Source organism: Amycolatopsis sp. NPDC051758, assembly GCF_044453095.1.
In the GTDB taxonomy this organism is placed as follows: Bacteria; Actinomycetota; Actinomycetes; order Mycobacteriales; family Pseudonocardiaceae; genus Amycolatopsis.
In genome coordinates, this window is the sequence record NZ_JBITCJ010000024.1 from 1 (window position 1) to 57,671 (window position 57,671).

50 protein-coding genes and 1 pseudogene (1 of these 51 running past the window's edge) are annotated in these 57,671 nt (G+C 67.9%); 34 read left to right on the plus strand and 17 right to left on the minus strand.

Features of this window, described 5'->3' with window-relative positions; translation table 11 throughout:
• The 3 genes from ACIA5G_RS51830 to ACIA5G_RS51840 form a co-directional block, all read right to left on the minus strand.
• On the minus strand, positions 1–1,850 hold a 1,850-nt coding region (locus tag ACIA5G_RS51830; protein ID WP_395937604.1), incomplete at its 3' end, for a hypothetical protein.
• Positions 1,847–3,565, minus strand: coding sequence for a hypothetical protein (locus tag ACIA5G_RS51835; RefSeq protein WP_395937606.1), 1,719 nt, complete (start codon positions 3,563–3,565; stop codon positions 1,847–1,849). The genes ACIA5G_RS51830 and ACIA5G_RS51835, both read right to left, overlap by 4 nt.
• 77 nt (positions 3,566–3,642) lie before the next feature.
• Positions 3,643–5,067: a tyrosine-type recombinase/integrase gene (locus tag ACIA5G_RS51840; protein WP_395937608.1), complete on the minus strand. Its 1,425-nt coding sequence runs from the start codon at positions 5,065–5,067 to the stop codon at positions 3,643–3,645.
• A gap of 64 nt (positions 5,068–5,131) precedes the next feature.
• Here ACIA5G_RS51840 and ACIA5G_RS51845 point away from each other — a divergent pair, with 64 nt between their 5' ends.
• Complete coding sequence (locus ACIA5G_RS51845) at positions 5,132–5,623, plus strand: GNAT family N-acetyltransferase (RefSeq protein WP_395937610.1); 492 nt, start codon at positions 5,132–5,134, stop codon at positions 5,621–5,623.
• Positions 5,624–5,700: 77 nt separating this feature from the next.
• Here the strand turns inward: ACIA5G_RS51845 and ACIA5G_RS51850 are convergent, their stop codons facing one another.
• Positions 5,701–5,952, minus strand: a complete 252-nt coding sequence (locus tag ACIA5G_RS51850) for a hypothetical protein (RefSeq protein WP_395937612.1) — start codon at positions 5,950–5,952, stop codon at positions 5,701–5,703.
• A gap of 126 nt (positions 5,953–6,078) precedes the next feature.
• On the opposite strand from ACIA5G_RS51850, the gene ACIA5G_RS51855 reads away from it, so the two are divergent.
• The 5 genes from ACIA5G_RS51855 (at position 6,079) to ACIA5G_RS51875 (ending at position 10,070) form a co-directional block, all read left to right on the plus strand.
• A complete protein-coding gene (locus ACIA5G_RS51855; RefSeq protein ID WP_395937614.1) occupies positions 6,079–6,453 on the plus strand; it encodes a hypothetical protein in 375 nt (124 codons plus the stop codon).
• 531 nt (positions 6,454–6,984) lie between these two features.
• Positions 6,985–7,710, plus strand: coding sequence for a hypothetical protein (locus ACIA5G_RS51860; protein ID WP_395937616.1), 726 nt, complete (start codon positions 6,985–6,987; stop codon positions 7,708–7,710).
• Between the two features lie 469 nt (positions 7,711–8,179).
• Complete coding sequence (locus tag ACIA5G_RS51865; RefSeq protein WP_395937618.1) at positions 8,180–8,344, plus strand: hypothetical protein; 165 nt, start codon at positions 8,180–8,182, stop codon at positions 8,342–8,344.
• A 352-nt stretch (positions 8,345–8,696) separates the two neighbouring features.
• The gene (locus ACIA5G_RS51870) at positions 8,697–9,518 is read left to right on the plus strand and encodes a DUF6283 family protein (protein ID WP_395937620.1); all 822 of its coding nucleotides are present in this window, start codon (positions 8,697–8,699) and stop codon (positions 9,516–9,518) included.
• 363 nt (positions 9,519–9,881) lie between these two features.
• On the plus strand, positions 9,882–10,070 hold the full coding sequence (locus ACIA5G_RS51875) for a hypothetical protein (protein ID WP_395937622.1): 189 nt from the start codon (positions 9,882–9,884) through the stop codon (positions 10,068–10,070).
• Positions 10,071–10,122: 52 nt separating this feature from the next.
• Here the strand turns inward: ACIA5G_RS51875 and ACIA5G_RS51880 are convergent, their stop codons facing one another.
• The 3 genes from ACIA5G_RS51880 to ACIA5G_RS51890 form a co-directional block, all read right to left on the minus strand.
• Positions 10,123–10,329 carry a hypothetical protein gene (locus ACIA5G_RS51880; protein ID WP_395937624.1) on the minus strand — a complete coding sequence of 69 codons (207 nt, stop codon included), beginning with the start codon at positions 10,327–10,329 and terminating at the stop codon, positions 10,123–10,125.
• A gap of 131 nt (positions 10,330–10,460) precedes the next feature.
• A complete protein-coding gene (locus tag ACIA5G_RS51885) occupies positions 10,461–10,907 on the minus strand; it encodes a hypothetical protein (protein WP_395937626.1) in 447 nt (148 codons plus the stop codon).
• Between the two features lie 32 nt (positions 10,908–10,939).
• Positions 10,940–12,268, minus strand: coding sequence for a multiprotein-bridging factor 1 family protein (locus ACIA5G_RS51890; protein ID WP_395937628.1), 1,329 nt, complete (start codon positions 12,266–12,268; stop codon positions 10,940–10,942).
• A gap of 193 nt (positions 12,269–12,461) precedes the next feature.
• Between ACIA5G_RS51890 and ACIA5G_RS51895 the strand changes: the two are divergent.
• Positions 12,462–12,737, plus strand: a pseudogene (locus ACIA5G_RS51895) (dTDP-4-dehydrorhamnose 3,5-epimerase family protein); the annotation flags it as partial.
• Between the two features lie 219 nt (positions 12,738–12,956).
• On the opposite strand, the gene ACIA5G_RS51900 reads toward ACIA5G_RS51895, so the two are convergent.
• Both ACIA5G_RS51900 and ACIA5G_RS51905 read right to left on the minus strand, forming a co-directional pair.
• Positions 12,957–13,781 (minus strand): hypothetical protein, encoded by an 825-nt coding sequence (locus ACIA5G_RS51900; RefSeq protein WP_395937630.1) that lies wholly within the window; start codon positions 13,779–13,781, stop codon positions 12,957–12,959.
• A gap of 5 nt (positions 13,782–13,786) precedes the next feature.
• On the minus strand, positions 13,787–14,614 hold the full coding sequence (locus ACIA5G_RS51905) for a hypothetical protein (RefSeq protein WP_395937632.1): 828 nt from the start codon (positions 14,612–14,614) through the stop codon (positions 13,787–13,789).
• 269 nt (positions 14,615–14,883) lie between these two features.
• Between ACIA5G_RS51905 and ACIA5G_RS51910 the strand changes: the two genes are divergently transcribed.
• From ACIA5G_RS51910 to ACIA5G_RS51950, 9 genes are all read left to right on the plus strand, one after another.
• Positions 14,884–15,321 carry a hypothetical protein gene (locus ACIA5G_RS51910; protein ID WP_395937634.1) on the plus strand — a complete coding sequence of 146 codons (438 nt, stop codon included), beginning with the start codon at positions 14,884–14,886 and terminating at the stop codon, positions 15,319–15,321.
• Positions 15,318–15,863 carry a hypothetical protein gene (locus ACIA5G_RS51915; RefSeq protein ID WP_395937636.1) on the plus strand — a complete coding sequence of 182 codons (546 nt, stop codon included), beginning with the start codon at positions 15,318–15,320 and terminating at the stop codon, positions 15,861–15,863. Before ACIA5G_RS51910 ends, ACIA5G_RS51915 begins: the two co-directional genes overlap by 4 nt.
• 4 nt (positions 15,864–15,867) lie before the next feature.
• Positions 15,868–16,203, plus strand: a complete 336-nt coding sequence (locus ACIA5G_RS51920) for a hypothetical protein (RefSeq protein ID WP_395937638.1) — start codon at positions 15,868–15,870, stop codon at positions 16,201–16,203.
• Positions 16,196–16,609, plus strand: coding sequence for a hypothetical protein (locus ACIA5G_RS51925; RefSeq protein ID WP_395937640.1), 414 nt, complete (start codon positions 16,196–16,198; stop codon positions 16,607–16,609). The genes ACIA5G_RS51920 and ACIA5G_RS51925 overlap by 8 nt, the downstream gene beginning before the upstream one ends.
• Positions 16,610–16,623: 14 nt before the next feature.
• Positions 16,624–17,835, plus strand: a complete 1,212-nt coding sequence (gene fxlM / locus ACIA5G_RS51930; RefSeq protein WP_395937642.1) for a methyltransferase, FxLD system — start codon at positions 16,624–16,626, stop codon at positions 17,833–17,835.
• A gap of 83 nt (positions 17,836–17,918) precedes the next feature.
• Complete coding sequence (fxlA, locus tag ACIA5G_RS51935) at positions 17,919–18,056, plus strand: FxLD family lanthipeptide (protein WP_395937644.1); 138 nt, start codon at positions 17,919–17,921, stop codon at positions 18,054–18,056.
• Between the two features lie 79 nt (positions 18,057–18,135).
• Positions 18,136–20,946 (plus strand): lantibiotic dehydratase, encoded by a 2,811-nt coding sequence (locus tag ACIA5G_RS51940; RefSeq protein WP_395937646.1) that lies wholly within the window; start codon positions 18,136–18,138, stop codon positions 20,944–20,946.
• Positions 20,943–22,040, plus strand: coding sequence for a lanthionine synthetase C family protein (locus ACIA5G_RS51945; RefSeq protein ID WP_395937648.1), 1,098 nt, complete (start codon positions 20,943–20,945; stop codon positions 22,038–22,040). Before ACIA5G_RS51940 ends, ACIA5G_RS51945 begins: the two co-directional genes overlap by 4 nt.
• Positions 22,041–22,055: 15 nt before the next feature.
• Positions 22,056–22,880, plus strand: coding sequence for a thiopeptide-type bacteriocin biosynthesis protein (locus ACIA5G_RS51950; protein WP_395937650.1), 825 nt, complete (start codon positions 22,056–22,058; stop codon positions 22,878–22,880).
• A gap of 222 nt (positions 22,881–23,102) precedes the next feature.
• Here ACIA5G_RS51950 and ACIA5G_RS51955 read toward each other — a convergent pair whose 3' ends face one another.
• Both ACIA5G_RS51955 and ACIA5G_RS51960 read right to left on the minus strand, forming a co-directional pair.
• Positions 23,103–24,044, minus strand: a complete 942-nt coding sequence (locus tag ACIA5G_RS51955; protein ID WP_395937652.1) for an inositol monophosphatase family protein — start codon at positions 24,042–24,044, stop codon at positions 23,103–23,105.
• A 4-nt stretch (positions 24,045–24,048) separates the two neighbouring features.
• The gene (locus tag ACIA5G_RS51960) at positions 24,049–25,182 is read right to left on the minus strand and encodes a hypothetical protein (protein ID WP_395937654.1); all 1,134 of its coding nucleotides are present in this window, start codon (positions 25,180–25,182) and stop codon (positions 24,049–24,051) included.
• Between the two features lie 494 nt (positions 25,183–25,676).
• On the opposite strand from ACIA5G_RS51960, the gene ACIA5G_RS51965 reads away from it, so the two are divergent.
• Both ACIA5G_RS51965 and ACIA5G_RS51970 read left to right on the plus strand, forming a co-directional pair.
• On the plus strand, positions 25,677–26,234 hold the full coding sequence (locus ACIA5G_RS51965; RefSeq protein WP_395937656.1) for a hypothetical protein: 558 nt from the start codon (positions 25,677–25,679) through the stop codon (positions 26,232–26,234).
• 464 nt (positions 26,235–26,698) lie between these two features.
• A complete protein-coding gene (locus tag ACIA5G_RS51970; RefSeq protein ID WP_395937658.1) occupies positions 26,699–29,107 on the plus strand; it encodes a LuxR C-terminal-related transcriptional regulator in 2,409 nt (802 codons plus the stop codon).
• 27 nt (positions 29,108–29,134) lie between these two features.
• On the opposite strand, the gene ACIA5G_RS51975 is transcribed toward ACIA5G_RS51970, so the two are convergent.
• Positions 29,135–30,340 (minus strand): cytochrome P450, encoded by a 1,206-nt coding sequence (locus tag ACIA5G_RS51975; RefSeq protein ID WP_395937660.1) that lies wholly within the window; start codon positions 30,338–30,340, stop codon positions 29,135–29,137.
• A 1,292-nt stretch (positions 30,341–31,632) separates the two neighbouring features.
• Between ACIA5G_RS51975 and ACIA5G_RS51980 the strand changes: the two genes are divergently transcribed.
• From ACIA5G_RS51980 to ACIA5G_RS52040, 13 genes are all read left to right on the plus strand, one after another.
• Entirely contained in the window at positions 31,633–32,931 is a 1,299-nt protein-coding gene (locus tag ACIA5G_RS51980) for a sensor histidine kinase (RefSeq protein ID WP_395937662.1), read from the plus strand.
• Positions 32,928–33,314 (plus strand): roadblock/LC7 domain-containing protein, encoded by a 387-nt coding sequence (locus tag ACIA5G_RS51985; RefSeq protein WP_395937664.1) that lies wholly within the window; start codon positions 32,928–32,930, stop codon positions 33,312–33,314. The genes ACIA5G_RS51980 and ACIA5G_RS51985 overlap by 4 nt, the downstream gene beginning before the upstream one ends.
• Positions 33,314–33,655, plus strand: coding sequence for a DUF742 domain-containing protein (locus ACIA5G_RS51990; protein WP_395937666.1), 342 nt, complete (start codon positions 33,314–33,316; stop codon positions 33,653–33,655). Before ACIA5G_RS51985 ends, ACIA5G_RS51990 begins: the two co-directional genes overlap by 1 nt.
• Before the next feature lie 19 nt (positions 33,656–33,674).
• Positions 33,675–34,241 carry a GTP-binding protein gene (locus ACIA5G_RS51995; RefSeq protein WP_395937668.1) on the plus strand — a complete coding sequence of 189 codons (567 nt, stop codon included), beginning with the start codon at positions 33,675–33,677 and terminating at the stop codon, positions 34,239–34,241.
• Positions 34,241–35,473, plus strand: coding sequence for a cytochrome P450 (locus ACIA5G_RS52000; RefSeq protein WP_395937670.1), 1,233 nt, complete (start codon positions 34,241–34,243; stop codon positions 35,471–35,473). Before ACIA5G_RS51995 ends, ACIA5G_RS52000 begins: the two co-directional genes overlap by 1 nt.
• Positions 35,474–35,520: 47 nt before the next feature.
• Complete coding sequence (locus ACIA5G_RS52005) at positions 35,521–36,615, plus strand: SAM-dependent methyltransferase (protein WP_395937672.1); 1,095 nt, start codon at positions 35,521–35,523, stop codon at positions 36,613–36,615.
• 216 nt (positions 36,616–36,831) lie between these two features.
• Entirely contained in the window at positions 36,832–37,830 is a 999-nt protein-coding gene (locus ACIA5G_RS52010) for a S1 family peptidase (RefSeq protein WP_395937674.1), read from the plus strand.
• Positions 37,831–37,837: 7 nt separating this feature from the next.
• Positions 37,838–39,823, plus strand: a complete 1,986-nt coding sequence (locus tag ACIA5G_RS52015) for a S9 family peptidase (protein ID WP_395937676.1) — start codon at positions 37,838–37,840, stop codon at positions 39,821–39,823.
• A gap of 291 nt (positions 39,824–40,114) precedes the next feature.
• Positions 40,115–40,423: a hypothetical protein gene (locus ACIA5G_RS52020; RefSeq protein WP_395937678.1), complete on the plus strand. Its 309-nt coding sequence runs from the start codon at positions 40,115–40,117 to the stop codon at positions 40,421–40,423.
• Positions 40,424–40,949: 526 nt separating this feature from the next.
• On the plus strand, positions 40,950–41,831 hold the full coding sequence (locus ACIA5G_RS52025; RefSeq protein ID WP_395937680.1) for an SAM-dependent methyltransferase: 882 nt from the start codon (positions 40,950–40,952) through the stop codon (positions 41,829–41,831).
• Between the two features lie 253 nt (positions 41,832–42,084).
• The gene (locus ACIA5G_RS52030) at positions 42,085–42,624 is read left to right on the plus strand and encodes a hypothetical protein (RefSeq protein ID WP_395937682.1); all 540 of its coding nucleotides are present in this window, start codon (positions 42,085–42,087) and stop codon (positions 42,622–42,624) included.
• 76 nt (positions 42,625–42,700) lie between these two features.
• Positions 42,701–44,626 carry a hypothetical protein gene (locus ACIA5G_RS52035; protein WP_395937684.1) on the plus strand — a complete coding sequence of 642 codons (1,926 nt, stop codon included), beginning with the start codon at positions 42,701–42,703 and terminating at the stop codon, positions 44,624–44,626.
• A gap of 897 nt (positions 44,627–45,523) precedes the next feature.
• Positions 45,524–46,240 (plus strand): hypothetical protein, encoded by a 717-nt coding sequence (locus tag ACIA5G_RS52040; RefSeq protein WP_395937686.1) that lies wholly within the window; start codon positions 45,524–45,526, stop codon positions 46,238–46,240.
• A gap of 90 nt (positions 46,241–46,330) precedes the next feature.
• Here ACIA5G_RS52040 and ACIA5G_RS52045 read toward each other — a convergent pair whose 3' ends face one another.
• A complete protein-coding gene (locus ACIA5G_RS52045) occupies positions 46,331–48,904 on the minus strand; it encodes a tetratricopeptide repeat protein (RefSeq protein ID WP_395937688.1) in 2,574 nt (857 codons plus the stop codon).
• Positions 48,905–49,521: 617 nt separating this feature from the next.
• On the opposite strand from ACIA5G_RS52045, the gene ACIA5G_RS52050 reads away from it, so the two are divergent.
• Positions 49,522–50,013: a hypothetical protein gene (locus tag ACIA5G_RS52050; protein ID WP_395937690.1), complete on the plus strand. Its 492-nt coding sequence runs from the start codon at positions 49,522–49,524 to the stop codon at positions 50,011–50,013.
• 240 nt (positions 50,014–50,253) lie between these two features.
• Here ACIA5G_RS52050 and ACIA5G_RS52055 read toward each other — a convergent pair whose 3' ends face one another.
• Positions 50,254–51,495 carry a WD40 repeat domain-containing protein gene (locus ACIA5G_RS52055; protein ID WP_395937692.1) on the minus strand — a complete coding sequence of 414 codons (1,242 nt, stop codon included), beginning with the start codon at positions 51,493–51,495 and terminating at the stop codon, positions 50,254–50,256.
• Positions 51,496–51,498: 3 nt separating this feature from the next.
• Between ACIA5G_RS52055 and istA the strand changes: the two genes are divergently transcribed.
• Positions 51,499–52,734, plus strand: a complete 1,236-nt coding sequence (istA, locus tag ACIA5G_RS52060; RefSeq protein WP_395937694.1) for an IS21 family transposase — start codon at positions 51,499–51,501, stop codon at positions 52,732–52,734.
• Positions 52,734–53,540, plus strand: coding sequence for an IS21-like element helper ATPase IstB (gene istB / locus ACIA5G_RS52065; RefSeq protein ID WP_395937696.1), 807 nt, complete (start codon positions 52,734–52,736; stop codon positions 53,538–53,540). Before istA ends, istB begins: the two co-directional genes overlap by 1 nt.
• A gap of 18 nt (positions 53,541–53,558) precedes the next feature.
• Here the strand turns inward: istB and ACIA5G_RS52070 are convergent, their stop codons facing one another.
• The 3 genes from ACIA5G_RS52070 to ACIA5G_RS52080 form a co-directional block, all read right to left on the minus strand.
• The gene (locus ACIA5G_RS52070; RefSeq protein WP_395937698.1) at positions 53,559–56,474 is read right to left on the minus strand and encodes a caspase family protein; all 2,916 of its coding nucleotides are present in this window, start codon (positions 56,472–56,474) and stop codon (positions 53,559–53,561) included.
• Positions 56,446–57,294, minus strand: coding sequence for a hypothetical protein (locus ACIA5G_RS52075; protein WP_395937700.1), 849 nt, complete (start codon positions 57,292–57,294; stop codon positions 56,446–56,448). Before ACIA5G_RS52075 ends, ACIA5G_RS52070 begins: the two co-directional genes overlap by 29 nt.
• Positions 57,295–57,636: 342 nt before the next feature.
• A protein-coding gene (locus ACIA5G_RS52080; protein WP_395937702.1) for a hypothetical protein crosses the window boundary here: on the minus strand, positions 57,637–57,671 show its 3' portion. The gene runs 409 nt beyond the window's last position; only the last 35 of its 444 coding nucleotides appear in the window; its start codon lies beyond the right edge, outside the window; the stop codon is at positions 57,637–57,639.

Consider the following 57,671-nt stretch of genomic DNA (forward strand, 5'->3'; position numbering starts at 1 on the left):
AGCGCGGTGTCGGGGTTGAACACGCAGGTGACGTACTCACCGGGGTAGATCGCGGGGTCGTCGCGGTGCAGGATCCGCCGCAGGCGCACCGGGTCAGTCACCACCGTTCCGGCGAACGCCGAGGCGAGCCCGTCGAGGCGACGCCCGGCCTCGGTGGCGGCCGGGCCGGTCAGGTCCGGGTGGTCGTGATCGGTGGCCAGGTTCAGCAGCACCTCGCCGCGGGCGAGGGCCTGCTCGGCGTCGACCTCGGCGCGGAAGCCGGAGTCCGAGGTGCCGGCGTAGCCCTCGAACATGTGGATGCTCAAGTGCCGGTACTGGATGGCGCCGGCGATCGAGCCGCCCGGGCGCCGGGCGATGAACCAGGCCAGCGTGCGGCGGAACTGAGCGGTGCGCAGCTGCTCCGGCCGGCCGTCACCCTCCGGGATGGCGTCGCCGCGGTCGTGGGCCCGGCAGTAGCGGTTGATCCAGGCGACGAAGTCCCGCATCTGCTTGTTGGTGGTGGCGGCGCTCGGGACCTTCCCGCTCGCGGCACGCGCCTCGGGCGTGTACGGCGCGGTGGTGACGTCGAGCGTGGCGAAGAGCAGGTCGTCGGACCGGCCGGGTTGCAGCTGCTCGAGGACGTCGACAGCGCGGGCCGCTGGTTCGCCGATGATCCAGGTCGCGGGCGTGCCGCGTGGGTCGCGTTCGCCTTTGAAGGCCAGGCTCTGCACGCTCCACCGATACGCCGTCCCATCCGCGGTGCGCTGCACGCGCAGACATCCCCGGCGCAGGTGCTTGATCTCGCCGTCCCTCATGCCGGAGAAGAAGGCGATGACGATGTAGCAGGCAACCAACAGGATCCGGCTGAGCATGCTTACCGAGTGCTGCGGGTGGACAACAGGGATGCCCGGCAGCCAGGGATGTCCGTCGAGGCGGCCCTGGATCGGGACCGGCAGCCGGCTGCCGGACGCGACTCCGACGATCGCGGCAGCGGTACGCACGGACGCGGGCCGGTGACCGTAGTACAGCGCCGAGACATGACATCCGGCCTGCCAGGCAAGGAACTTCAGGTTGGGCCGGTGTTCGTAGCCGGGCAGCGGTTCGCTGGAGGCGACGTAGTGGTCGAGGACCTGCTGGATCCGGGCGCCGACGCCGGTGTTGTCGCCTCGGCGGTTGATCCGGCGTGGACGGCGATAGTCGCGTAAGGCGTCGGCGGCGCCCACGATGTCGGGAGCGAAGTCACGCACGAAGCGCAGCGCCCAGCCGATCAGGGGCCCGAGGACCTCCTCGGGAATCCGGGCTGTGGTGTTCTCCTGCCGCTGCGCGGCGGGGACGCCCCAGGAGGCCAGGTCCGCAGGGTCAACGGTGAGACCGTCGGTGAGGCAGTGCCGGAAGCGCCAGAGCATCCGGACCGCGCTGCAGGCCCCGGCCCGGCCCTCGGCCGATACGCCGGAGTCGCGCAGACGTTGCTCGAAGCTCGTCAGCTGAGCGGAGGTGACGTCAGCGAGCCGGACCGGCGCCTGGGTGCCATCGTCCGGCGGCTGTGTGTCGAGCCAGGCCAGAAACCGCGTGAGGTAACTGAAGATGCGCCTCACCGTGCTGGGTGCAGGACGGAGCTCGTCCGGCGGCAGCGGTCCGGACAGCAGGGCGTGGCAGAGCTGCTTGGCGATGTCGCGATAGGACGGTGGGACACGGGCGAAGTCGAGGCGGACGCGTCCGGTGTGGTGCTGCAGGATCGCCGGTCCGAGATCCCAGACCAGGTCCGCGAACCGCGATGTCGTCTCGACGGCGACGCCGGGGCGCAGCGCACGGCTGGCAAGCACGAACAGGTCATCGGCCGGGGAGCCGACGGCACGGGCGGTCGAGGTCACGGGTGCTCCCAAGGGTCTTCGACCAGGTCCAGCCACGTCGCTGGGGCGGCGCCGGCGCGGGCGTGCTCGACTTCGGCCGGGGTGAACTTGGGCAGGACGTGATGCTGGATCGCGGCCCAGGCCGGCCCGTAACGCGTCCACCATCGATCCGTCGCCTCGAGGGCGCGGCGCTGGTCCATGGCACAGCGCAGCGCGAGAATCGCCGGCAGGTGCGCGGGGGTGATCACGCAGTTTGCGCAGTGGAAGCAGTCGAGCGCAGACACCCGCCGGCACGCTGTGCCGGTGCTCGGGTGCGTCTGAGGGTCGGTGCAGGCGTTCCACGCCGCCTCGGTCGCCGGGGCGGTATCTGCGGGTGAGCCGACACGGTGGACGGTCAGCGTTGTGCCGCCGGTCGCGGTCAGAGCGCGCTGATGTGCCTGCAACGCGGCGTGCTCGGCGTCGACGAAGGCTTCGGCGGTGACGTCGTGGGCCCAGTCGATCGCCGTGGCGTCGCCACGCAGGTAGTCGGCGAACAGCACTGCTGTGCTGTTGGACCGTGCAGCCGAGGGCAGGTGTCCTCCGGCCGCGCGAGTGCGCCGGACTTCCATGCTGGTGCGCAGCCGCCCGCTCTCGACCTTGAGCGGCTCGGTGCCGTCGTCGGTGCGCAGGTCGTGCCGGGCGATCCACGCGGGGAGCTTGAGGCTGGCCTCCAGCGTGTGCGCGAACGGGTCGGCGTGTTCGGCGTCGGCTGCCCGGTTGCGGAGGGTGTTGCGCCAGATCGACCAGATCGAGGTTGAGCCGCTGAGGGCCCGGCTACGGGCCATCAGCCGGTGGGTCAGCAGGTAGAGGCCGCCGGGGGTGTGGAGTTCTCGGTGCGGTGGACCGATTTCCCAGGTGACGGTGTCGTGCCAGCGTTGGCGGCCGCGGCGGCGTTTGGTCAGCTGCACCTCGACCGCGCGGCTCTCGAGGATGCGATGTTCGGCGGGCAGTTCCTTGATCGTCTCGATGTTGCGCTGGGTCACGGCGACCAGCAGAAGCAGCAAGGGTTCGAGGTCGGCCCGGGTGACGAAGAGCCGGCCAGCCAGTTCGCGGCGGCGCCGCATCTCGGCGCTCGCGCCGCCCTTCGATGTCCAGGTGGTCGTGCCGGTGTCGGCGAGTTGGCGCAGCGCGGCATGGTCGTCACCGTCGTCGAGCGCGGCGAGACGGTGTTCGCCGGCGTCGATCCGGTCCCGCAACTGTGCGACGTCCTGGCGGGCGGCGCGCAGGATGCGGGTGAGCTCGCCGTCGCTGTAGCCGGAGCGGCCGGCGGTGCGCGGGATGGTGGTGCGGCGGTTGAGCTGATCCAGCACCGTGGGTTCGAGTTCGGCTTGCAGCGCGGGTGTGCGGAACAAGCCACGGAGGCGGAGCAGCTCGGCACCGATGGACTGGGCCGAAATCGACCGCCGCTGGTCGGTGAAATAGTCCTCGACGTGGGCCGGGGTCAGGGCCCGTGGATGGCGCGGTGGGTCGAACAGCTCGGCGAGGGCGCGAATGAACCTGGCCATCGTCGACCACGTCCCCTTGGCCGACGACGCCGTGCGGCGGCTCCCGCCGGGGCCGATCAAGGTCCGCAGGCCGGCGGCGAGGACGGGATGCCAGCCAGGCAGGGGAAGTGCGCTCACGTCGAAGAGGTACTCGCGTCGGTCCTCGCCGACGAAGGCCACCACCGTGTCGTCCTGGCCGGAGTCGACGGGCACGGACGGTGGCTGGTAGAACGCCGTGCTGGGGAGTTCTGCGCGACGGCCGCGGTGAGTGCGTCCTCGACCGTCACCGGTCACCACGAGGCCTCGTCCTGTTCGGCCATGCCGAGTACCGCGGGCTCGCGTGGATCCTCCCAGCCGTCCGGCACCAGCGCCGTCCGCGTCTCCATCTCCAGCTCGGCGAGCGTGTGCAGGTAGATCTGGGTGGTCACGACCGATCGGTGGCCTAACCGCCGGCGGACCCAGTCCAGAGGGTCCCCGAAGATCCGGGTGTACTGGCCGCGCTGAGCCGCCGTCAGGTCGCCCAGCGCGGCCAGGTGCCCGCGCTGCAGCTGTTCCAGGGTGACCACAGCGAAGGAGTGGCGCAGCATGTGCGGGTGACAGCGGACAGCGAGGCCCGCAGCGCGGCAGCGATCGTTGCCCTCAGCGAACACGCCTTTCCAGCGCGAGATCGTGATCGGCCATCCCTGCTCGCCGAGCCACAGCGCAGCCGGTTCGAGACCACGTTCGCCGTCGACCAGCAGCCGCCGCCGCTCCGCCGGCCCGAGCCGCGCGACATCCACCGACCGCGCCACCCCGGTGCGAGCCACGACCGGCCGGGCCGGGTCCTCCACGACCAGCGGGCGCCGTAGTCGCCGGTACCGTCCAGCGGCCTGAGCCTCGGCGACGACCGTCGCACGGTCGATCGTCAGGTAAGCGTGCAGTTCGCCCAACACACCGGCAGGGACGTATACCCAGCGAGCCGAGGTGCCCTTCGCGATCGCCTCCGGCAGCCAGAACCGCCGATACCCGGGCGCCGCGCCGCTGCCGGCAGGGACCTCGAACGTCGTCAGGGCGGACTGCTCCTGCAGTCGAAGGCCGGTGCGGACCATCAGGTCACTGAACAGGGCGTTCCTTGCTGCCCATCGCCCCCGGAATCCTGGCCGTGGCAGACCGTCCGGGCCGTAGCCGCGCATGCCGACGTCGCGCCACGCCCGGTAGGCCGTCGGCGGGAGCCAGGCCACACGGTCGCGGACGCCGTCGTGCGAGTACGTCGCCGGACGCTGCTCGTCCAGCGTTCGGCGCCCGGCCCAGCCAGCACCCGCAGGCAGCGGACGACGAGACGTCTGCGGAATGGGGTGGATCTGGACGTGTCCCGCCAGCAGCGCCCACCGGTAGAACTGGTTGACCGCCGCGACCTCGCGGTCCCACGTCGCGCCGGACACGCGCGGCCCAGCCGGGTCCTGGCGCCGCCACACCAGATAGGCCAGATGATCGGTCTCTGAAGCGTCGCGCCAGGACCGGCGTCCGCGCCCCGACCACAGGAAGGACAGGAACGCCGCAAGATCCCGGGCGTAGCCCTGCCGCGTCAGCGGTGCTCGCTGTGCCATGACTGCCGACCGGAAGAAGTCGTTGAGGTCGACGTCGTACTGGAACGTCGGAGAGAGCAAGTACGGCGTGCCGTCGGTCAGCCGCTCCTGCCGCAACCAGTCGACGCGCCCGTCGAGCAGGGCGTTCAAGAACGGCGGCCGCTGTGTCGCGGTTGGCAGCTCGGCGCGGGTGAGGACTACCTGCTAGAGGTCGATGTTCATCGCGCAAGATCATGCGGTCACGACCAGCAGTGCACAACTCTGCGAAACCTGCCGCCGCATCGAAGCGCTCGACCTCGCCGAACGCCGGCTCGCCGAATGGGCCCACCTGGACATCACCACCCAGCACCCACCCGACACCACGCCGCAGCAAGGACTCGTGCTGGTCGCGCACCCGCCTCCGGCCGGAACCCTCACCGGCCGCATCGAACTCGTGCTCGACGGCACCGCTGTCGCCACCCTCACCCTGACCTGCTGTACCGCCTGCCGGATCGCGACCCTCGACTATGTCCACGTCGCAGCCGGGTACCGGCGCCTGGGCTACGGCCGCACCCTCGTCGCCGCAGCCCACGCCCGCACGACCGGCTACCGCCGGACCGCACCGCTACCCGACGGCGCCGTCGCGCAAGCATTCCGCGCCCGCATCTCCTATCCCAGCCCAGGACAGCTGTGTCTGCACCGGCAACCCCGTGACACCGGCAGGTGATCCACACCCTTTCCCTGGCCGGGCACGTGCAGGTGCGGACTGACTGCCGCAAGGGCACTGCGGTGGGGTGCGACGATCTACGACCAGGTCGAGCTGTCGCTGTGCCCGGTCGACTGACGTGGTCTGCTGCTCGCCTGCACGTCGAGCCTCGCCACCGACGCTGCGGCGTCGGCCGCGTGCTGGCCCCGCGCGGCCGCAGCCCGCGGCGAAGGGTTCAGCTGGAGCGCCAACCCGGCGGACGAGCCCGATGCGGCGTTCTGGGCTCGGGTCGGGGCGCCGCGAGCACCGGCGAGCCCGTGCTCGTACCAGGAAACCGCCGGGCTACGCATCGAACCGCGCTGGCCGAAATGGTGGTAGCACTCGTCCGCTGAAAGGTGATGAGGACGGTTTCGGGCTCTGCTACGCCGGATCCGGACTTCCACCGGGCTCAGGCTCATCGGCGCGCGGGGCACACCATGCTCAGCCGGATCGAATGCGCGACCGCCGGGTACCGCTTCGCTGAACCGGGCGACGCCGCCGAACTCCGCCCCGCCGAACCAGGCGTCGCCGCCAAACTTCACCCCCGTCAAACCCGGCGGCGCGTCACTCGTACGGTTTCGAACATGAGTTCGAGACGATGGTGGACGCCTCGTCTGTCGATGGACGGCGAGGCGGTGTGGGATCACGAGCTGCGGCGATTCGCGACGCCGGAGGCATGCCGGTCAGGACATCCCCTGGAGCAGGGCATGAAGACGTCGGAGATCGATTGGTTGGAGTACCGCTGCCCGATGTGTGTGGCCGAGAGCGCGCCCGATCCGTTCTTCCGGTTGCGCAAGCCCGCGAGGATCTGACCAGCAGGTTTGCTGACAGGTTAGAGGTAGAGCCCGATGTGCAGGCAGATGGCGACGACGCCAAGCACGAGGTGACACCCCCTCGGGACGGTCAGTACCGTTCACCGTCAAGTGACTGAGGACGGAGGCGGCCGGCGTGAGCGATCGGATCGACTGGTGGTTCATTCACATGTCGGCGGACGTCCTTGGCGCGTTGGGCCAGTGGTTTGGGCCGATCGTGGCTGTTCTCTTGACGTACACACTGGACCGCCATGTTCGCCGTCGGCTTTCGCGGCCGGTGCGGGTGAGGAAGGCGGGGTCGAGACATCGGGGCAAGCCGGGCGTGTCCGTCGTTCAGGGGGCGACCGGCCAGCAGCTGTACCTGGGCATCAGCAACGCCACCGACAAGCCGATCTCTGACATCTCACTCGGGTTCGCTGGCCCCCGTTTTGTCCTGGTCAGCTACCGAGATGCTTCCGGTCGTGCGCGGACTCTCGCGCGACGTGCAGTCCACTTTGGCTGGTAAGTGTGGTGCCCGGTCTGGTGTTGCTGATGGCGAACGTCCTGGTCCTGATCCTGTGGGCCTATGCGTCCCAGTTGAGGTCTCGTCGCCTGGAGACTCGTTCTCTTGCGACCACGCTCTCGGTGGTGGGTTTCGCAGATCTCGTGGCGCTGATTCTGTGGGGTTGGATCGAGAACAAGCAGGCTGACTGGTGGGCCGCGTGGGGACAGTGGGTCGGCGGGATCGGTTCACTTGCCGCTGCTGCGACAGCGGTATGGATCGCACAGCGCGGCTGGCGTCTCGCCACGATTGAGCGGCGAGAAGATCTGGCCTCGCGATTTTCGATCTGGGTGATCGATACAGATTCCCCTTTGGCTCCAGCGAAGGCGAAGTTCGTGAATGCGACCCAACTTCCGGTGTACGACGTGACCGTTGACACCCGGGGTCGTGGAATCCTGGCCAGTCACCGAACTCTCATGGGCGTACTTCCGCCAACCACTGAACCGCTCGATCTCGACAATCTTTCGCGGATCATCAGCGAGCAGGTCATCGGAACGCTCAAGATGGAGTTCGCGGCCGGGGGTCTATACCTCGAACTACCGCCCAATCCGTATGACTCTAACGAATGGGACGATCCCGAATTCAGTCCGAACGCTCGGGTGCGAAACTTGGAGATCGTTCGCGAACGTCTGCAAGTGACAGTGTCCTTCCGACTGGGAAACCAGCGGTGGACCAGGTCGCATGACGGTCACCTCAAGGCCGTAGCCGACGCTTAGGTCGCCTGTTCCAGCCTCCTGGGCTGGTGAGCGCGATGTGCCGGTCGTGGCAGGTCTTGCACAGGGGCCGGAGCCGGTGCCGGTGCCAAGCGTCGGGGTCGGGTGACTCCGCGATCGACGAGCGACCGGCGGGTCTCCGGGTAGTGGTCGGCCACAGTGGCCGGTCTTTGACACCGGGCGCAGAGCCGGTGTTCCCGTAGGTATTCCGCGCGGTTTAGCTGCCAGTCGTGGCTGTAGCCGCGTTGCGCGGCGGTTCCTCGGCGCTGGTCGCTATCGCGACGCTGTTCTCGCCGGCAGTGCGGGCAGGGGCTGGACGGGATGGTCGTTCGACAGGTCGGACAGACGCGGTGCGAGCTGGTAGGCACGGCCGTGGTCTGTGTTGGCTCGTCACGGATGCCGGCGGATCGCGGACGTAACGGCGGGTCGGCGGGTCGCGACCCCACCGGGGAGAGGCTGGGAGGTGAGCGTCGTGGACGTACTGCGGAATCGGCGGCGGACGCGGCTGCGGCTGGCCTCGTTGCTGCGTGCCTGGCGGGCCGACGTGCTGTCAGTGGAGCTGCCGGAGCTCGATCCGGCCCAGGTGGACGCGGTGGCGCGGGACCTGCGGATGCGACGCGAGCCGATGGCCGGGTAGGTCACGACTGGTTCTCGTACCCGGCGGCGTGCAGCAGCTGCGCGAGGTCGCGCAGCAGTAGTCGGACGGGCACCTCCAAGCGGGATCCGGCGGCGGCGAGGACGGCGGGGTCGCATGCGGTCTCGATGAGGTTGTGCAGGTCGCCTGCGCTCAGCCAGGCAAGCCAGTGTCCGGGGTCACTTCTCGTATCCGGGGCCAGAGGCGCTGTGCGTGCACCGGCAACCCCGCAACGACAGTCAGTGATCCACACCGTTCCCTGACGCGGTCCCGTTCTCCCCGCGATCGGTGACCACTTTGCCGTTCACGGCGGCCACTACACTGTCGGCCACGCCTAGCGAGGGGAGCGGTGATCGTGCCCGATCCGTCGGAGCAATCCGTGGTACCGGCGAAGACCGGCGCCCAGATCGTGGCCATCCGCGAGGGCGCCGACGGCTGGGGCGTCGTCACGATCCTCTCGCCCGACGGCGCGTTCCAGAAGGAACCGTGCCTGAGGTGCCCGTGGCGGCGCGACTCCCCCGTCGGTGCGTTCCCGCCCGCAGTGTTCCGGCTCTCCGCCTCCACCACCTACGACCTGGCGACCAACGAGTTCGGGTGTCACGGGAGCAAACGGGACGAGCCGAAGACTTGCGCCGGGTTCCTGTTGCGAGGCGCCGCGCACAACGCCACGGTCCGCATGTACGGACCGGACATCGCCGAGGTCTCCTCGCCGTATCCGCTGTACGACTCCTACCGGGAAATGGCGATCGCCAACGGCGTCGCTGCCGACGATCCAGTTCTCGCGCCGTGCCGCGATAGCCGGCTCTCCCTCCCGGATATGGCCACCGTGGTCGCCGACCAGACCGCCGCCACGGTGTCCCGCGCGCAGCGACTTATCCGCGACTTCATCGTCGAGTCGGCGGGGATGGACCTCGGCGAAGCGATGACGGCCGATGCGATGCTGCTGGCCGGTCGGCTCGGCGCGGCCGGGCACCTGGCCGTCCCCGGGCGTGACGACCACCCCGGCGACACCACAGCACTGGCGCTCATCCGCAAGTTCATCGTCGAGTGCGCCGGTGACGACCTGGGCGAGGACGCCACCGAACTTGCCGAGCAACTACGCCGGCACCTCGCCTCGGCGGCGGTGCTGGTCGGCGGCGTCTACGAGCCGATCGTGATCAACCAGGGCGGCAGCTAGCCTGCCTGCTCGTTCTGTCGGACACTCAGGCCGCCTCGTTGCCCACGGCCGCGGCACCCGTCTTCAAGACAGCAACGCGAAGACTCGTGACACACGCCCCGATTGGCTGCATCGGCGACGACGACTACCGCGGCTTCGCCGAGGCGTACGGCCACGATGTAACGCAGTGGGACGGGTTCGAGCTGTTCCGCGATATCCGCGAGTTCCGCATGACGTGCCGGCTGTGCAGGTCGCCGCCAAGAACCCGGACGCGAAGGACCAAGCCACGCTCCGGGTCGAATACCTACACGGCAAGCACGGCTCGCGACCGTGGGGCGGCTGGTCAGCGCTGCTCTGAGGACGACTTATGGCAAAATGAGTGCCGTGGGCAGACGGCTGGTTCGCAGCGGCGTAGCCGCTCGCAGGGTGGCGCCCGCGGTCGTGGCCTTCTTGATCGCGATCGCAGCGGCAGCAGCTGGCTTCCATGAGCAGCCGAACGTCTTTCAGCTGGCCAGCACGCTTGCCGTTGCACTCTTGGCCGCACCTGCAACCTGTGACTTCAAAAAAACTTGACAGAAACTGGACAAGAAGCACGGCCTTGCAACGTTGCTGGTCAGCGGCTCGACTAATCCGGCTGCTGTGCTATGTCGATCACGTCCCCGACATAGCACAGCGGCCGGTCGTTTTCCACCTGGCGCTGCGCGTAGGCGACGCCGTCGTGCACCCACGTGCGCGGGGGCAGCCGTCCGCGGTTGATCCATGAGCGGATGGTGTTGACGCTGATCTGGCGGCCGTAGAGGGCCGGGATTGCAATGACGCTTTCCTCCGTCAAGGAACTTCGCGTTCGCAGCCGGCGTCGCCGAAATTGCTAGTTGACTCCTTCACCAACCCTTCCCGAGCTTGTAAGCAAGGTAAGGCCGGAGGGCTATGCGTCCGTAATGACCGGGTTTGCGGATCGGCAGGTCAAAAGAGGTAATTGTTCTCTCCGCAAGGACCGAAGAAGCGGCAGTGCACCAGGTCAGTCGCATCAAGCGCGCTTGCGTCGGCTTCGAGGGGCGTAAGGACTGCCGTGGCACGATTGAGGTCGAGGCCGGCGTTGACCGGCGGGAGGTCGTGTTCACCAACGTCGTGGCGGTCGCAGCCGTGGAAGTTGCCAGCGGTGACGATCACGATACGCGGGCCGTGAGCGCCCCGCAGTCTGCAATGCAGGTGCGCAGGGCTGATCTCGCCCAGCTCATGGATCGCGACGCCCCGAAAAGCGGGGGGAAAGTACCACTCTGGCTCGGGATCGTCTGGCCGACCGCGATCGTCCCGGCCAGTGTGGGCGGACAGCTCCCAGCCGCGTGTGGTGAGGAAGTCGTGCAGCTGCTGGATATGGGCGTCGTCGATGTAGTCGTGGATGATCGTCATGCCGGTGCTTCCTCGGGTGGTCGCGGTGGTCCTCAAGCCGGTACGTGAACCCGCGCGGCGAGATCGCGGATTCCTGGCACGGCTGCACGATTCTGGTTGAGCAACGCATCGACGATGGTGCGAACTGCCGCGCGAGTGTGCACCTCGCCGGGTGCGCGGCGTTCGGCGGCCAGCAACGTGCTGTACGCCGGCCCGGGTTGACCGAGCTCTAGCTGAACCGCGGCGAGGTCCACCAAGTAGCGTCCCTCCCGCTCGACGTCAGGGAACCCCACCCCTCGGGCCGTGCGAGCGTGATGCAGCGCAGCCTCCGGCTCACCGAGCAGCTGCTCCACCGAGACGCGATGGCTCAGCAGGTTCGCCTGGGCCCGTGCAGCCTCGGCGCCCTCGAGCCGGTTCGCGGTCGCGGCTGCTTCCGTCAGCAGGTCGCGGGCTCGGGCGCCGTCGCCGGCCCGGGCAGCGGAATACCCGCTGGTGCAGAGCAGGCCGGCGTGCAGCACGAGATGGCGCGGATCCCGGCCGTCGAGCGTCAGTCGCTCGGCTGCCTGTACAACGAGGGCGCCGGCTCGGTCGTGGTCGCCGGCGCGACGGCACACGCCGGAGAGCATGCGCTCCGCTTCGGCGAGAATGAGCGGCTGGCCTGCTGCTCCCGCGGCTCGAACCGCGCGGTCGGCGCTTATCCACTCCAGGCCCGCAGGGCGCAGCTTGACCAGCGCGCGGGTGACCAGCGTGTAGGCCTGGGCCGCGGCTCCGGCGTCCTGGGCAGCCTCTGCGGCTCGGACCAGCGCCGGCAGCTGATCGGCGAGCGCCAGGAAGTCGGACTTGCCGAACGATGCGCGCGCTACTGCGAGTGCGCGGGTTAGCCCGGCGGTCGGAAACGCCGGACCTGTCGCGGCCCGGGCGCCGATGAGGACGTCGGACAGCCGGGTGGTGAGCACAACGGCCGGGTCCGGTAGTGCCGCGGACGTGGACGTCGCTGCCTCCGCGGCCGGGGCACCGGTGACAGCGGCGCCGATGGCCACGCCACCGGCCTTCAAGAAGCTGCGTCGGCGCACGTCGTCCTCCTCCGGGGCGGGCTTGCTGACCACCCTAGAAGGGGCCGGGTCGATGCGCCCGGCCGCCACGCCCTCGGGGCCATCCAGCCCGAACGCTGATTCAGGAAGCTGCAGGGCCTCAGCTAGTCGCCGCAGGGTCACCACGTTCTCCATCCGGCGTCGGCGCGCCTCCATCTTCGAGATCACGCTCGGGTGAAACCCCAGGCGTCGGGCGAGCTCGGTCTGGCTCCATCCGGCTCCCTCTCGGGCGTGCCGCAGGACTGCCGGGTAGTCGCGGCGCGCGATCGCGTCGAGCAAAGGCGAGGACATGGCCGGGAGCATCAGGCGCCCTCCCACCGCCGGAAACGAAGACTAACCCAGAGTAGCGGTTCCGTGACCCTGTCAAGGGCGCTGTGCCAGTTCGGCACAGCTGTGCCGGGCTGGCACAGAACTCACCTCGACTTCTTCCAGTTTTCTAGCGTGGAGCTGTCGCCATGACGCGCCGATCCGGGAAGGAACGGGGATGGAATCAGGAATCGAGCCGCTACCGATCTCCGGAGCGTGGAAGGTCACTCCCAGGGCCTTCACCGACGACCATGGAAGGCTCCACGAGCCGTTCCACAGCGGGCATTTCGCGGCGGCCATCGGCGTCGACCTGGCCGTCCGGCAAGCGACCTGCTCGATCGCGCAGAACGGCGTACTACGGCGCATCCGAGTGACGACGGGAACCGGGCTGGCGAAGTACGCGACCTGCACCGCCGGCGTGGTGTTCGACGTCGTTGTCGACGTGCGGATCGGATCTGCCACCTTCGGCCGCTGGCACGTCGAGCGCCTCGACCACGAGAACCGAACGGCGCTGCTGCACCTGCTGTCCCGGCCACACCAAGACGAGTACGAACGCACCGTCAACCCGCTCGACCCCGACCTCGCGATCACGTGGCGCGCGGGTTTGCACGTGGCCGTGCGAGCGCGACTGCGTAGCCGCCTCCCGCAGCTCATGATCGTTTTGCAGCCGAGGTCACCTGGTGATCGCATCGGCTGTGTGAAGTCGTGTCGTGGGCATCGCGATCGCGATGCTCTTGTCGTCGTGACGTTTGGCACGCGGCAGGTCCACCCCTGCAGGGTCGTCCTGAGCTTCCCATTTCTCGCATCGGCGCAGGACCTGTTCGAGGACCTCAGGTTCAGCGGATGCCAGCTGCGGCCAGTCGTCCAGGAGAAGGTGCTGCATAGGCTTGTAGGCGCCATCGGTGGCCAAGCCGACCCACGGAACTTCGGCGATTCGGAAGCGGCGGACGAGGGCGTTCGCCGCTGCGGCAGGCTCCGCCTCAGCGATCCAGTATCCCCCCGGCCGGTTGCGACGAGCGGCCTGCTGCGTCTGCAGCTCGCGCAGGATGGCTCGGTGAGCCGCGTCGAAGCCGAAGCCACCGGCGAGGCGCTGCCGGTACCGCCTGGTTGGCTCCAGGTCGAGCCGGCTGAGTCGCGTGTCCGTAATGATCGTCGTGGGCAGCACGACGAGGTTGTCGCCCAGCAGCAACATGTCGAGCCAACCGTCGTGCTCACGCACGATCGTGACCGTGCTCGAGGGCGACTCGCCCGGGCAAAGATCGAAACGTGCCGCGACGTCGTGGATTGCCTCCGCGAGGACCTCGACAAGATCTGCGCCGGGCGCGTGGACGAGGTGGTCTTTGAGTTGTGTGCCGAGCTCCGCGGCATAGACAGCCGGAGGAACAGGCACGGGCACGAACGCCGAGGCCCCGTCGAGCATGATCACACCGTTGGCCATGGTGACGATCTTGTCGTCGCTGGCCTCGATTGCAGGAAGCTGAGCGGATGCGATCTCCACGCGGCTCACCACATGAAGGGGCCGGCGAGGAGTTCGCTGGCAGTCACGTGCCGGTCGTCGACGAAGCACCGAATCACCATCGAGCAGGGCGTGTCACCGGTCATGGTGAACAGCGCCGCGAGATTGTCGGCCAGGAAATGAGCGGCGCCGAGCGAGCCGATCGTGTGGATCCCGGCAATGTGCACGACCACTCGCCTGTTCCGGATTTGCCGTGCAAGATAGGCAATGTCGCCGGATTGCGGCGTGGGTTCATCCGCCGGCGAGCCGTGTCGAACACCGGTACCTGCCTCCTCGATCCACCAGCGAGAGCCGGACTGGATCATGCGCAGAGCAGGGTCGGCCTCGATCAGGTGCGCGCCGACCGGTGCCGACTTCGGTCCACAGACGACAACGGCGTCACCGTCGGGAAGCGCTGCTTGTTCGGGCTCGATCTGGTGACGGGTGACGACGAAGGACAAGGAGTGGAGGAGCTCGGCCAACTGGTCAGCAGCCTCGGCGTCTTCGGCTGCGATCAGGGGACGTTCCCGATCGGTGGTTTGATAGCGGAATGGCACGCTGATGCTGACGGGGCCATGACCGTAGAAGAGGCGCTCGGCGGCCGGCGCGGTCTTCATGAGCTGCGAAAGCCGGCTCTTGGTCAGCCCGACCTCCGGGGCGATGTCCTTGTCTTTCATGTCGAGGTCGGTACGAGCGCACTCGATCGCGTGGCGGCGGATGCGGGCGAGCTCGGCGGCCAACTGGTTGTAGTGGGTCAGCAATTCGGTCGCGCGGCGCCCGCGGCGCAGCGGATCGGGATCACGGCGCAGGTCGTCGAACTCGCGATCGATACTCACACTCGCGAGTTTATACCCCTTGACTGGCGCGCTCGCCGCGCCATAGCATCCGGTTCATACCCCTAAACTGAGCAACTGAACCACCACCACCTCCCAGTTGAGGGGTATCAACTAGCAGGTTGGAGGCAGCGGGATGACGCGAGCAAGGCAACTGACACCGCACCACGCGTCCGCCGCCGGAGGCCTGCGACATACCGCCGCAACGCTAGGACCGCTAGCCGATTCTCATCCCGACCCTGATCGAGGCCGATCGTGAAGGAGCCCACCCGATGACCGCAATCCGGATGGCGGCCAGGCTCTCCCTGCCCGATCTCATCGCCAGTTTGAGGCGAGAGACGCGCCGCGCCGATCACCATGCCGAGTTAATCGCCGAGCTGCGACGCTCAGCACTGACCCCGGCATGCTTCGTGCCCGGTATCGAGCACCAAGCAGCCGCTGCGATCGTTCGCGCGGGCCTGCCCACCGTCGAGCACCGGCGCCGCACCCTGCACCGGCGCATCGACGAGCACCTGTTCCTCGACACCACCGCCCGGGCGGCGGTCCGGGTTCTGGCCTGCTGGGACGACCGCGCACACCGCGTCCTGATGCACGTCGCCGAACTCGGCGAGCCAGGCCTGTGGGACCGCATCGTCGTCCACTTCACCCAATGGGAGATGACCGGACGACCGGTCCCACCCATGGCCGGGACGCGCGGATCGGCCTCGTGACACTCGTAACCGCGGCCCCCATGTCGACGTCGGCGGGAAGCACGCCCTCGCCGCGGCGCGCGGCCGCGGTGGTCCGTGCCTTCGCCACCGCCCCGCCCGGCGGCTACCAGCACCCGATTCTGGCCGTGGCCCCCGCCCTGGCCGCCGAACGTTGGATGCGCGCGCAGGTCCACCAGGTTCTCGGCGATCCCGACGCCGACGCGCACGCCGTGACCGCCGCGATCCGCGCCGAGCAGCGCGGAAACGCCGCGTGCGCGGTGCTGATCGACCGGTGGGCCGCAGTCGAGCTGCCCGAGCGCCGGACCGGGGCCCTGCACACCCAATCCCTCGGCCAGTTCATCGATCGGCTGGTGATCGTGTGGATGCGTGGCCTGCTGCTCGCCGAGGACGGAGACGAGGCGACCGATCCGCAGGTACGGCTTGCTGCGCGACAACTCGGCGAGTTCGGCCGCGCCTACGACGACCTGGTCACCGACCTGCTGCTCGGGCGCCGCCAGCCGCCGGTCTTCCAGACCCCCGCCAGCCCGGCCGGGATCGCGTGAACCGATGGAGAACGACATCCGCGCGGTGATTGGCGTGATCGTCGCGACGGAAAGCCCGCTGGGACGCGCCGCCGAAGCAGCCAACGACCTGAACCGGCACCTGCCCACACCCGCCGCGCCGGGGATCTGCCCGACCTGCGCGGACCGGTTCTGGCCGTGCCCCTACTTCGACGACGCAGCCGCGCGGCTGCACACCGCCCGGCTGCGGCTGAGCGACCTGGTTCCGCTCGACCTGCACGCGCGGCTGTGGCCGCCACCACCGTCAGCACCGGCCGCGACGCACCAGGAAGTCGCGTGGCCGCAGGAACCCTGCCTTGGAGAGGGAGATCGGCATGGATGACGTTCTTCGCGCCAGCCTGCGTGCGGCGGTCTACGACCGCCTCGACTACCTCGACACGATCGTCAACGGCGCCGATACCCGGTCACGGGTGGCGCTGGCCGACTCGGTCATTCCGATGTTGACCCATGCCTGGCGAGATCTGCTGAACGAGCACGAACCCGACGAGCACGGCCGCTGCCGCGCTTGCTCACCCCGGCGGGGACGCCGCGCCCGAGGATGCTCGGTCTGGCAGATGGCGCACCGCCACCTCATTCCCGACGCCGGCGACAGGAAGGCCGCGCGGACCGCACGTACTCCGGCCTGTGAGTCCACCTGCCCAAGGTGTCGGAATCCCGGCGCGGTAGTGACTATCGGCATACTGGAAATCGCTGTCCGTCACCGTTTTGTTGACTCCGCACAAGCCTAGGAGGCACGCACCTCTTGAACGCAGAAACCACCACACATGCACAGAAACTCCGCAACGAGCTGGTCGACAAGCTCGTCCAGGGACGTGAGCGGCGGGGCCTCACCTTGCCCGCCGACGTAGAACGCGCGCTGCGGACCGTGCCGCGTGAACTGTTCATCCCCGGCGTCTCCCTGGAGGAGGCGTACGCGAACACAGCGGTGGTCACCAAGCGGCGGGAAGACGGCGTGAACATCAGCTCGGTGTCCGCCCCTCACCTGATCGCGGACATGCTCGGACAGGCCACCGGCCACCACATCCTCGAGATCGGCAGCGGCGGCTACAACGCGGCACTGCTGCGCGAGATCGCCGGTCCGAGCGGATCGGTCACGACCGTGGACATCGACGCCGACGTCACGGACCGGGCACGCGCCTGCCTGGACGCGGCGGGCTACGCCGATGTCGAGGTCGTGTGCGCCGACGCCGAGTTCGAGATCGAGCCTGGCCCCCGCTACGACTTGATCATCGTGACTGTCGGGGCGTGGGACGTTCCCCCAGCCTGGATCAGCCAGCTGACCGACGACGGCACGCTCGTCGTCCCGCTCCGCACCCTGGGGATGACCCGCTCCTGGGCGCTGAAGCGCACCGGGGACCACCTGATCAGCCACAGCAACCTCTCGTGCGGATTTGTGCCGATGCAGGGGGCGGGCGCCAGCAAGGGCCGGGAGGTTCCCCTCGGCGACGGTGTCAACCTGTGGCTGACCGAGACCCACCAGGACATCGACGGTGCCCCTCTGCAGGGCGTGTTCGCCGCGGAGCGTCACGAAGCATCCTCGGGCGTGACCGTCCCGTCCGGCCGGCAATCCTCTGATCTTGACCTGTGGCTGGCAAGCCACGTTCCTGGATTCGCCGTGATGATCGCCCAGACCAGCGCCATCGACGGCGGCCTGGTCGATCCGTCGTGGCAGTACGGGACTCCCGCGTCGGTTCACGGCGCAACGCTGGCCTACCGGGGCCGGCTGCGCCAGGTCGCCGACGCCGAGTTCGAGTACGTCGCGTACGCCCACGGCCCCGACGGCGCGCGGGCCGCCGACGAGCTGGCAGGTCAGATCCGGGCGTGGGATCGCGCCGGGCGTCCGGCGCCGACCTTGCACGTCTTCCCGATCGACACGCCCGACACCGATCTCCCGGAAGGGTTGGCGCTGACCAAGCGCCACTGCCGCGTGGTGTTCACGTGGCCAGCGGCCTGACCACCCCTGCCGGGAACATCTCCTTCCTGCCAACGGAGTCACGGAAGGGGAGCAAGGAACCGCCCTGGAGAAAGGAAGTTCTGATGGACCCCTCGGAGTTTCGCCTTAACGTGCGGCTCGTCGAAGGCGGCGCCGCGCCCGCGACCGGGTCGGAGGACTGCACCTCGGATGGCTGTGGTGACGGCAATACGGGCAGCGATGCCTGTACGACCAACGGCTGACAGCCGAGTACCGGTGTGGCCCGGTCTTGCCCCGCAAGGCTGGGCCACACCCTCGTCGCGCGAAAAGACGGAGACGCAGGTGAGCACATACCAGGCCGTGGACGCGGCGATGATCAGGATCACGACGTTCCCCGCAGACGTGCAGTTGCCGCCGTGGCCCGACTTGACCGGGGACGACGTGGCCAGCTGGCACGACTGGCTCCAGCACGTGTGGCGCTTGCCGGGGTTCGCCAATGCGGTCAGGACCGCCTCCACCGAACTGGCAGACCAAGTGCAGCGGCAGATCGCTGCGCCACCGCTCGGGCGCGAGACGGTTCGCCGCGTGCGCCGGCTGGTAGAGACGGTGGCACGGTACCTGCTGCGCTGGACGAGCCGAGCGACACCGTTCGGCCTGTTCGCCGGGGTGGCACCTGCACACCTCGGGAGCCGCGCGACGGTGCAGTGGTCTGGCGAGCATCAGACGGTGTTCCGGCCGGATGGCGTGTTCGTGGACCAGCAGGTCGAGCGGATCGAGCGGCTGGACACGCTGCGGACCGTCGACGTCGTGACGAACAGCCTAGGGTTCGCCCGCGGCCGCGCGTGGATAGTCCCGGGCACTGGCGCTGAGGACCGCTCCGGCACCGCAGATCACCTGTGGGACCTGGAGGTTGAGCTGACCCGGCCGGTGCGCCTGGCCGTAGAGATCGCGCGGCAACCGATCCCCTTCAGTGACCTGGCCGCCAAGCTCGCGGCCGAGGCTCCCGCCGTCAACCTCGCGGTGATCGAGGAACTGCTGGCCGGGCTGGTAGCACGCCGAGTGCTTCTCTCAGCCATCCGCCCGCCGATGACCGTGACCGATCCGGCGACCCACCTTGCCCGCTACGGAGACCTTCCCGACGAGACAGGACGGGCTGCGGTCGATGTGCGGCTCGGCTGCGCGGTGACCCTGCCCGCCGCGGTCCTGCGCGAAGCAGAGCACGCGGCGTCGGTGCTCACTCTTGTCGCGCCGCAGATGCCCTGGTGGCAGTCCTACCACCAGGCATTTCTCGAGCGGTACGGGCCAGGAGCCGTGGTGCCCGTGCGTGAGCTGGTCAGCCGATCCGGACAGGGCTACCCCGCCGGCTTCCGGGGATCGCAACGGCGCGAAACCCGGGCACTGACCTCCCGCGACACAACGATGGCGATAATCGCCCAACAGGCCGCTTTCGACGGCTGCCGCGAGGTCGTCCTCGACGACGACCTCACCGCCCGCCTGAAGATCGGGCAACGCCCCCCAGTCCCGCACACCGAACTCCGGTTCAGCCTCGCGGCGACGACTCGTGCCGACCTCGAGCGCGGTGACTTCACGCTCGAGGTCATCAGCGGGGCCCGGCACGCCGGCGTCACCGTCGGCCGCTTCCTGCACCTGCTCGAAGAATCCGAGCGAGCGCGGTTCGAGCGCGCCTACGCGGCGCTGCCGACCGCGACGCCCGACGCCATGGCGGCGCAGGTGTCCACGCCACCCCTGGCACGCAAGATGACCACCGTAGCCAGGGTGCCTGAAATCTTGCCCGTCCTGCCGCTCGGGGAATACCGCCAGACTTCCGGCATCGCGCTGGACGACCTCGCCGTCACCGGCGACGCGCGACGCCTGTGGCTCATCTCCCTGGCCCACGGCCGACCTATCGAGCCAATGCTGTTCAACGGCGTCAACCTTGCCGGCGGTCAGCAGCCTCTCGTGCGGTTCCTCACCGAGATCTGGACTGCCTTCTGCGCGCCCTGCCGCCCGTTCAGCTGGGGACCCGTCGCCCGTGACCTGCCGTTCCTCCCGCGCATCCGCCACGGCCGGTCAATCCTGCACGCTGCCCGCTGGATCATCGCCGCGTCCGCACTACCCGCCGCTGCCGAGCCGTTCGGAGCCTGGCGCACGGCGTGGGAGCGGCTGCGGGAGACCTACCGGATCCCGTCGGAGGTGCTGCTCGGCGCCGACGACGTGCGGATCCGCCTTACTCTGGACGAACCCGCCCATCTGGCACTGCTGCGTAGCCACCTTCGCCGAGGGCAGAATGCGATCCTCACCGAAACCCACGGCCCGGCCGGCTGGATCGACGACAGACCCCACGAGGTCGTCCTCACGCTCGCCCGGACATCACCGCCCAGCACGCCCAAACCTCCGCGGCCGATGACGACCCTCAACGCCATCGAGCATCGGCCTGGCTTGTCACCGTGGCTCTACGTCAAGGTCTTCGGCCGAAGCGATGACATCCTCGCCTGGACAGCCGCACTCGATGACGTCGCCGGCAGCGGCTGGTGGTTCATCCGATACCACGAGCCTGAACCTCACCTCCGGTTGCGGATCCCGCTCGGCGACGCTGGCCGGTTCGGTGCCGCCGCCGGGCGGTTCGGCACCTGGGCGGAGCTGCTGCGCGCCGAGGGCCTGCTGCACGACTACACGATCAACACCTACCGGCCCGAAATCCGGTTCGGCACCGGAGCGACGCTCGCCGCGGCCGAGGAGGTGTTCGCCGCCGACTCGCACGCGGTCATCCCGCGCCTGACCGGCGATCGAACGATCGCCACCGCGGCCGGGCTGATCAGGATCGTCGACGGCTTCACCGGGGACGGCCCCGGCTGGCTCATCGAGCACGTCGACCACCGCGGTGAGCCACATGCTTCCAACCAGCCGATCAGCGACCAGCGTGACCTCGTCATCCGCACTCTCAGCACCGGCAGCGACGACCGGCTCCGGCAGGCCCTGGCGGACTACCGCGCGCACACCGACCACGACGGCCTTGATCCGAACCGGATCCTGGCTGACCTCCTGCACCTGCATCACGTCCGGATGATCGGGGTAGACCTGGCATCCGAGCGGCGCTGCCTTCGACTGGCTCGCGCTACCGCCCTCACTCTGCGCGCCCGAGGTGGGTCGTGAAGCCAGGGCAATCCCTCAGCGGCGGTGCCGCAGGGATCGCGCTCCTGCACATCGAGCAAGCCAGCACGGGCGCGGGAACGTGGGAACTGGCCAACGCCACGTTGAGCGACGCGGTCACTGACGGGGTCAGCACGGGCCGCTCGGCCAGCCTCTACCACGGTGCCCCGGCGCTGTCGTTCGTTTTGCACGGCGCTGCCGATCGGCCCGGCCTCGCACAAGCCCGGAAGACTGTGGACGCGGGCACCGCCCTGATCACCCGACGGCGTCTGGATGCCGCCCACGCACGCATCGATCAGCGCAACCGGCCGGCGCTCAACGAGTATGACCTCATCGGCGGTCTGACCGGCCTCGGCGTCGCGCTTCGCCGCAGCAACGATCACGATCTCCTGCGCTCCGTCCTGACCTACCTGGTGCGTCTGAGCGAGCCCGTCGACGGGCTCCCAGGCTGGTGGTGTCCAGCAGGCCCTGAACGCTCCTGCCCCGGCCCCGACGGCGGCCACTCCAACCACGGGATCGCGCACGGCATCGCGGGTCCTCTTGCTCTGCTTGCCCTCACCCACGGCGACGGGATCATCGTTGACGGGCAGGTCGATGCGATGACGCGCATCTGCCGGTGGCTCAACAGCTGGGAACAGCACCACGTCAGCGGTGGCTCATGGTGGCCACAGGTCGTCACGCTCGCGGACCTCCAGCACCACACAAGCACCCAGCCGGGCCCAGGTCGGCCGTCCTGGTGCTACGGGACGCCGGGCATCGCCCGAGCCCTCCAGCTTGCCGCCCGTGCGCTGCACGATCGCTCCCGCCAGCAGCGCGCCGAAGCCGCCTTCACCGCGTGTCTCAACGACGGGGCCCAGCTGGACTCTCTCACCGACCGGAGCCTGTGCCACGGAACCGGTGGGTTGCTCGCGACCGCCCGCTGCATCGCCGCCGACGCCGTCGAGCCGATCACCCTCACCTCGGCGCGGCAACGCCACCGGGATGCCACGGCCTCCCCCGACGAGCCTGCGGGATTCCTTACCGGTTCGGCCGGCGTCACGCTCGCGGCCATCGGAACCGTGACGACATCGTGGGATGCCTGCCTGCTGCTCCGCTGACCCGGAAAGGACATTGTGGACACGACGACCTGGAACCAACTGAACATCGCCTACTCCGGCAACGACGCCATTGAGCGGGAACGACGCGCAGTCGAGCACCTGGCAGGGATCCTCCCCTCTGCTGAAGCCGGCGGGCTCATCACCTCCTGGTGGTTCATCCGGAAAGGCCCATGGCGGGTGCGCTACCTTCTTGCCGGCCAGCCCAGCAGCTCAGACGGTGACCCGATCCACGCGGGCCTCACCGCAGGTATGGCCTGGACCCGCGATATCTACGAGCCGGAAACTCGCGCGTTCGGTGGCCCGGCCAGCATGGTCCTGGCCCACGCTCTGTTCCACCACGACAGCAGCCATCTGCTGTCCTTCTTCCGCTCAGGCGCCCCCGACCGCAGGGAACGCTCCCTCATCCTGTGCACCGCGCTCATGCGAGCTGCCGGACTCGACATCAACGAGCGAGGCGACGTGTGGGCTCAAGTCGCCGAACACCGCGCCAGCGTGCCTGTCGCACCCGTTAACGCGGACGTGTGGAACTCGTTCACCGACGACATCAGCCACATCCTCCGTGGCCGAGCCGGACCCGACGTGCTCGATCGCACATGGCTCGCCGCGTTCGAAGACGCGGGACGGGCGTTACGGACACTGCGCGAGGAAGGCGCACTCACCCGAGGACTGCGTGCTATCACCGCTCTTCACGTCATCTTCCATTGGAACCGGATAGGACTGCCCGCGGCAACGCAAGCCGCTCTCGCCCGAGCGGCGAAAGACGCCATCTTCGGCCGTCCCATCGACGAGATCCGCCCGGAACGTGCAGCCTTCGCCAGCCCCAACGACAAGACTCGCTAGCTGCGGCCGGCCCGGCGGCTCGGTTCCCACGCCGTTGTCAGGGCGACGACACGCAATGAGGTCACCGTAACCAGCCCTGGGGTTCAGGCTGTCGCCCATGCCAGCCGTCGCGGTTGCGCGGCCGCGTCGACTCGCACGATCTGGCAGACCGGCCGCCATCACCTGATCACCGACACCGCGGAGAAGCCCACTACAAGCCGATGCCGTGGCGCAGGCACCTAATCAGCGGAGGCTCTCGACAATCTCCGTGGCAAGGCTCGCGGTCCCGGCAGCGACGAACCGCTGTCGGCGGTTCATGGCCTCAGCGATCTCGGCAATCGAGCCGAAGTGGTAATCGAGCGGTACATGCTTCCCGTCGAGGTCGAGCACGGTGCCACCGGACGCCTCGAGGATGTAGTGCCCAGGGGCGAGGTCCCAGACGGCGAACCCCTTGGCGAACTCGGCGGTAGCTTCCGTCATGCCCGCCGCGACATGGCAGAGGCTGACGGAGCCGAAGTCCACCCCAATCCGTCCTCTGCTCCTGCCGTCGTTGCCTGGCGTGTCGAGCGCTTCGAGAAACTTCGACTTGCGGGCGAGCGGGAGGAACCGTTCGCCCGGGCGCATCAGAAAGTTGGTAACCAGTGACTCGGAAAGTCGCCTGCTGGTCTGCTGTCGCAGTTCGTACGCCTGAGAGTCGGCAGTGACGATGAAGGCGCGGTCGATGCCGTGCTCGTCACGCGCTCCGACGTAGAGTTGGAGATGATGGAAGATGTCGCCGACCACTGCGATGACCGGCCGAGCGGCGGTGCGGGAGTAAACCATGACATGCGTGTAGCCAAGCAGCCCGCGTACGGCAAGTTCACTGGTATCCAGCGGGTCGACCAGAACGCAGAGGTCCGGGTCGGGGTCAGCGCCGACGATCTCTGGTTCTGCCTCTTCAGAGGCGTAGACAAATGCCCCGAGAACCGGGGCGAGCAGCTCGCGGTAGCGACGATGCATCCACAGGTCGTGCTCCGAAAGGAAGTTGTCTTCGTGTCGCGGGTTTTCGCTTTCGCCGTGTCGGCCAGTTAGTGCCGCCTCGACTAGTCTGGGACGCAACTCCAGCATCACGCCGCGTACCATCTCGGCGATCCTGCTGGCGAGATCCGGAATTCCGCTAACCTTCTCCACCACTGTTCTTCCCATCTGCTCAGCGAAGTTCCAAAGGCGGCTCGATGCCCGGCGGACTCATCGTCGCGGCGATGAACACCGCCTCAAATCTAGCGGCCTGCATGATGGTTGCGCCGGTGAGATCATCGAAGCTCTGGACCTCCAACGAATTACCCTTGGTCATGGCGCCGAAGACCGCGAAGTACAACTCTGCTCCCGGGTATCGCTCGCGAAGTTCCCGCGCCACAAGCCCGACGACGTCAGCATGCTTGACTTCGAAGTCGCAGATGACGATCACCGGAGCCTCCACCGATTCAGGGTAGTGGGACTCGGCCGCAAAGGTGATCTCGTTCCGAACGCGGTTACACCTGAGATACCCGATGGAGCAGCGGTTGAACTGGGCGGACGCCAGGAAGGTCGCCATAACCAAACCCGCCTCATTGATTCCGATGCAGATGTCCGCGTCGAGCCGTCGTCCGAGACTCTTGATCTGCCGCATCAACCGCTGGACGCCGAACCCGAACGTGTTCCAAGTCAGGTCGAGCAGCTGGCCTGGATTGGGGTTGGGCAGCGAGAACACACAGATGGCCGGATTTCCATGATCGATCGTTGGCACGACTAGGTTGAAGTCTTTCCCCACAGCATTATCGGTCGCACGAGAGCCATCGACCACGGCGCTTCGAAGGTGAACTGAGTCGCTGGCAGCAACGGCGGGCGCGTAGTCACCTGCGGCCTTCAGTGCCAACTGATCTTCCGGGGCTAGCTTCTCGTACGCCTCCTGAACAAGGTCGCCCGCAAAAATGGACTCGCAAGCCGTGCCGTGCGGTCCGAGTCCGTAGGCTTTTGCCAGGATGAGTAAGCTTGCAAATGATGGCGGAGAGCCGACACCAGAAGCTCCACGGGTTCGCGCCCAACTTTCCCAGGCGTTGATCGTGGTTCCACCCAGCGTCGTCTGATTGCCGGCCACCTCGTTGTAGCGGATGGCTGCTTGATCTTGTGAGAGCCCAGCAGAGTACCGGAACGCCTGGATGCTGGGCAGATCCCGATGACGGTTCATCAACTCGCGGGCTGCGGCCTTGACAGAGCCACACGAGGAAAACAGTTCCCTGCCTTGTTTCGCAAGTTCGCGCCCGCGCGCTTGAGGAGATCCATTTTGGCTTTTCGCCACGTTCACGCACCCCTGTCACCCCGTTTGCGGCTCGCCACGGACGGACCGCCGGCGTCCACACTACTGCTACCCATTGCGATGGGCAACTTGCCTGAGCAGCTCCAAAACACCTGGTCAACGCAGCACAGGGATCCGACGGAAACCGGCCCGTCACGTAGGTGCGCGAGAGCCGGTGCCAATGGGACCGTTAAGCAGATTGATCAACGATCGGCGAGCATGTAAGGGCCACAGCGCATGACCAACTGGACCGGCAAGCTAGCGCGCGTCGGCGACCTTGTCGGCGTAGGACGCGGCGACCGCGTCATCTGTCGTAGTGCATCGGCCGTCACAGTTCCACCCCGGACGGTGCGCGGTGTGCCGCGTTCCCTGGCCGTGCGACAAGGTGCGGCAGGCGGCCCGGATGCCGGACGGCTCCTGAGGAAGACTTCAGTTGCCGGGGTGGTCGGCAACATGCAACCGCTCCGCCGCGCAGCGACCTGCGCTTCACGGCAGCGGCAATCATGATCCGCATTCTGGAGCGTCGTCGCGAGCGCCGACGACTCGCCGTCATACGGGCACGAAACGCCCTCGTCTCGCTGCCGACCGTCAGCTGGGGCCACCACGACTCCGAAGACCACGCCCACGCCCTGCTCCAAGGCATCGCCGAGACCGTCGACCGAGCACTGCGACGAATCGGGAACTCCGACGACGCTCTCGCTTTGAAGTACGCACACGCCCGGCTCACCGCGTTCCTGCGGGGCTGGGACGACGCTGAGCTGCTCGCGCCCATCGACCTCCCGGAGATGTACCAGAGCCTCGTCACCGCCCTGCACACGCTCGCCCTACGGCTGGCAGCAGCGGAGAACGGGCGCCGGCACGCGCTCCCGGTGAACCCGTCCTCGATTGTGACGCCACCGTCCAGCCCGGCCCGGACAGGCGACTCGCACACCTCCCTCCTGTCCGGTCCGCGCGCATCGACCGCCAGCGGATATCGATTCCGCGGCGGTCGAGGCGCTCCAGTTTTCCCGATAACGAACCAATCAGGTGATCATGGACAACCCGTCAGTCACGCCAGGTAGCGACGATTGCGCAGTGCCGGCAGCTTCCGCGGTCGAATCCGCTGAGGCCGCTTCACCGACCACGGATTGGGCCCCCGGTCTCGTCGCCGCCAGGCTACGGCGCGGCGTCCAACTGGCGGGTGGACGCATCGTCGGTGAAACCGATCGCGTCGTCCATCTACTCCCGGTACCTGCCACGGAAACGATGCCTGAACGCCTCCCGTCGCTCTGCGGGCTCGAGATCGAGCCAGGCCAAGCCGACCGGGTCTCTGTCGGGACGGGAATGCCGTGTGTGCCTTGCGTCAATGCCGTCCCCCGGCCAGAAGACACCGGGGTTTCCGAAGCGACGGACCCGAGATGATCGGCCTCGGCGTGAAGACAAGCCCGTCGAGGTCGGCTGACGTCGCGGGCACCGACGCCGTCCGGTCAGACCGAGCCCGGCGAGGAACGCGACGGACGGCCGTCGCCGCGGTCGAGGGGCGCCGATGACGGCCAGCGATGACGACCGCCACGTCGGCGACCGAGGTGCGCCAGCTCCGTCTGTGTCGGTACCGGCGGAGCTGGACTCTTTCGTCGGCCGCAGCGGCCTGCTCGACCGTGCCAGGGTCATGCTGTCCAGTGCCGACACCCGGCTGGTGACGTTGACGGGCTTCGGCGGGTTCGGCAAGACCAGGCTCGGGCTGCACATTGCCAACGAACTGACGTCATCCGGCAGCTACCGCGATGGCGTCGTCGTGGCCAGCCTCGCCGAGCTTCGCGAAGCCGATGATCGGCTGTATGGCGCCATCACGGACGCGCTCGCGATCCAGGACAGCGGTCCGGAGCCAGGACTGGACAGGCTCTGCGACTACCTTCGGGACCGACAGACGCTGCTGATGCTGGACAACTGCGAACATCTGGTCGGCGACACTCCCGGCACCGGGCCGGTACCAGCGCTGCTGAACACGCTGTTGCGCAGGGCCCCCAGGCTTCAGGTGATGGCGACCAGCCGGGAACGGCTCGGCGTGCGAGGCGAGCGCCTTGTGCCGGTTCCGCCGTTGTGCGTCGGCGACGAGGCCAACTGCGACTGCGACGCCGTCGACGACGGTGTGCACGCGGCTCTGCAGTTGCTGATCGACCGGGCAGCGGAGCTGAGTGTCACGATCGGTGAACGCGACCATCCCGCCGCAGCGCAGCTATGTCGCCGGCTCGACGGCATCCCGCTCGGCATCGAGCTGGCCGCGGCAACGCTGCCGGGCAACGCCATGACTGTCCGCGCGCTCAACGAGCACCCTGACCTGCTGTCGCTGCTGAACCGTGGGACATCAGGTCAACACAGCCACCGCTCGCTGGAGGCGATGGTGAGCTGGTCTTACATTCGGCTGCTCGAGCCCGAGCAGAAGCTGTGGGCGCTGACGAGCGTCTTCGAAGGCGCATTCGACCTCGACGCCGTCCAAGCGATCTCACACCACGTCGGCCTCGACAAGGTCGACGTGCAATCGCTGCTCATCACGTTGGTCAGCAAGAACATCGTCAAAGGCGTGCAACGTCGGGGACGCCCGCGCTACCGCATGCTCGAGACCATCCGCCAGTACGGCCGTCTCATATCGGAACCGGATCGTGCACACCAACTGCGTCAGGCCCACACCTCCTACTTCGAGGCGCTGGCCACGCGCGCCAGCCGCGAATGGCTCAGCCCGGCGCAGATCAAGTGGATGATCCGGCTGAACCAGTTCCGGCCGGATCTGATCGCAAGCCAGTTGAGGCTTTTGGCCACCCCGCAGACCGCAGCGCGCGGGCTGGAGCTCGCGATCCAAGTGAGCCGGACCTGCGCGTTCATCTTTGGGGGCCGGCTCAACGAAAACGTCCGCATGCTCACCGCGGGGCTGACCCACCACCGCGGCGATCTGAGCGTGAACCAGGTGGCGGCGCTGTCGCTTGCGGCATGGATCGCGCTGATCCAGGGCAACCATGCGCGCGCCGAGCCGTTGCTGAGCCAAGCTGAGGTGGCCGCCGCCGCGCTCGAACTCGACGGCGCCTTCGGCCCGCTCGACACAGCACGCGGCACGTGGTTGTGGCTGGTCGAGCAGGACTCAGGACGAGCGCAAGAGTCGCTGAGGTTGTTCCGGAGGGCAGCGCGAGCTTTTGAGGCCGCGGGCGCGATGGCAGATGAGTGGCTGGCTCGCCTGTTCCTGACGATGTCGGCGGCCTCGTTGCGCTGCCTGGACGTCGCCCGGACCGAAAGTGTGGCCCTGCTGGCGGACGCCGAGGCGGCGCAAGCGCCGTGGTGCATCTCCTGGGCCCTGTGGTCGCGGGCTTTGGTCGAACTGCTCGACGGCACCCCCCAGCAGGCTGCCGCGTCCGCACAAGAGGCGTTGCGCATCCAACGAGAAATCGGCGACGCATGGGGGCCGGCCTGGAGCCTGTGGCTGATCGCCCTGATCGCCGCGCAGGTGCGCGAATACGCGACGGCCGCGCAGGTGCTGGGCGGCGCATGGGCACAACAGCAATCGGCCCAGGCCAGCGTGCTCGGGCTGGCACCGTTCCTTCGCCTGCAACGGCAGGCCGAAACCGCGGGACAACACGCACTCGGCAGTGACACGTGGAAGAGGCATCTCTCCGCGGGCCAGAACCTGTCCACGAAGGAAATGCACGCCCTGGCGCTCGCGCCGCTCACAGCACGCGAGCCACACAGGCCTCTCGGCAGGGTCACTCCCCGCGAACTCGAAGTCGCCGAATTGGTCGCCCGGCAGTGGACCAACGAGGCGATCGGGGCCCAGCTGTCGCTGTCGCCCCGGACCGTGAGCACGCACGTCTCGAAGCTCAACCGCAAGCTGGGCACGACGAGCCGCACCGGAATCGCCGTCTGGTACCGCACAACCATTGCCGCCGGGACCGAAGATGACCAGCTGTGAAAACGCACGTCGGGCGGCGACATGTCGCTAGCCCAGATTCGCGATCAACTCGACGTAGCTGTTGGGGATCATCGCGGGTTGCCGCCGCCGGAGGCCCGTCGCGTCGGCCAGACGGGCGTTCGGGAACCGTCGGGTCAGCGCACCGACGACGGTCTCGGCTTCCATGGTGCCCAACTGGGCGCCCAGGCAGTAGTGGATGCCGTGGCCGAACGCGAGATTGGACTCGTTCCGGTGGATGTCCAACTCGTCAGCACGATCGTATCGGCGCTCGTCGCGGTTGGCACTCAGCAAGGAGATGAGCACGATTTCGCCCGGGGGGATCGTCGTCTCGCCGATGGTGACGGGGGTTGTGGTGAACCGATGTGTCGTGGTGGCCACGGCGGCATCGAACCGCGAGATCTCCTTCACCGCGCCGGGCAGCAGCTCCGGGTGCTGCCCCAGTTCACGCCACAGCTGCGGGTCGTCCATCAGCCAGCGGATGCCGTTGCCGATCAGCGCGGTCGTCGTCTCGTGGCCGGCGACGAACAACAGGAACAGGGTGCCCACCAGCTCCTCCTGGCTCAGGTGGTCCTCGTTCTCGGCTTCCTGCACCAGCGCTGAGAGGAGGTCATCGCCCGGATTGGCGCGTGCGGTCTCGATCAGGTCGAGCAGGTAGTCCTGCATGCTCTGGGAGGCAACATCGGCCCGGTCAGGCAGATCCTCCATCAATGCATACGTCCACGCACGCAGCATCCCGCGTTTGTGTTCCGGCACGCCGATCAGCTCGCAGATCACGTACAGCGGCAACGGGAACGCCACCTCGGTGATCAGGTCGACTGCCCTCTCCCGGGAAAGGTCGTCGAGCAGCTCGGCGGTCATCTGCTCAACCCGCGGCTTCAGGGCTTCCACCCTTGCTCGGGTGAAGTGCTTAACGAGCAGGTCTTTCAGCCGGGTGTGCCGAGGGGGATCCGAGAAGATCATGTGCGGGGAGAACATGCTGCTGAGTTTGGCTTCCTCGCCGACCGCCTCGAGATGCTTGTGCAGGATCGCGGTCAGCCCGTCGACGTCCTTCGACAACCCGGGATCGGTCAAAGCCTCCCGCGCCTCCTTGTAACGCGCAACGATCCAGACGGGTATCCCCTGCTCGCCCCGCGGGATCATCGCACGATGAACTGCGCCTTGCTCCCGCAGGGCAGCCGCTACTTCGTGCGCGTTATCCCAGTAGTAAGGGCTGAAAAAGGCGTGGGTCTTCATCGAGGGAGCCTTTCTTCTACGTGAGGTCTGCGCTCGCGCCGGCTGCGTCTGTAACGCGTGAGCGCACCGCCGGCGTCCCAGTCGCAGATCCTCGGCGGATTCACGGCCGGCGAGACGCCCGCTTTTGATGCTCGCACGTCGGCACGTGCCCACCGAGAATCAGCGATCTCCGCCCTGCACGCAATGAGGAAAACCACGTAGCCGCGGCGACCCAGACCCGCGTACTTGAATCCTCGACGCCACGTAGCCTTCGCCAGGCAACCACGCGGCGCCAGCCAGAGAAGCCGAAGCCGCTACACCAGCCGCACCGTCGCTCACCTGGGGAAACCTTCAGCCGACCAGTCCGGCGTCACCAACCAAGAGAGAACGCAGCTACGTAGTGGCCGGGCATCCGGCTACGCCGTGTCCGAACGTCACGATACGTAGAACCACGTAGCCTATTCGTGAGAGCGGTGAATATCGACGCAGAAATGCGTTCGACATGTTGACAAGCTCACATCCTGCCCTATTGTCGTCTAGGTCGATTCGCCCCGAAGGACACACGCAGAGGTTGCTGGGTTCAATTTCAGGGCAGAACTTCTCCGGCTCAGGATCCGTACACCACCTGGGCCGGAACACTGTGAGACCGGGCCGTAGGCGGTACCGACCGCTGCCCTGCGACGCCTGTTTGCCGGGCAGATGCGTGATCCGCGCTGCCGTGCCTACCGAACCGTGCTCCGTCGTTGTCCCGCGTCGCGTTCTACCCGTGACCCGGGCGACCTCGGATCGATTTTCTCGACGAAGGACGTCATGACACCCGCCACCGACCCCGCCCAGTCCGCGAAGGCAGCCGCCACGGCGCCTTCCTCGCGGTCGCGGCGGGAGGTCAGCCCGGTCTGGCGCGCCCGGCGCGGCGCCGACCGGTGGCGGGCCGTCGCGTCGTCCGGTGTTGACGCGCGGTTCGCGTGGCGGCGGCGCGGTTCCGCGCTCACGCGATCGGTGGATGCGGCCACCGTCTCCTGGCGCGCCATCCACAGTGTCCGGTTCGCAGAGCCGGACTGGAGGTGGGGTGGAATCCCCCGTCCTCAACAGCCCGCGAGCCACCGCCGCGCGGCTGTGCCACCCCACCTCCCCTTCGCGTGCAGCTCGGCGGCGAACGAGTCGTGCCGAGCCGCCGCAACGAGGAATTCCGTCGCGCGGACCGCGACGACGCCGTCACGCCCACCGCAGGTTCCCCAACCAGGACAGTCGGGACTAGATCACCCATGACTCACCACCCTCCCACACGACTTCGGACGGTCGGCCTCAATGCCTTGGCCACCGCGGGCGATGCGCTGGCCAAGGCCGCACGGCGGGCCAACGCCAACTGGGATCGGCACCACGGAACCGACGAGAGCCGTGAGGAACTGCTGCGTGAACTCGAGCAGCTGGCCGACAACCGCGAAGTGGCGCTGAAGACGATCGTCGGCCAGCTCGACGCTGTGAACCGCGGCGCAGAGCCGCCGCTCTTGCCCGAGACGACCGGCGACGACGTCGTGGACGCTGCACTGGCGGCTGTGAGGGTGCTCGTCGATGAGATGCGGGACCGTGAGGCGGGCCTCGTCAGCGCCTTCGTGTCACTGGCGCAGCGATGGCAGACCACCGCCCACAAGATGGAGCACCTCGCCCACCGGGTCCTGCAACGCTATCCCGACGACCCGGACGCGCTGCGGGACTACTACGACATCAGCCACGGCGCCGCCACGCACGCACGGGCATCGCAAACACTGACCGTGCTGGCCGGCAAATACCCGGGCCGGCAGTGGCCGGAGCCGCAGCCATTGGCCAAGGTGGTCCAGCACGCCTGCGCCCGAATCGTCGACTACCCCCGGGTTCAGGTGACGGGCAATCCGGACGTCGCGGTGATCAACACCCTGGCCGAGCAGTTGATCCACTTGCTCGCCGAGCTGCTGGACAACGCCACACGGTATTCACCGCCCAAGGCGCCGGTCATCGTCACCTTCGACGAAGTGGACACCGGATGGGCGATCACGGTCCACGACGACGGGCACCACCTGGACGCTGAGCGACTGTCGTGGGCCCAAGAGCGCGTGTCCGGCCGCGATCCCGTGGGCCTGCACGAACTGGGTGAACCACCTCAGACTGGGCTCGCCGTCGTGGGAACCTTTGCGCGCCGGCACAAATTCCTCGTGCGTCTCGACAGCACCGCGAACGGCGGCGTCCGCGCGGTGACGACGGTGCCCCACCACATGCTCGTGCCGGTCGCCGCCGGTCTCGACGCCCCGGTGACACCAGCGCCGCGACAGCCGACCCCCACCGAACCGCCCGCGTCGGATACCTCGGGTAAGCACCGAGGCGGCTTGGAGGCCCGACTCGCTCCCCCCGCACTCGAAGGCGGGCATACCCCCGGCGGGTTGCCGATCCGAGTCCCCCAGCGGCAGGCACCGCCCACGCGACCGAGCACACCTGCCTCACCGCCCGCGCCAGCACCGGACCCGACCGCCGAAGGGCAGTTCATGGCCGAGTTCGTGCACCAGGGCACTCTCCCCGATCCCAGCCCCCACACGGCGAACGAGGCACCTGCCACGACTGACAGTGAGGATGCACGATGACGCCCGCGAAGGATCCGTGGATGCTGGAGCAGCTGAGCCAGCTCCCCGGCGTCCGCTACTGCCTGGTGATCACCAGCGACGGTCTCGTCGAGACCCACACCGACGAGATCGACAGGGACAGAGCTGACCCGGTCGCTGCGGCCTGCTCGGCTCTGCTTGCCGGCGCGAGCGCTGTGGAAGAGGTCGCCGGATTCGAGGGCTCGTTCCAGCAGAACTTCTCTCAGTGGTCCGATGGCTTCCTGTTCGTCCGGCGCGCCGGCGACCACACGTGCTTGGCCGTGGCAACCGACGCCGACATCAACGCCGGCCTGATCGCCCACGCCATGGCCGAGCGGATCAAACAAATCGGCGAATCCACGTTGAGCACCCCCGCCCGCGCCTGATGTCCCGCTCCGACGACGGGTATTGGCCGGGCCCGGTACCGGCCTACGTGCTCACCGGCGGCCGCACCCAGCCGAAAGCCACCCTGCTGCCGGAGACCCTTCTGTCCACGTTGCTCCACCGGTCCGTGCCCGATCGGACGACCTCGCAGAAACGGGAGCTGCTCGGGCTGTGCCGGGGGCAACTGAGCCTGGTCGAGACCGCCACCCACCTCGGGCTGCCCGTGAGCGTGGTGCGGGTCCTGGCTTCAGATCTGATCGACGAAGGCTTGCTCGGCATCCGGGATGCCGGACCCAAACGCGAACTGATGGAGAAGGTCCTTGCCGGACTCCGCAAGCTGTGACAGAGACAGCATCAGCTACGTGCCCGACACCGTGGGCGGGGCGGCGAAGTTGCTGGTGGTCGGCGCCTTCGGCGTGGGCAAGACAACCCTGATCGGCTCGGTCAGCGAGATCCGGCCGCTGCGCACCGAGGAGCCGATGACGGTCGCCAGCGTCGGGGTCGACTCCCTCGAGGGCATCGAGAACAAGACGACCACGACGGTCGCGTTGGACTTCGGCCGGGTCACTCTCGGCGACACCGTGCTGTACCTGTTCGGTAGCCCCGGCCAGCAGCGGTTCTGGTCCCTGTGGGACGGCCTAGCCCAGGGGGCCATCGGGGCTCTGGTCCTGGTCGACCTGCGCCGCCTCGACGACAGCTTCGCCGTCCTGGACCAGCTCGACACCACCCTCCTGCCCTACGTCGTCGCCATCAACGTCTTCCCCGACACCCAGCTCTACGCCGACGACGAGGTGCGCCAGGCGCTCGCCCTGCCCGAGGCAGTGGTGCTGCACTGCGACGCCCGCCACCGCCGCTCCTCGGTCGACGCCCTGATCACCCTGGTCAGCCATGCCCTGACCTGTCTCGACGCCGCGGAGGCCCGAATCTGATGTCCACGCCCGCGATCGGCTGCCGTCTGGCTGAGCTGACCGATCTGACCCCGCTCTCGGCCACGACCACGTGCCCCGATCCCGAAGCCGCCTATGCGCGGCTGCGCGAGGAGTTTGGGCAGGTCGCACCGGTCGCCTTGGTGCCCGGCATCCCGGCGTGGCTGGTGATGGGGTACCGCGAGATCCGGTCCGTGGTTCGCGACGAGCTGCACTTCTCCCGCGACTCCAGCAACTGGGGCCAGTTACGCGACGGCCGCATCAGCCCGGACTCGGGGCTCCTGCCGATCATGGCCCCGCGAGAGAACGCGTATTTCTCCGACGGCGCCAAACACCGTCGGCTGCGGGCTCCTTTGGTCGCCGCCTTGGCCGGGGTCAGCGAGCAGCACATGGCCCGCCTCATCCGCGCGACCTGTGACCGGCTGATCGACCGGCTACCCGCCGAGGGGCCGATCGACCTGGTCGCGTCCTACGCCGCGCAGGTGCCCATGCTCACCGTCGCCCTTCTTTTCGGCATCACCCCGGACCTCGGCGAGCGGCTGCAAGCCTGCGTAATCGCGCTGTTCGGCTCCGGCGGGGACGCCCAGGCCCTGTTCGGCGAGATGGCAACCATCCTCACCCGCGTCATCAGCGCGCACCGCGCGGCCCCGGCGGCCGACCTCACCACCGCCTTCCTCGACCACCCCAACCATCGCGACGACGCCGAGGTTCTGGCCTCGATGTTGCTGACGTTGGGAGCGGGGTGGGAAACCACTCAGGTGTGGATCGCGCAGACGCTGCGGATCATGCTCACCGATCCGCGCTTCGACGCCCAAGTCCGCGGCGGGCACCTCGGCATCGACGACGCTCTGGATCACGTGTTGTGGACGGACCCGCCGATGGCCAACCAGCCCACCCGATGGGCCACCAGCGACACCGTCCTCGGCGGCCAGCACATCGCCCGCGGCGACGCGCTGATCCTCGGACTAGCCGCCGCCAACAGCGACCCCTGGGCCGGCGCCCAGGACCGCATCGACACCGGCAACCGCGCCCACCTGGCCTTCGGCATCGGACTGCACGCCTGCCCCGCCCAGCGGGCCAGCCGCCTCATCGCCCGCACCGCCGTCGAAACCATCCTGCACCGCCTGCCCGACGCCCGCCTGGACATGCCCGCCGCCGAGGTACCGCTGCATCCCTCGCCCTGGACCCGCGGCCCCGCTCACCTGCTCGTCACCGCGACCCGCACCCGCAGCTAGCAACGTCCGATTTCCATCCTGTACTTCACCGAGGCGCGACTGCACCGATGACACACACCCACACCGCACGCCCCGTTCCAGCCCCACTACGCGCGGACGACACGCCGTGGTGGTGGGACCCCTGCGGAGTCAATCAAGGCCGGATCAACCTCGCCTACCTCTACGACGCCTTCCGTGAAGCCCAAAACAGCGAAAGTCGCTTCAAGCCGTGTGTTAAATACGCCCACGAGAACGAGCGCACCGCCGCCCACGAGCTCAACGAAAGGGTGCCGGGCGCGGGGTTCGTGTTCCGGTCCGAGCGTGCATTCCTCGACCGCGCGGCCACCTACCTCGCCGACCACCAACGCGTCAGCAGCATCGTGGTCGCCGGCGCGGGCCTGCCGCACATCGCCGGTGACGACGATCTGCACTCACAGATCCGTCGCAGCGAGACGATCGCCCGCAATCGCCTGCAGCGCACGACGTCCGCAACGGTGATCTATGTCGAGCGCGACCCGCTGACCCTGGCGCAGCTGCGCACCATCGCCGATGCCGACGACGGCGTCCACGTTGTCGACGCCGACCCGTGGGACCCGGCAACAATGTGGGACACCCTCTACAACACCGGCAGCGAAAACCCGGGCCTGATCTGTCCCGACCTCGACCGCGTGGCGTTGCTGCTGGGCGGCGGGGTGATGTCGTTCTACGGCGGCAACCGCGCCGACGCCGCCCAGGTGGTGCAGGACCATCTCGCGCGTCTTCCGGCCGGCGGATTCCTGGCCATGACACACCTGTTCCAGCCCGAGAATCCTGACCTCGCCGCGCAGGCACGTGACTTCGAGGCGGCGCTGCAAGAACACGGTCCTGGGACCGGCAGCCTTGCCACAAACGCCGAGCTCCACGCGATGATCGACGGAACCAGTGTGCTGCCACCCGGGATCGTCCCCGCGTTCACCTGGTACCCCGACGGGCCGTCCGCGGGCTCGCCGGTGTGCGGGCACTTCACCGCCGCCGTCCTCACCCAGAAACCAGGAGCGGACGAGGACCTTCCGGAGCCGCCCTGGCTGGAATCCACTGACTCCCTGATCGCCCGTATCCCGACCTCGCGGGCCAACCAGGGATCCGGAACCGGTGCCGTCACGAAACTCGGGTTACCTGCGTGACGACACCGGCCCGGAATCGACCGGCCACCGGGGGGTGGCCAGTCATTTCTCGCGCACCCACATGGTCATGAAGCGACCGCTGTGATGTGCGGGATCCCGTGGATGCCTGGCCGCGCACAACCATCCTCGTGCGCGGCCAGGCAACACATCGAATCCGGCGTGTCGCATTCCCCGCGAACGCGCCATTCTCCCTACCGTGAAAGGACATTTCTGCTCGTGCGTTTCAGAAAGACAGTCGCCGTAGCCCTGGCATTGCTGCCGATGTTGGCCGGTGTCTCCACCGCGACCGCCGCCCCACCGCCACCGCCGACCGACACCGTCTCCCCGCAAATCGTCGGCGGCAACCCGGCACCCGTGGCCTACGCCGGCGCCGGTTCCCTGCAGCTGCTCGACCACGGCGACCCGAACTGGCACTCCTGCGGCCTCACCCTCCTGGCCGAGGGCTACACCGAGACCGGTGCCCCCGCCTCGGTGGGGTTCACGCAGGGGCATTGCCTCAGCAATCTCCCGACACAGGCCGAGCAGGCGCGGATGCCCGCCGAGGTCAAGGCCCGGTTCGAGTCCCTCCGCGCCGCCGCAGGCGACCCGGACATCGACCGCAGCGACCCGCGGCTCTACCACGCCCGGTTCGGCTCGACCAACCGCCTGCAGGGTGGCGTTGTCCGCCACGGGACCAAAATCGATGTCCCCCAGGAGTGGAAGTGGGGCTATCCCGACGCCGAGGGCTGGATCTGGGATGTCGCCCTGATCCGCCTCGACGGCCACCTCGACGGCATCCGCCCCGCCCGTATCGCCCCCGCCCAGCTACGCCAGTCCGCGCGGTCGATCGGCTGGGGCACCCGCAACGTCGACCCCACCACCTGGACCGGACCCGCCCCGACCGATCTGTCCCAGCTCGACATCCCGCTACTGCCCGCGAAGAAGTGCGCTGCGGGCGGGATCGGCGGCGGCGAGCTGTGCGGCGGCGTTCCGCCCACCGGCGGCGCGCCCTGCTCCGGTGACTCCGGCTCCGCGCTGCTGCAAAAGCACGGAACGACCTGGTACCTCATCGGGACCGTCTCCCGCGGCGCAACCCCGTACTGCGGGAGCTCACCGACCATCTACAACAACGTCTCGGCCTACGGGCCCTGGATCGCCCAGCACGTCCGCCAACTGCTCCCCGGCAAGCCTCAAGCCACCACGCACCTCGCGGTGGCAACGACGCCGGGAAGCTGATCCCGCAGTGACCCACGGTGCCGGTGTGGCCGCCCAAGGATCCGCTCCACCGGCGGCCACGCCGGGCCGCGCGCTCGCCAGCCCGATTTCCAGCCAAGAGAATAGGAGAACTCCTAGCGTGACCAGTACCACCCAAAACCCGGAAATCACCGCAGGAAAGACGATCTCGCTCATCCCGCGCGTCGAGCTGTTCGGCAATCCCGAGCAGACCAGGCCCACGATCTCGCCCGATGGTCAGTGGTTGGCATGGGTTGCCCCATACGAGGGCGTACTCAACCTCTGGGTCCGGCACCTCGCCGACGGCGGCGACGCCCGGCCGGTCACCGCCGATCACGACCGAGGCATCCACGAGTACGCCTGGGCCCCGGACAGCCTCCGTCTGCTTTACCTCCGAGATCAGGACGGCGACGAGAACAAGCACCTCTACGACGTAACGCTGCGAACTGGTGACGTCCGCGACTTGACACAGTTCGTCGGTGTCAAAGCCGAGCTGGTCGCCCAGGACCTGCACATCACCGACCGGGTCCTCATCGGACTCAACAAGAACAACCCCCAGTTGCACGACGTCTACGCGCTGGACCTGATTACCGGCGAACTGACCATGGTCCTGGAGAACCCCGGGATGTTCGGATTCGTCGCCGACAGCCAGCTGCGGATACGGGCCGGGGTCAGCCCGACCCCCGACGGCGGCAGCGTGATCCTGGTCCGCGATGTCGAGAGTGACTGGCGCCTGCTGCTGACGGTCGACGCGACCGACGCGCAGAGCACCATGCCACTCGGGTTCGACCAAGACGGTAACCGGCTGCTCGTGCTGACACCCACCGACGCCAACGCCACGCGCCTGGTCTGGATCAACGTCCACACCGGCGAGCACGACGTCGTCGCCGGCGACCCGACCTACGACGTCTCTTCAGTCAAGGTCGACGCCTCCACCAGGGAGCCGGTCATGGTGTCATTCCAGCGTGAACGCCTGCACCCCCAGGCCCTGACCCCGGATATCCGCCGCGACCTCGACATTCTCGCCGCCGTCAATGATGGCGACATTCAGGTGGTTTCCGCCGACCGGGCGAACACCAGGTGGATCGTGTCCTACGTCCACGCCGACGGCCCCACCGCCAGCCACCTCTACGACCGGGCCACCGGCGAAGCGACCTTCCTGTTCCACGACCGCCCGCGCCTCGCCGGCAGGCTGCACCGAGTCGAGCCGTTCTCGGTCACCGCCCGCGACGGCCTGGAACTACACGGATACCTGACCATCCCGGCCGGGAACACCGAGAAGCTGCCGACCGTGCTGCTGGTGCACGGTGGACCACGCGCGCGCGACACCTGGGAGCTGACCCCGCTCGCCCAGTGGCTGGCCAACCGCGGCTACCTCTGCCTCCAGGTCGATTACCGCGGCTCGACCGGGTACGGCAAGAGTTTCACCGCCGCCGGCAACCGCGAGTGGGGCGCCAAGATGCAGGACGACCTCCTCGACGCCCTGGTGTGGGCTGTCGAGGCAGGGTACGCAGACCCGGACCGGGTCGGGATCTTCGGTGGCTCCTACGGCGGGTACGCGGCGCTGGCCGGCGCGGCGTTCACCCCGGAGGTGTTCCGCTGCGCCATTTCCCTGTGCGGGCCGAGCAACCTCGAGACGCTTCTGCGGTCGATCCCGGACCACTTGGCGCTGGTCCGCGCCCAGATGTACATCGCGGTGGGCAATCCGGACACCGATGCCGAGTTCTTGTGGTCGCGGTCGCCGCTCTCGCGCGTCGCCACCATGAAGACTCCGCTGCTGATCGGGCAGGGAGCCAACGACACCCGGGTTCCGCAAGCCGAGAGCGACCAGATCGTCGACGCGTTGCGGGCCAACGGCGTGCCGCCAGAGTACGCGCTGTACGACGACGAAGGTCACGGGCTGGAGAAACCCGAAAACCGGTTCGAGTTCTACACCAGGGCCGAGCGATTCCTGGCCAAGCACCTCGGTGGCCGGTTCGAGCCAGAACCCGCTTAACCGCGCGGGCGGCGTCTACGACCTGCCAGCAGCAGCGGCGCCGCCCGCCTCCACGCCCACCTCGGCTTCCACACCGACGATCCGGCCGAGATCCCCGGCAGCGGCCAGCTGTTCGACTACCCGATGCAACGCCATCCGCCTACGCCGAGCCCGCCGCGGGCATACGCCGACGTCTACATTCTCCGGCCGTAAGCACCGTCCACAGTGAGCACTCGTCGCAGCACCCCCCGACGTGATCTCGCGAAACGGATCTCGCTGCGCATGATCCGTGATCACGACCAAAGGACCCAGATGACCGACCGCCGCCCGCACGTCACTTCCAGGGCGCACTGCGTCACGGACCTGCCGCAACCCACCCACGTCGGCTTGCGGAGGTGGTGCACCGCTGAGACGTCCGGCGCGGATGTCGGGGTCTACAACAGCCCACCGGATTTCTTGAGCCGGAGCGAAAACCGAGTCTCCAACGGCGACAGCGCAATCGGCGCCGTCTGCTCGTCCGCCGTCGTGCCCGTTGCCGACGCACCTGACAGCGGCCGAGAGCAGATGGCCGTCCTTGCCACGCTGCTGCTTGTCCTACTGGCCAGTTGGCTGCCCTGGTGACCGCAGGTCCGAGCCGACCCGCGACCGCATCACGCGCCCCACCTTGGCCGCGCCCGGCACCTCCACCCGCAACCTGGTATAGACCGCCACCAAGCGCGCGGACGGCATCTGCCCGCCTCGCGCTGCCATTGCGAGCTACGCCCCTGCCATGGTCCTCGACCGCAGCCGGTACCCGTTCCTCACCGAGGGCGATCAGGGTTTGTGCTTCGACGCAGCCGCAGGAGCAGGGGTCTCGGCAGCGGCGGCAGTAGGCTGTTCCGGGTCGAGAATCCGGCGACCATCTGCCTGGTCGGAGTGATTTCGGGCGCGGGAAACGACAAGCAGACCACCGGCATCGCCAATCCAGCTCTCCCGCAAACCCTCTGGCTGCAACGCAGCCTGACGACCTGAGCGAGCGTCACCCCGCCGACGTCGACCGCATCGAGCCCGGGCTAAACGAAATCCGAATCGCTCACGTCCTCACGCCGAAGCCTGTCGTTGCCACCTTGCGTGCAAACACCCACCGAGATCAGTCGTAAGGACCACGATGACCACCACGAGCCAACCGCAAGCGTCCGAGCCGCAGAACGCTGCACTATGGCAACCCGCCCAGCAAGACCTCGACCGACCCGCGAGCTCCCGCGTGCAAGAAGCGTTGCTCGGAGGCGACGCCCATACCTGGGCACTGGACCGCATCCTTGCCGAGCAGATCACCGCCGCCCTGCGCCGTGCCCCGGCCATCACCGCCACCCACCGGAAATTCCGAACCCGCGCGATCGATACGGCTTTGACCCACGGGCTCCGGCAGTTCATCGACATCGGCACCGGCATACCTACGCACCAGCCGATTCACGAGCTGATCGCCGACCACGGCGCCGCCCACGTGGTCTACGTCGACAACGATCCCCTCGCCGTCCACGGGACGCGGTTGATTCTCGACGACGTCACCGGCGGCGAACCGCCATCGCACGTCGACGTCCAGATCGGCGACTTCTTCTATCCCGCAACGATTCTTGGCGGCTCCCAAGTCAGCGAGTCGATCGATCTGCGAGAGCCGGTGTGCCTGGTGCTGACAGGCCTTCTCGAGTACTGCCCCAACTGGAGAGACCCAGCCGCCGTTGTCGAGCACTACCGGACCCAGCTGGCTCCCGGCAGCTTCATCATCCTCACGCACCCGACCGTCGACGGTCTCGATCTCGGAGACGCTCGGCATGCGCAGCTGGCCAGCGATGCCCACCGAGCCGCCGCCTGCTACGACGTAACCGCCACGCCGATGGTGCTGCGTGGCCGTGCCGAATTCGAGTCGCTCACCGCCGAACTCGACCTCGTAGGTGGTGGCGTCGCCTACACCGCGTCCTGGCCCGATCCCGGTGATGTCCGCGCGGCGGCAGACTCGCTGTGCCTGGCCGCTGTCGGGGTGGTGCCGTGATGCCCCCCGAAATCCCGATGACGGCACCCGCATCGTCACCGGCGAGGCCTCTTCACCCAGGAGGTGCCGGCCACATCTGGACTCTCCTCGTGCTGCTCGTGGCCGCCGGAGGTGTCATCGCAGCGGTCGCATCCGTGGGCCGCTACTTCCGGCTGTACTCGACAGCTCTTGTCCATTCGGGCGCGCCACGGCGGCGGCACTACCCGCCGATGAAGGGCACCGTGACCTCGGGGGCGCAACCGAGGTCCGTGCGATGAGCGGCGTCGGTGACGTCGGCTGCGAACCCGCTCCTGCCGAGTCCGGCGGGCACGATCGCCTCGCCGCGGCCGGTGCCGGATTCGATGCGCGACCGGCCGAGCAGGCCGGCGGGGTCGGAGGCGGGCTCTGGCACGGCGCCAAGGTCACGCCACAGCCGGCCGCGACGTGCAGCCGCGAACTACACCAGGAACTCGGCCTCCGCATGACACCGGGCGATCTGCTGATCGCCACGTTCACCGTGCCACTCACCCCCAAACACGAGGGCCGCGGACGCAACAACTACCTGTTCGACTGCGGCGTCCATCCCGCGGCCGACCTGTCGACCAGGATGCAACGCGCAGAAATCGTTGCCACTGAGTGGATCCCCCAGCACGAGGCGCTGACACTGCTGCACCCCGGCGACCAGCACATGATCACCCTGGTCCGCGACGGGAAGCACTACGGCGAGTACTACGCACGTCCACCGCGGCTGCCGCATCCGGACCAGTTCGGGCGCCGGCTACCCCGCCAGGAAGGTCGCCGCGTTGACTCGTGAGCAAGCCCCCAGGACCCACCGATTCCCGCTGGCCGCGCCTCGCATCTGGGTGGATCGCCACGACACCCTCGCCGCTTTGGAAGCGCACGCCCGGGCACCGGGGCCGACGAGGGTGCTGCTGCACGGTTTGCCGGGAATCGGCAAGACCGCGCTCGCCGCGACGTGGCTAGGCGGCTTCGAGGCGCCACCGGGCCGCATCCCGCTGATCGCGACGCTGAACACGGGAACCGGTCCCGCCGTCACCGCCCACGAGGTTCTGGCGGAGTGGCTGCGCACGCTCGGTGTCGACCCCGAGCTCATCCCGCCGAGTCTTGCTCAGCGCAGTGCGGCCTTCCGCCGGCACACGCAGGACACCCCGGTCGTGATGCTCATCGACAACGTCACCAGCGTCGCGGACGTCCGCGCCCTGCTACCGGGCGGGGGCTCCAGCATCGTCGTGGCCACGAGCCCGCTCCGGCTCGGCGAACTTATCGCCGACGACTTCGAGCTCTACCCGCTGGCCGAACTGCCCGCCGATGACGCCGTGGCGTTGCTCACCGCCTACCAGCGCCCGGCGCCGCCACTCGACGCGCAGGCCGGCTGGCGCGACCTCGCCGCCCACTGCCGGGGACATCCCCTGATGTTGTGCCTGGCCGCGGCGTTCCTCGCGATGCGCCGGCACAGCACCCCGGCCGACCTCGTCACCCTCCTCGTCCGCCGTTCCGCCGACACCCTGGCCGTCGGCGGCCGATCTCTTGGAGACCTGCTCACCGTGGTCTACGACGACCTGGCCCCGCTCGCCCAACGGCTCTACCGGCTGCTGCCCGACCACCCCGGCCCGGACTTCACCGTCGACGTGCTCGCCGCCGCGCTCGACGAGCAGCACAATCCCGTCGAAGACGCGATGCATGAGCTGTTCCGGGCGCACATGGCGTGCTACACCGGCCCCGGCCGCTACGGCCTGGGATACAACGTCCGCCAGCATGCCGAGCGCCGACGCCTCGAGGTCGACGGCTCCGCACTCCGCGACGAGCAGCAGCGCCGGCTGATCACCTGGTACGCCGACCGGGCCGCCGGCGCCGCGAACACCATCAAGCACGCCGCCCACCGCTACACCAGCGTATTCACCGACCCTCGACGAGCCGGCCGCTGTCTGCAGCCGTCGGCGAGGCACGCGCAGACCTGGTTCGGCCGCGAACGCCACAACGTCATGGCGGCCCTGATCTCCGCCGCCGAGCAAGGGCTTGACGACCTCCTTATCGAGCTGGCGGAAGCGGTGTGGGATCCGCTGCGCACCAGCTATCACCTCGACGACATCATCACCAGCCAGACCCGCGCGGCCAGCGCCGCCCGAACCGTCAGCCTCGCCCTCGCGGCGGTCATGTCCGCACGCACCGCGTTCGCCCTGACCGCGCTCGGCGACGACCACGTCCGCGCAATCGCCACCGCGGACGAAGCCGTTCGGCTCGCCCACAGGACGGACGATTCCTGGGCAAGCGCGATGGCGCTATCGACCCGGGCCCGCGCACTCACCGCGGCCGGACGCGTCGCCGAGGCAATCACCGACCTGGACGCCGCGCTCGTGCTGGACCGGCAGCGCGGCGATCAACGCAGCATCGCGCTCCGGATCCGCCGGCTCGGCCAGGCGCACTTGGCCATCAACGACCCGGTCCGCGCTGTGAAGATACTGCAGCAGTCGGCGAGCGAGATGGACGCCGCGGGCGACCTGGCCGGACACGCGCGCGCCCTGACCTACCTCGCCAAGGGATATATCGCCGCCGGCGACCCGCACCGCGCCTTGGACGTGATCCACCGCGCGGAAGGCTACTTCGAGCAATCAGGGTCAATCCGACACCTCGTCGAGGCACGGCTGGTCGTCGCGCGGGCCTATCAGCAACTCGGTGATATTGCGTCTGCCGACGACGTGTGCGAGAACCTGCTCTGCCTCCTGGACGGAGAACCCGGACCCCATGCCGACGCCTGCCGGACCGAGGCCCGGACGCTCAAGGGGCAACTCGAATGATCGCTCCTCGACTTACCGGTCGCCCTGTCACCGCCGGCGGGGCGGCCTGGCGGGGGCTGCACAAGCCGATAATCACTTCCTCTCGCGCGTGCAGGAGCGCGCTGCCAGTCGTCGAGGCTCAGCCGGCCGCCGAGGACCAACTCTGCGACGCCGCGGCGACCACTTTCCCGCCGGGTTTCACCCCTCGAGCCGCTTCCACGGCAGCCGCTCAACTGCACCGACGGAACCGGCCAGCCCACAGGGCAGGTCCTCCCGGCGTCACCTTCTGGGTCAGTGGCGTCGACGCTGGCCAGAACAGCACCTACTTCGAGACGCTGAATCCCTGGTGGCATGGCCAGGACTGGACGCTCACCACTGATAGCCGCCCGGCCGACATGATCATGAACGCCACCCCCAGCGGCGGCTATCCCACGAGCTTCCGAGCCAACGTCAACAGCAGGCTAACCATCGGCAAGCGCGCCCTGCGTCTGGCGTATGTCGGATGCCAGCGCCACCGAGGCCGGAGACCAGCGAACGGCTCTACCGACACCTCAGCTCACTCGGGATCGGCTCTGCCGTCGCCGCGCGGGATGGCCTCCGCTCCTCCGGTCTTTTTCGCCACCGCGACGGGCAAGCCGGCGGTGCGGTCCGGGGTGAACGCCACCCTCGAACGCGTCGGCCGCCTGGCCGGCGTCGCCGAGCCGGAGCGGGTCACCTCACACGTCGCCCGGCACAGCCTGATCTCCGAAGGCCGCCGCCTAGGTCTGTACGATGAGCACCTCCAGAACCTCATCGGGCACCGGCCGTGGAGACCTTCGGCCGCTACGGCAGCAGGCTCTTCGACCCGGCCAGCTCGGCAGGCTTGGCGATCGCGTCGTGCTTCGGCGAAGCCGCCGCCCAGCAGCACGGAGGAGCACGATGACGCCGAACGAGTGGTCACTCAATCATGCCGGCCCCGCGGAGTCCGCGCTGCTGCTCCACTTCTGCGGCAGGCCGGAATGGACCTCGGTGAACTACAAGGCGCCTGCGGCGTTTCGCGCGATGAACCCGCAGCAGCGTCTCGCGAATATCCTTTGGCACCAGCAGATCACTGGGACCGTGCAGCCAAGCGGCGGAAGCCCCGTCGTCTGCCTAACAGAGAGCCCCCGCGACCACCTAAGGTGGTTGATCCGCGACCGGGGATGGCCGCCGTGGGCGCTCGTGTTCAGCCGCCAAGCCATCTACACCGCGGGCGGTGGACCGGTCTGGCACGCCCGCGACAAGCTGATCGACGAACTGCCGGACCACCTCCGCCACTGGGCGGTTCGACTGAACACGAATAGCAACAACGGGGCGCGATCCGAGTGGCTGCACGAGCGCGAATGGCGTGTGCCGACCTTGGCGTTGCACCTCCAGCGTGGGCCGCTTATAGGCCTTCTTGTCGGAGACCCGAGCTGGAGGCCTGACATGCGGATGGTCGAGCGGGAGGTTTTGCTGGACGAGTTCGGCCAGTTCGGCGGCCCTGACCCGGTGTGGCCTGCGCGGCTCAGTTTCCCTGAGCTGCCTTGGCTGTGGGAAAACCTGCCGCGTCACTACTGGAACGCGGCAACGGGCACGATTGACGAGACGCCGGATCGAGTCCAGTTGCCCTCATGACGGTGCTTTAGTATGAAATCCGCGATCGAGGCGCCTGATCCTCGGAACCGTCTCAGGTAGCGAAAGAGTCCGGCGCAGCAGCCTCGGGAGTCATGCCCCTAGTTCACCGCTGCTTCCTTTCCGTGGCGGAAAGGGCCTTGACAGGTGACGTGTGAACGACGGGGGGAGATTTTCGCCGACGGCAACGGTTTCAGGGTGGTCGGACCCAAGGATCCGCACGTGATCGCCAAAGACCCGCTCGAACTCGGCATCAGCACTGGCGGCGTCACCAGCCTTCCTCAGCCAGGTGGCGAAGGCTGCGCGGATGGCGAGTGTGTGGAGATGATCGGACCCCAGAGCCTCGCGGGTATCAGCAAGCAGCTGCCGGAGCCTGATCACCGCCTCTGTCGCGTCTCCGGCCTCGCCGCGCCAGTGAGCAAGGTCGGCCCGGCTGGACAGCGTGTCAGGGTGGTCGGCTCCTAGGACTCGGTGGTAGTCGGCGGCCAATCCTTCAAGGGCGGCCGTCGCGCCCGCGGCGTCTCCTGCTCGGCCTCTCAAGATGGCGAGGTCGTGGCGGGAGGCAAGGGTCAGTCGGTTATCTGGTCTCAGAACTCGCCTTAAGTGCGGAACCAACTGTTCGAGTGCGGTGGTCGCGCCAGCTATGTCCCCGGCAGTCTCGCGCGTGGCGGCGAGGTTGTGACGTGCGGCGAGGGTCTCGCGGTGATCTGGTCCCATGACCTGCTCCAGCTCCGGAATCAACTGCTCAAACGCGGCAATTGCATCAACCACATCCCCTGCCGTCCCCTTCCAGTTGGCAAGAGCGCTGCGTGTGCGCAACGTGTCGAAGTCATCGGGGCCCAAATACCGCAGGGAGTCGACAAGCAGCTCTTCGAGTGCAGCCACCGCACCAGCCGCATCCCCACCCAAACCAGAAAAGACGGCGCAGCAACGGCGAGCAGAAAGGGTGTCACGATGGCCCGGCCCACACTGGATCAACGCCCGGTGATGCAGCGCCCCGCCAAGCGAGATCCCTGAGCTGAGCAACCCGGCGTTTCCGAGACTGCGCACGAGAAGAAGCAACACCGGGTGAGGGTGAGGCTGCCACAGGTGTTCGCCAGCTACGTCCTGCAGTGCGGTGGTGTTCGACCGCAGCGCCAACATGAGGTCTTGCTCGACATCGAAATCTCCCCAGGCGGCCTGCAATGCGTCCGCAGCACCGCGGGCGAGGGCGGCGAAATCTATGGGTGAAAGTGTGTCCCGGACGGCGCGTTGGACCAGCGCGTGCACGCGGGCCGCGCGGTGAGCTTGGTCAGGTTCGAGAGTAAGCAGGCTGAATCGTTGCAGGCACTCGAGGCCTCCAACTACGTCTTCTGCTGCGACGTCCCGCTCCAATCGGGAGGCGAGGTACTGGGCTACGACATCGGCGGTAAGGACCGCAATGGGGACGCCCGCGGGATCGAGCAACGACAACAGTTCCAGTACGGACCGTGCGGCGCCGACGGGTTCGAGCCGGTCGGCAGCCTCAGTCGACAACGCCCAGGTCGCAGCCACTGTCCGGGCGTGCTCGTCTGGCAGATGCTTCTCCCCCGGCAGCAGTTCTGCCAGCGTGGTCCGCCGGTCCGCAATCTTCGCGCGGTAGTCCCTGCAGCTGAGAAGCGGCTTGTTGATCAGGTAGGCAGCGGCCTGCGCCAACGCCAAAGGCAGATACCCGAGGTCATCAGCGAGTCCGGCGAGTTCGGCGATCCCGGTTCCCGTCCGAGCTCGGTCGGGAAGCTTCTCGGCGAGGTAAGCCAAGGCCTCGTCAGGGGCGAACAGCTCGACGTCAACGATGCGGCGCCGGTCGCCCTGCAGGGCCGCGTCGCGGCACCGGGTGGTCACCACCACTCGGCCATTCGGGGAGTACGGCGGCCACAGCCCGGACAGGTCTGCCGGTGTCTGGAGATCGTCGAGCACGATCAGCCATCGGGTGCCGGTTTCGGCGAGCCATTCCAGTAGCCGCCGCCACGCCCGCTCAGGCTGCGTGGGGTTCTGACCGAGAAGCTCAACGGCAACATCGATGTAGGCGGAGGTGATCGCGTCGCGGCTGCCGGCGGAGATCCACATCAAAAGATCTACTCGACCCTCGTCCCACTGTGTGTGGGCGTAGTCGCCGGCCAACTGGGTCTTGCCCGCCCCGCCGAGCCCGATCAACACGGTCGCCGTAGCGCCGGCGAGCGCCGGCGCGTCTGTATCCCCGACAGAGTCGTCGAGCACCCGAGCGACAGCGCGGTGCTGGAAACCGCCGGCTCGCGGCGGCACCGCCCCGAAACGGCGCCGCGGCCGCGACCCGCGCGGCCCATCTTGTGGCACCCGGTCTTCCGCCGTTGGTGCACCGGGGTCCACGAGTTGCTCGGTGAGGATGTCGTGGTCAAGCCGCAGACGCTGCGCCACCTGCACCAGCGGCAGGTGGATCCCGCGGTCACGAGCAGTCTGGACGCACGCAGTCGTGAAGGCCTCGACGCGTTCCCAGGGCGGCGGCCTGGTGAACTTGCCGTTGAGCAGATCGGAAAGCGATGACCTGGTCAGCCTTGGGTGCTCGCGAGCCTGGTCGGCTTTCAGTAGATCTGCCTGACTCGGTCCGCCGGCTGCCGCGCGCACTCGCTTCAGTCGCTCGACGAACCGCTCCTGTGGCGCGCGCTCCCCCAACTCGCCTCCTCGACCTGCGACGCTCCGGAGTCGTCCGGAGACCGACTATCAAAAATGTAGCTCAACGAGGCCCAGTCGTCCGGAATCTCCGGAGTTCTCCGGACCCGGGCATCAGCGCGGTTTGCTCGACGATCGTGGTCACCAGCGGCCCAGCCAGGCCTGGATTACCGAAGGGAGCAGTTGATGATCACCGAAGCGTTGTGGCTCGATGCTGCGGCACCGGCACGGCGGAGGGGCGGCCAGACCCGCAGCGAGATGCTTCGATGAGCGACGACCTCGTTCGACAATCGAGCGGTTCACCACAAGCACGAGCGACGTGAGCCTGGCCGCTGGCGACGGTTGCAGATGAGGCCGTGAGCGGCCAGTCAGCTGACGCTGCCGATTGGCTGGCGCAGATGTCATACCGCCGGCTGCAGCGCTCGATCGAGGCCGCCTTGCGGCAAGCATTCGACCACTCGCCGAAGGGCGCGTGGTGGCGCTAGCGGCCGAGCGGAACTCCTGCCAAGCCGAGCGGTGTGACACCACCATTACAGCCGGGTTCGATGTCGAGTTCATTCTGGATTCCGAACCGCCGTTCTGAGCGTTCCTGCCGTCGACGACAGGGTAAGGACACAGAGATGATCGACGTGACGACGACTGCGATTGTGGTCGCGGCGACAGGCGGGGGCGCAGAAACGATGTGCGGCGCTGCGGAGCGGCTGTCAACGACGCTGACGGACCGGGAAGAGTACCGAACGGACGGGCTGCTGCTCGCCGTCGCCGCCCTACCGCGCCAGGGCGACCTGCTGCCGACCGTCCCCCGGATCGCTGCCCTTGCCAGCCGTCCCGCACTGGCTTGGCAGGTGGCGGACCGGCTGGCGACCTGGCTGGGAGGCCACGACTCGGACCGGCCTGGGCTGCTCGGCACCGCTCTGGCCCTCACCGACCGGCCCGGCGGAGGCGTCGCTGGCAGCGAGTATCGCGAGCAAGGCCGACCCCCGTGCAGGATGGCCGCGTCCGTGGCGCGAGCTGGTATCGGCGCCGCGCGACCACCCCGACGCCGACGTCTGCGAACGCGCGTCGCACATCTCTATCGCTCCCGAGTGATGTGCCAGGCTCAGGCACCGTGACCGCAGCACGCATGGGCCGAGGTCCGGCGGACCCTGTCGAGGATTCTTCGCGGAGGTCACCAGGTGTCGGGAGTCGGCGTCGTACCGAAACGCGCCCTCAAGTAGCCGATGAGTGGACGTCGGCGGTGATCGCGGGATGTCGTGTGGACGCTAGAATGGTGAGCGAAGACCACCTACGCATCACGTCCGGACGCGCGCGGCGGCCGTCACGACTGCCATGGAACGCAAGCTGATCCGGATCTAGCGGAGTGGCGCGATCTCCAACGCCACGATGCCAGCGTCGGTTCCCACGACGAGTGTGTCGTCGATGGCGCGCAACGAGTTGACCCATGACCCCACCGAGATCATCGCGATGTTCGTCAAGCCTTCCTTGTGCAACGTCCAAAGCCCGACGTAGCCGTCCTTGCTCGCGGTCGTGATGACAGGGGGATCTGACTGGATCACAGTCGTGGCCGTGATCCAGTCGTTGTGTGCGTCATCTCGACGCCAGTTGTGTTCCGTGATCGGATCGATGACCGCGATGCATCCGTCGTGCCCTACTGTCACCACGAGTTCGCCGAACGGATGTGTGAACACCGCCAGGTCCTGCACGTAGTCCGTGTGCAGCCATGGAAGGTCGATTTCCGTCGCTGTTCCCCGCAGCGCTGCTGCCAAGTCCCACGCCACGACGTGGCGGTTCGAACCTGCGGCCAGGACCAGTCGCGGCGATGACGCTGTGAACGCGACGTGCAAGAGACGTTTATCTTCCCAATGCTCCTCTACCAGCCGGGCACCTGTCGGCTTCTTCGACTCGGCGTCCCACAATGTGATGGTGCCGTCGACTCCGCAGGTGGCGACGACCAGGCGACCGTCCACTGTGGTGCTTGCGACGCCATTCTGGTCGTCCGGTCCTTCCCATGGTTCCAGGAGGTCGAGCCGCGACAGCGGGGCTGATGCAAGCCGGTTGTCAACGACGGCGAGCAGGTGTTCGCGCGTTGTCGAGACATCCTGAAAGAGCCGCTCCGCTTCATCAGGTGAGCTGACACGTCCGGTGCCGGTGGCAGGATCGAACACGACCAGTGTTCCATCGCGGTGAGCAGCCACTACACCTGTGGGATGGGACGCGAGGACGTCGACCGCTCGTCCACCGGAGTCGTCGCCGCTGTACTCCCGCAGCACTTCTGCTGTGTCCCAGACGCGCACACTGGTCGAGCTCCCGCTGATCAGGTAGTGACGGCCTTCCACTACACAGGTGTCCACGCTCCTCACCCTGTCGATATGGCCCTCCAGCCGCGTGATGTGGCGCAGCCCGTCGAGGAGGTGGAGGTCGAGGCAGTTCCTGGACGGGATGACGAGGACCTCGCCGAGTTCGGACGGGAACTGCCCGATGCCGTGGTGGTATCGCCAGGGCTCGCGCCCAACTGCGACCAACCTGCTGTCGGTTCCGGCTGAAGACTGACCCTCTGGTTCCGGGTGAACCTTGACCCACCTGTGAACGATCATGAGGTGCTGAACGTGGAGGACTGGGCGGAGATCCGCCGGTTGCATCGCGCCGAGGGGCTGGCGATTCGGGCCATAGCCAGGCGGCTGGGGATCGCGCGGAACACGGTGCGACGGGCGCTGGAAGCGCACGAGCCACCGCGGTATGAGCGGCCGGCGAAGGGCTCGATCGTCGACGCGGTAGAGCCGCAGATCCGGGCGTTGCTGGCCGAGTTCCCGGAGATGCCTTCGACGGTGATCATGGAACGGGTCGGCTGGGAACGCGGCAAGACGGTGTTCTTCGAGCGAGTCCAGGCGCTGCGACCGCTGTTCAAGCCCGCGGATCCGGCGTCGCGGACGGAGTATCAGCCGGGCGAGCTGGCTCAGTGCGACCTGTGGTTCCCACCGGCGGACGTCCCGCTCGGGTTCGGCCAGACCGGTCGGCCGCCGGTGCTGGTGCTGGTCAGTGGCTATTCACGGATGATCACCGCGGTGATGCTGCCATCGCGGCAGTCACCGGATCTGCTGGCCGGGCACTGGCGCCTGCTCTCGGGCTGGGGACGGGTCCCGAAGGCGCTGGTCTGGGACAACGAGTCCGCGATCGGGCAATGGCGGGGCGGGAAACCGCAGCTCACGGAGGCGATGAACGCCTTCCGCGGAACGCTCGGAATCCGGGTGATCCAGTGTCGCCCGGGTGATCCGGAAGCCAAAGGCCTGGTCGAGCGAGCCAACGGCTATCTGGAGACCTCGTTCCTGCCCGGCCGCTCGTTCGCCAGCCCCGGCGACTTCAACACCCAGCTCACGGACTGGCTCGAGCGGGCCAACCAGCGCCAGCATCGCCGGCTGGGCTGCCGTCCGGTCGATCGCTGGGCCGCGGATCGCACCGCGATGCTGGCGTTGCCGCCGGTCGCCCCGGTGACCGGCTGGCGCTCGAGCAGCCGGCTGCCGCGGGATCACTACCTGCGCCTGGATTCCAACGACTACTCGGTCCACCCGAGCGCAGTCGGCCGCCGCGTCCACCTCGCCGCCGACCTCGACGAGGTGGTGGTGACCTGCGACAACGTCGAGGTTGCCCGGCATGCCCGCTGCTGGGCTGATCACCAGAGCATCACCGACCAGGTTCACGCGGCCGCGGCCGCCGAGATGCGCCAGGCCCGCCGGCTGGTCGCGGTCCCGAAGGCTGACACCAGCGTCGAGCACCGGGCCTTGACCGACTACGACCGGCTGTTCGGCCTGGACGCCACCGAGGAAGGGATCGCTTGATGGCCACCGCGAAAACCACCGCCAAGACCAGCGGCCGCAACGTCACCGGCGAGCTCGCCTACCTCACCCGCGCCCTGAAGGCCCCGTCACTGGGCCAGGCCGTCGAGCGCCTCGCAGAGCGGGCCCGGGCGGAGAACTGGACGCACGAGGAGTTCCTCGCCGCCTGCCTGCAACGCGAAGTGGCCGCGCGGGAGTCCCACGGCGGGGAGGGCCGGATCCGCTCAGCCCGGTTCCCGTCGCGCAAGTCGTTGGAGGAGTTCGACTTCGACCACCAACGCTCGCTCAAACGGGACACCATCACCCACCTGGGCACTCTCGATTTCATTACTGCCAAGGAGAACGTCGTGTTCCTCGGACCGCCCGGGACGGGGAAGACGCACCTGTCGATCGGGCTCGGGATGCGGGCCTGTCAGGCCGGGCACCGGGTCGCGTTCGCCACCGCAGCCGAGTGGGTCTCCCGCCTCGCCGACGCCCACCACGCCGGGAAACTGCAGGCCGAGCTGGTCAAACTCGGACGGATCCCGCTGATCATCGTCGATGAGGTCGGCTACATCCCGTTCGAGGCCGAGGCGGCGAATCTGTTCTTTCAGCTCGTGTCGTCGCGTTACGAGCGGGCCAGTTTGATCGTCACCAGCAACAAGCCGTTCGGGCGCTGGGGCGAAGTCTTCGGCGACGACGTCGTCGCCGCGGCCATGATCGACCGCCTGGTCCACCACGCCGAGGTGATCTCGATGAAGGGAGACAGCTACCGGCTGAAGGACCGAGACCTCGGCCGGGTCCCACCGGCCACCAAGACCAACGACTAACCACCAGACCAGGGTGGGTCACGGTTCACCCGGAACAGCCGGGTCCAGATTCAACCGGAGTTGACACCTGCGTGGACCGTCCGCGTCCCATAGCTCTAGCACCGAGTTCGTCGACCGCACGAATGTCTTGCGGAGAGGCAGTACTGGCTTCGTCGATGCCAAGTGGGAGTCGGACATGGGCAGTCCGTACCGCTCGGCGCCGGACTCGAGATCGAACACGCGAGCGGTGGTTCTCCGGTCTGGGGAGTCACGGTGCGGGTCGCCCGACACCAGCAAACAGGGGCGGTCGAGGTCCAACAGGTCAATTCGGTTGATGGTGCCCCCGAACGCGCGGATCCGGTACCGCTGAGTCCACTCCCTCATGTCCCAGAGAGCCAGTTCACCTGCTCCTGGGGACGGCTCACCATCCACGATCCGTGCACTAGTTGGTCCATCGCCACTGGTCACCAACACCGGGATCCCGCCGCGGTCGCCAGCCCAGATGGCGAAGACGTCCGCGTCATGCACCTGCATCCATTTCACCTGAGTCCAGTCGTCTGCTCGCCAGATGTGCACGTGTCCGGTGTCGTCGCCGACGAACACAAGTGGTCGGCCGTCCACTACCGCGGATCCGATCGCAGTGATGTCGCCACCGACATCGACGCTGATGACCGCATCCGAGGTCCAGAAGTTGTGCACTGACACACGATGCCCGGAGGCGAGCGCGACAAGTGGATCTGCGACTCCGCGGACGTAGGTGAGAAGATTGAACCCGTTGGGCCGGACGAGGACCCTGCTCGTCTGCCTGCGGTCCCAGCGCGCCCAGCAAGGCCGCCACGGCGATCCCACCGACCACGCCGACAAGGTCGCAGCCAGCTCCACGTGGCCACCCTGCAGCGCGGCCAGGCTCATGTGCGCCGCGTGCTCGGCCATGCGTCCGTGCCGCAGTTGTTCCGCAACCCGCAGATAGGTCGAGGCCGCCACCTTGGCGCGACTGCCGGTGACGGCACGAACGGCACGGGTGAGACCAGCTCCGGCTGTCGTCAGTACGAAGCCGATGTCCTCGATCAGCTCGTCGATGAGCCCGCCTGCCGCAGCGTGTTCGGGAAGGTGTTGCCGCACGTACGGATGGGCCAGGTCCCAAGCGCGTCGGCCGCCCACGGCCGGCACGCTGTCCACCAGCACACGCGTGAACTTTCGGTGGACTGAGACCGGGTCTGCCTCTCCCTGGAGGTGACGGGCGAGTTCCGCGTGGAAGATCCGGAAGACCGAGCGGTCATCGTCGAGCACCTCGCGGATGTAGGCGCCCGCGGTCTCCAGCACCTGTCGAACGTCGTCGTTGTTGTGCTCGCGGCCATCCGCGAGAGCCGTCGCCGATGGAGCCCAGATGTGTTCCCACGGCAGGCCTTGTCCGAACGACCACGCGAGCGGCCTCAGCAGGTCTCGTACGTCGGCCGCGCGCTCGGCGAAGCGTCGGGTCAGGTCCTCGTCGAACGCGGCGCCTACCCCGTCCCAGCTCGAGACCAGGACATCGACCTCGACGGCACTCAGCTGGTGGTCCTGGACGTTCACCGCGAGTGCTGCGCCGCGGGCGAACAGGAAGTTCCGGTCTGCTCGAGTGGCTATAACTGCGGCCACGGCCTGTGCCGCAGGGCGTGCGTAGACGAAGTGGTCGCTGCCAGGCGTCTCCGGGGACACGAGCATCTCGACCACCAGTTGCCGGAGGTCGCGCTGGTCGTAGTAGTCGGCGGTGTCTAGGTCGATCACTTCGGCCGTCGTCCCGATGCTCTGGTGGTAAGGCCTTCTCGTTGCGATCAACAGGCGACCGGAGGCCGCTTTGGCCAGCGGGGTCAGAACGTCCGCGATCACGTCGTAGGGCTGTGCCGCTTCATCGAGCCCGTCCAGGACGACAACGGTCCCGTCTGGAATCCGGAGATCGGCTGCCGAGGTGACGTCCTGCCCGAGCGTGTCGGCGATGTCCGCGACGAGGAGTCCTGGCGTGTGTTTGTGCGCCGAGACTGCGATGATTGACTCTGTGCCTTGCTGCTGTGCTTCTGCGACCAGGTGAGCCAGTAGCGCCGACTTGCCCGAGCCGGGATCGCCGGTCACCACGCACGGACGCGGGTTCGGATCGGCCAGCCATGTGCGGAGTCTGTCGAGCGCGTTCTTCCTGCCGACGAACAGCGCGATCGCGCGTGCCGGCCGGTAGGAGGGATTGCGGAAGATCGGCAGCTCACCCCCGGTGTCGAACGGCAAACGACTGTGCACGGACAGCTGGGAGGAGTTGCTGAGCTGCCGGTTGACCGCGGTGATAATCGAGGTGATCGACAGGAAAGGCTGGGCGGAACCACACGAAGCCGCCACTGAACGCACCGCGTCCACGAAAGCGGATACGAAGGCTCCCTGGCCCGCGTCCTCCTTCGGCCTGCACGCGCCGACTACCCAGATCCCTTGCTGATAGCCCCACGGAATCTGCCACGGCACGGCTGGGGCGGCCGTCTGGAAGGCGTCGAGCAGGCCGGCGCCGCTCTCACAGGTGTCGATGATGATCGCGAGATAGCGCAGTCTCGGTTGCATCCCGACCATCGTTACGAGCGAGCCGGTTTGGAGCGCCCGCGCCACCTTGCCGATGACCGTGTCAGCGAAGGCGAGGTAGTGCTTGCTCCCGACGGTGAACCCGTGGCCGGTGTAGTAGAGGACGGCCACGCTGGCGTCTGTTCGTTCGTCTGCGGTCACCCAGTCCTCGAACTGCCCGGCGAAGTCGTAGCTCGACGGATCGTGGCGCAGATCCGGCAATGTCTCCTCGAACCCGTACTCCGTGAAGAGATCGACGATACGGCGAAGCTCGTCTGGCACGTGCTCCAAGCGGTCGTCGGGGTCCTGGTAGTTCTCGGTGCCGACCGCGATGAGGTGCAGGCTAAGTCCGTCAGGGCTCAAGTCCGGTTGTGATGGCATCGCCCGTCTCCTTCGCCGTCAGGTACGGCATGGCGTCGTGTGCTCTTGGCCCGTTGTGCACGAGCCAGTCAGTGACACCGGGACCCCACAGCGGCTTCAGTTCCTTCACGAGCGCCACGACATCGCCCGGATCCGCGATGTTGTGCCACTGGTTGAGACCTGACGGCCACACGCCCGTGCCGTCCACCGGGCGCGGCGTGAGCTTGTCGAAGACGATGTTGGCGATGCCGAGCGGAGACCCGAGTGTGACGAAGGTCCGAACCGGACAGCTTCCGCGCCACCCGGCTAGAACCTCATACGCCACAACGGAACCGAGTGAGTGCCCCACGACCACCCTGGTGTCATCATCGATCGTCGCGCTGACGCGTGCCTGGATCTCTTTGCGCGTCTCGACGTCACGGAGATAGAGGGCGACCTGCTTGACATCCGCGATCATCAGGTTCTCCGCCACTCCGGCGAAGAAGGTGCTCCTGCTCAGCGCATTCAACGCCTTCTGCACCCACGGCGAAGTGCGGCCTTTGGTGTCGGTGCGGTGCGGTGGGGGCACCGTCGGGTCCGCCGCTGCGGCAGCGGCCCACCAGGCAGCCAGCAGTTCGGCTTCGTCGTCCTTCACGTCGACTGCCGTGTAAGGGCGATCACCGACGCTTTTGGAGTACTTCTTGCGGAACACCGAGCCGTAGAAGGCTGCTTTCACGTCGTCCTCGGTGAGTCGTGGTCCGCGCGCTTCCGCAACACCGCTGCGCAGGGCCTCGAACCAGCCCATCGTGAACTCGCCCTCGACCTGCTTGCCGATGCCGTGAACCACCACGATGCGAGCCATACCAAGCTGTCGCACGGACAACTGTGGCAGTTACCACGAATTCGAGCGTCGAACGGGTGAACCACGTGTCGTACCGGACCGGTCACAGTCAGCGAGCGGCGGCGATGGTGGTCTGTCAGCGCGATCTGGACGGACCTGTCGCCTACCTCTGTGCCACGCCGGAGCACGTCCAGGGCGCATTCGGGCTGCGTGCTCTGGAACAGCACCGTGGCGATCGGTACGACTCCGACGGCCGACCCATCGAACCGTTTCATGATCGTCTCGCCAACTTGCGGCGCCACGCTGTGCCCCACGCCTCCGGCGCGCCGGAGGGCACACAGTCCGGCCATGGCGGCGCGGGAGCTAGTCGTCGTCCTCGTCGTGCCAGTCGGCCGTTC

Coding starts and splice junctions, on each gene's coding strand:
- ACIA5G_RS52005 (WP_395937672.1), top strand. CDS start 35,521: ATGACACACACCCACACCGCACGCCCCGTTCCAGCCCCACTACGCGCG.
- ACIA5G_RS51890 (WP_395937628.1), bottom strand. CDS start 12,268: ATGTCCTCGCCTTTGCTCGACGCGATCGCGCGCCGCGACTACCCGGCA.
- ACIA5G_RS51885 (WP_395937626.1), bottom strand. CDS start 10,907: ATGACGATCATCCACGACTACATCGACGACGCCCATATCCAGCAGCTG.
- ACIA5G_RS51985 (WP_395937664.1), top strand. CDS start 32,928: ATGACGCCCGCGAAGGATCCGTGGATGCTGGAGCAGCTGAGCCAGCTC.
- ACIA5G_RS51970 (WP_395937658.1), top strand. CDS start 26,699: ATGACGGCCAGCGATGACGACCGCCACGTCGGCGACCGAGGTGCGCCA.
- ACIA5G_RS52025 (WP_395937680.1), top strand. CDS start 40,950: ATGACCACCACGAGCCAACCGCAAGCGTCCGAGCCGCAGAACGCTGCA.
- ACIA5G_RS51955 (WP_395937652.1), bottom strand. CDS start 24,044: ATGGGAAGAACAGTGGTGGAGAAGGTTAGCGGAATTCCGGATCTCGCC.
- ACIA5G_RS51990 (WP_395937666.1), top strand. CDS start 33,314: ATGTCCCGCTCCGACGACGGGTATTGGCCGGGCCCGGTACCGGCCTAC.
- istB (WP_395937696.1), top strand. CDS start 52,734: ATGGCCACCGCGAAAACCACCGCCAAGACCAGCGGCCGCAACGTCACC.
- ACIA5G_RS51910 (WP_395937634.1), top strand. CDS start 14,884: ATGACCGCAATCCGGATGGCGGCCAGGCTCTCCCTGCCCGATCTCATC.
- ACIA5G_RS51860 (WP_395937616.1), top strand. CDS start 6,985: ATGGCGAACGTCCTGGTCCTGATCCTGTGGGCCTATGCGTCCCAGTTG.
- ACIA5G_RS51975 (WP_395937660.1), bottom strand. CDS start 30,340: ATGAAGACCCACGCCTTTTTCAGCCCTTACTACTGGGATAACGCGCAC.
- ACIA5G_RS51920 (WP_395937638.1), top strand. CDS start 15,868: ATGGAGAACGACATCCGCGCGGTGATTGGCGTGATCGTCGCGACGGAA.
- ACIA5G_RS52030 (WP_395937682.1), top strand. CDS start 42,085: ATGAGCGGCGTCGGTGACGTCGGCTGCGAACCCGCTCCTGCCGAGTCC.
- ACIA5G_RS52070 (WP_395937698.1), bottom strand. CDS start 56,474: ATGCCATCACAACCGGACTTGAGCCCTGACGGACTTAGCCTGCACCTC.
- ACIA5G_RS52075 (WP_395937700.1), bottom strand. CDS start 57,294: ATGGCTCGCATCGTGGTGGTTCACGGCATCGGCAAGCAGGTCGAGGGC.
- ACIA5G_RS51850 (WP_395937612.1), bottom strand. CDS start 5,952: ATGCGTAGCCCGGCGGTTTCCTGGTACGAGCACGGGCTCGCCGGTGCT.
- ACIA5G_RS51965 (WP_395937656.1), top strand. CDS start 25,677: ATGATCCGCATTCTGGAGCGTCGTCGCGAGCGCCGACGACTCGCCGTC.
- ACIA5G_RS52000 (WP_395937670.1), top strand. CDS start 34,241: ATGTCCACGCCCGCGATCGGCTGCCGTCTGGCTGAGCTGACCGATCTG.
- ACIA5G_RS51855 (WP_395937614.1), top strand. CDS start 6,079: ATGCTCAGCCGGATCGAATGCGCGACCGCCGGGTACCGCTTCGCTGAA.
- ACIA5G_RS51845 (WP_395937610.1), top strand. CDS start 5,132: ATGTTCATCGCGCAAGATCATGCGGTCACGACCAGCAGTGCACAACTC.
- ACIA5G_RS51925 (WP_395937640.1), top strand. CDS start 16,196: ATGGATGACGTTCTTCGCGCCAGCCTGCGTGCGGCGGTCTACGACCGC.
- ACIA5G_RS52020 (WP_395937678.1), top strand. CDS start 40,115: ATGACCGACCGCCGCCCGCACGTCACTTCCAGGGCGCACTGCGTCACG.
- ACIA5G_RS52040 (WP_395937686.1), top strand. CDS start 45,524: ATGACGCCGAACGAGTGGTCACTCAATCATGCCGGCCCCGCGGAGTCC.
- fxlA (WP_395937644.1), top strand. CDS start 17,919: ATGGACCCCTCGGAGTTTCGCCTTAACGTGCGGCTCGTCGAAGGCGGC.
- ACIA5G_RS52050 (WP_395937690.1), top strand. CDS start 49,522: ATGATCGACGTGACGACGACTGCGATTGTGGTCGCGGCGACAGGCGGG.
- ACIA5G_RS52055 (WP_395937692.1), bottom strand. CDS start 51,495: ATGATCGTTCACAGGTGGGTCAAGGTTCACCCGGAACCAGAGGGTCAG.